The organism is Amycolatopsis heterodermiae (assembly GCF_034929455.1).
Classification (GTDB): domain Bacteria; phylum Actinomycetota; class Actinomycetes; order Mycobacteriales; family Pseudonocardiaceae; genus Amycolatopsis; species Amycolatopsis heterodermiae.
The window spans coordinates 1-53725 of the sequence record NZ_JAYFSI010000022.1 but is presented as its reverse complement, the minus strand read 5'-3'; the positions used below and the strand labels follow the sequence as shown (position 1 = coordinate 53725).

Below are 53725 nucleotides of genomic sequence, written 5' to 3'. Positions count from 1 at the left end.
TCGCGGTGATGATCACGCCGTCGGCGCTGGTCGCGGTGCCGGAGCACGAACTCAGGGCCAGTCCGAGCGCGACGAGGGCGGCGGGGGCGAGCAGGCGGCGGTGCCTTCCGGCCTTCATGGGGACTCCAGGAGTGCTTAAGCGGTTAACTCGATGGGCGGCCGCGGTGACGGGTGGCGAGGAGAGCTTGGTGTCGTCAGGCGGCGATCGGGGGCGGGCCTGGGTTAAGCGCTTCACATCTTGTAACCTCGGTCACGTCATGTCAATGGACCGGGACGAGCTCCGGGTAGCCTCGTGCGAGGTGAAGCGATTGAGTGAAGGAGCGCGATGAAGCGGCTGACCATCTCGGACATCGCGGACGCGGCCGGGGTGTCGACGGGGGCGGTGTCCTACGCGCTCAACGGGAAGCCGGGGGTGTCGGCGGCGACGCGCGAGCGCGTCCTGGAGATCGCCGACCGGATGGGCTGGCGGCCCAGCAACGCCGCCCGCGCTCTCACGAGGTCGCGGTCCGGGGCGATCGGCCTGATCGTCGACCGGCCCGCCCAGGTTCTGGGCATCGAGCCGTTCTTCATGCAGCTGGTCTCCGGCATCGAAATGGCGCTGCGCGCGGACCCGTCGACGGCGCTGATGCTGGCCGTCACCGACGACCGGGACGCCGAGATCGAGACCTACCGCCGGTGGTGGGCCGAGCGGCGCGTCGACGGCGTCATCGTGGTCGACCTGCACGAGAACGACATCCGCACCGGCGTCCTGGCCGAGATCGGGCTGCCCGCCGTCGCGCTCGGCTACCCGCAGCCCGGCGAGGTGCCGTGCGTGTGGGCCGACGACGCGGCGCCGATGGAGGAGACGGTCGGCTACCTGGCCGCCCTCGGGCACCGCCGGATCGCCCGCGTCGCCGGGCCGGGCCGGTTCGCGCACACGCTGCGCCGGGACGAGGCGTTCGCCCGGGCCGTCGAGACGCACCAGCTGGAGTGGTCGAAGACCCTCCACGGCGACTATTCGGGCGACAGCGGTGCCCGGGCCGCGCGACGCCTGCTGTCCGAGCGCAACCGCGCGACGGCGGTGATCTTCGACAACGACGTGATGGCGTTGTCGGCGATGGCCGCGGCCCAGGAGATGGGCGTCTCGGTGCCGGACCACCTGTCCATCGTGTCCTGGGACGATTCGGCGCTCTGCCGGCTGGTCCGCCCCGCGGTGACGGCGCTGGACCGCCACATCACGCAACACGGGGTGCTCGCGATCGAGACGCTGAACGAGGTGCTGGCGGTGGGCACGGCCGAGCATGTCCAGGCCCCGGCCCCGATCCTGATGCCCCGGGCGAGCACCGGCCGGGTCCCGTCGGATTCCTGACCGGGGCCCGGTGCGGTTCAGCCGAGCAGCGGGATGTCCGAGCGCCCGTAGTGGAACTCGCGAACGGCGATGACGAGCTCGTCGACGGTGAGGCGGCCGTCGCCGTCGAGGTCGATGCGGTCGAACGCCGCGTCCGAATCGGCGTCGCTCAGTCCCACCGCCGAGCCGAGCCAGCGGCGCAGCTCCACTTTGCCGACGTAGCCGTCGCGGTCGGTGTCGCACAGGTCGGCGATGGCCGCGATGGTCGGGCGGAGCAGGTCTTCGAACCCGCCGTCGCCGCGGTGGTACATCAGTTCGCGGTTGGCGGTCAGGTACTGCTCCCGGTTCATGGCGCCGTTGGGCCCGACCCCGGCCGCTTCGGCCTGGCGCTGGTACATCGCGAGCAGGGCGTCCCGGACGGCGCGGCCGCGGTCGCCGGTCGTGGTCTCGCCGAAGGCCTCGACGATGCGGCGGGCCTCGGCGTCGTAGTCGGTGCGGTCGATGAAGCCGTCACCGTCGGCGTCCCACTTCTCGAAACGCTGGACGTCGTGCTCGGTCCTCAGGGCGGTGGTCATGGCTACGAACCTAGGACCGGTGACCGGTATCGGACAGTCGCACGAAAGGTGCACCGGCTCGCCGGTGGTGGTTCACCGGCGGACGGGCGGGGTCACGCACGGTGAGCCCGGCTTCTCGGCGAGAACTGCAACAGATCGCCCGGGCAACGGCATCTTAAGAAGTGTGCAGTTCGAAGAGTTCTCGCGTGAGCAACTGCCCGGGCTGGTGCGGTTCGCCGCGGTGCTGACCGGGGACCGTGAACTGGCCCAGGACGTGGTGCAGGACGCGCTCGTGCGTGCGCACCAGGGCTGGCGGCGGGTGGCGGCGGCGGACCGGCCGGATCTGTACCTGCGGAAGATGGTCGTCAACGGCTACGTCGGCTGGCGCCGCCGCTGGTACCAGCGATCCGTGCACTCCACCGCGGACGTCACCCGGTTCCACGAGCCGACCGCGCCCGATCCGGCGCGGCGGATCGCCGACGCCGACCAGCTCACCGGCCTGCTCGCGCAGCTGAGCCGCGCCCAGAAGGCGTCGATCGTGCTGCGGTTCTACGAGGACCGTGACGACGACGAGATCGCCGAGGTCCTCGGCTGCGCGCCGGGGACGGTGCGCAGCCACATTTCGCGCGGCCTGGGTGTGCTGCGCGTCCAGATCAACGAAGGCCGGCTCAACGAAGGCAAGGAGAGTGTGTGATGACCGACCTCGACGAGGTGCGCCGGGTGCTGCGCGCGCAGGAGTCGCTGGCCCCCGATCCGGACGACGTGCTCGCCGTCGCCACCCGCCGGATCCGGCGGCGCCGCACGACGAGCGTCGCCGCGGTGACGCTCGCGGTGGCCGCCCTCGGCGCGGGCGCCGTGGGGGTGCTGGACCGGGGGACCGCGGCCCAGCCGCCGGCCGCGCTCGGGAGTTCCCCGGCCGCGCCGCCGGCCCCGGCGGCCGGGCAGGTCCCGCCGGCCGCACCCGCGGTGAGCCTCGAGGACAAGTCCTGGGATCTGACGTTGTGGGCCATCCAGCCGCGGTTCGCCAGCCTGCACTACGCGCAGGACCGCCGGTACGCGTTCGAGATCGACGTCCACGACGGCGCCGCACCGCGCAGCGCGCTGCCGGCGAAGCCCTCGTCGGCCGGTCAGCTCACGCATCCGCAGTCGGTCATGTGGCAGGACGGGCCGGATCGGTGGTTCCGGGTGACGACCACGAAGCCGGTGACGGCCGCGGAGATGCTCGCCCTGCTCGGGAAGATCGGCACCACACCGCCGGTCGTCGCGTCACCGCTGAAGTCGGTGCAGGTCCCCGGCGGCCAGAAGGTCGCCGCGTTCACCAGCGAACCCGAGGCCAACACCCTGGTGCTCTGCCCCGACCTGAAGGCGAACATGGCCCCGCTCGACACCCGGTGCTTCTCCCTGTTCGTGTCGCTGACCCGGGGCGGCGACGGCACGGGCAGCGCCTCGCCGGAGGACCCGCTGCCCGTGCACCAGAATCGGACGCTCGGGGCCTACACGATCGAGGTCGACAGCGCGCACGGCAACGAGGCGGCCGCACTGGTCCTGCTGAACTCCGTGCGGCTCAACCGCTGAGAGCCGGGCCGGCGGCACTCGCCAGGGTTTCGGCCAGTACCAACGGGTTGAGGTAGTCGCGGTACGAGACGACCAGGCCGTCCCGGATCCGGAGCACGGCGATGATCGTCTGGTGGAAGGGCGCGCCCGTGGGGACGACCGTGCCGTGGACGTCGTACTCGACGATCACCACCTCCGGGTCGGTGGTCTCGTGGATCACCGTGTTGCGGTACTCGTCGAACTTGACGAGCCCTTTCGCTTGCGCCGTCAGGAATTCGCGGATCTGTTCGCGGCCCTCCAGCCGGTCCGGGACGCCGGCCGGGCGGTACGGCCACTCGACGTAACCGTCCGGGGCGATCAGGCCGACGAACGTGTCGGTGTCCATGGCGAGGCCCGCGCGCAGGACCTGCTCGGCGACTTCGCGTGAGGTGGCGGTCATGGCTGCTCCCAGTTCGTTGAACGCTCGTTGATTGAACGACTGTAGAACGAACTGGCCCACTGGGTCAACGCCCGTAGAATGAACGGGTGACCAGAGCAGCGCAACGCCGCCAGAGCGAGGAGCGGATCCTCACCGCGGCCCGCAGGATCTTCGCCGAGCTCGGCTACGACCGGACCACGATCCGGGCCGTCGCGGCGGCCGCCGGGGTCGACGGCGGCCTGGTCATGCACTACTTCGGCAGCAAGGACCTGCTCTTCGCCCGCGCGTCCGAGATCCCCGCGGACGAGCTGCCCGGCGGCACGGCGGACGAGGTCGCCGAAGCGCTGCTCACGTCGCTGGGCCGGCGCCTGACCGACGAGCCGACCGCGTCCCTGGCCGTGCTGCGCTCGATGCTCACCAACGCCGACGCCGCCGATCGCTACCGGGCCGCGGGGGAGCCGCAGCTCAACCAGCTCACCGAGGCGATCCCGTCGTCCGACGCCGACCTGCGCGCGAGCCTGCTCAGCGCGATCGTCCACGGCGTGATCGCCGAGCGGTACCTGCTGCGCCTCACGCACCTCGCGGACGCGTCGCCCGAGCAGATCGTCGACCTGCTGCGGCCGCTCTTCCAGAGCCTGGCCACGCCGCCGGAGCAGCAACCGCGCTAGGCCCCGGCCGGCGGCACCAGCACCTCGACCACACCACCGGACTCCCGGACGACCAGGCGGGGCAGCGCCGCGGGCTGCACCGGGAGCTGGTGGCGCAGCACCGCGCCGTCGACGGCGAACGACGTCCGGTGGCACGGGCAGTTCAGCTGCCGCGCGGGCGCGTCCAGGTTCAGCCGGCAGCCCAGGTGCGTGCAGGTCGCGGACACCGCGAGTACCTGTCCGCCCGAGCGCCGGACGAACCCCGCCACGGCCCCGAAGTCGAACGGCATGACCGCTCCCTCGGGCAGGTCGTGCGCCGCGGTGACGGCACGCCACTCGCCGCCGTCCGGCCGGAGTGTCGTGTCCGGGGGAGGGGACGCGGCCGGTTCGGCACCGGAAGTCACGAGGTATTCGACGCCCGCGCCCGCCGCGGCCGCCACCGCGGCGGCCGACGAGACCTGGATGAACCGGCGCCGGGTGCCGCCCGTCGCGGGTTCCCCCAGCTCCGCGGCGAGCCGCCGGTGCAGCTCGGCGACGAACTCCTCGCCCGCCGCCCCGGAACCCGGGCGGGCGGCGCGCAGCAGCACGGCCGTGCGCAGCTCGGCCTCGTCGCCCGGCCCGGCCGCGAACGGGCGCGGCCGGCGACGGCGCAGGAGGTCCTTGACGAACCGGCGGACGCCCCGAGTGCTCACGTCTCCATCCCTTCCGCCATCCCTTCCGCCATCCCTTCCGCCAACCCTTCCACCGACCCTTCCGCCAGCTGCGCCGCCTGGCGCAAAGCGCGGTGCTGCAGGACTTTCGCGTTGCCGACCGTCGTGCCCAGCTCGGCCGCCGCCTCCTTGAGCGAGCACGCCTGCAGGAACCGCAGGCGCAGGATCCGGCCGTAGCGTTCCGGCAGCTGCGCGAGGATCGCCTCGGCGCGGGCCAGCGTGCCGGGGTCCGGGACGTCGGCCTCGAACGCGGCGATGTCGCGTTCCTCGTCGAGCGTGGTGATCTCCCGGCCGAGCGTGCGCCGCCAGTGACCGGCGAGCACCGTCCGCGCGGTCGCCAGCAGGTACGCCCGGACCTCGCCGACGCTCGCCGAAACGCGCAACGGCCGCAACGCCGTCAGGAACACCTCCGTGGTGAGATCCTCGGCGTCGGGCCGGTTGCCGACCTTCGAGAACATCAGCCGGAAGACGCGGTCGACGTTGTCGCGGTAGACCGCTTCCCAGTCCGGGTAGTCGTCCGCGCCGACCACGTGCAGGCGCGGTTTCCCGCCCGCGTCCTCCTGTTCGGCGCGCCTGCGCCGGAACCGCTGTGCCACCGGCACCGCCCGCCTTCTCCCCGCCGATTCTTTCCTGCTGCCTGAGGGGATACGCGCGCGGGTTACACCGGCGGGGTGCTGTAACCGGCCACCGTATCCGGGGTGACCACTTCGACGACCCGAGGAGCGCACCCATGACCACACCGGTGTCCCGCCGACGACTGCTCGTGACCGGTGGGGCGGCCGCCGCCGTGCTCGCCACCACCCGGCTCCCGGCCGCCGCGGCCACCACGCCGCGCGGCGGCGGCGACGTCGTCCTGGCCTGGAACCGGGAGCTGCTGGCGATCGTGCGCACGGCCGGGCTCCAGCCCGCGACCGTGCACCCGACCCGGAGTTTCGCGCTGCTGCACGCGGCGATCCACGACGCCGTCGTCGCGACGACCGGCATCGGCCGCCCGTACCTGTTCACCGTCGACGTCGCGCATCCGGCGTCGGCGGAGGCCGCCGCGGCGCAGGCCGGCCACGACGTCCTGGCCGCGCTCTACCCGGCCCGGACCGTGGACTTCGACGCCCTGCTCGCCCGGCAGCTGGCCGCGGTCAAGCCGGCGGAGCGCGACGCGGGCGTGCGAGCCGGTCGGCTGGTCGCCCGCCTCCTGCTGGGGCTGCGTACCGGCGACGGCTCGGCCGCGGTCCCGCCGGTCCTCGCGCCGGGCACGGCACCCGGGCAGTACCGGCCGACGCCGCCCGCGTTCGCCGCCGCGGCGTTCACGCACTGGCCGGCCGTGACGCCGTTCGTGCTCGACCGCGCCGACCGCTTCCGGCCGGGCCCCTATCCCGCGGCGACCGCCCGGGCGCTGGCCGAGGTGGCGGCGGACGGAAGGGACGTGAGCACCACGCGCACCGCCGACCAGACCGAGCAGGCGCGGTTCTGGGCGGCGCCGATCTGGAACTACTGGAACGAGATCACGCAGTCGGCGGTGGCCGGCTCGCACAGCAGCCTGGTGGTCGCCGCGCGGGTGTTCGCCCGGCTGAACCTCGCCCTCGCCGACGCGGTGATCGCGTTCTACGAAGCCAAGTACCACTACCGGATCTGGCGGCCCATCACGGCGATCCGCGTTGCGACACCGGACTGGTCGAGCCTGGCCACCACCCCGCCCGACCCGTCGTACCCGGGTGCGCACAGCGTGATCTCCCGCGCGGCCGCGCTGGTACTGCGCCAGGAGTACGGCCCGAACCGCCCACTGGCGGTGACGTCCGAGGCCCTGCCGGGGGTAGTCCGCCGGTTCATGTCGTTCGCCGACGCGGCTTCGGAAGCGGGCCTGAGCCGGATCTACGCGGGCGTCCACACGCGGATCGACCACGAGGCCGGACAGCAACTGGGCCTGGACGTGGCGGGTTTCGTACTGCGGTCGTGATCGGTGCTCGTTCGGTTCGGGGTGGGGTCGGAAGGGCGCGCCTGCGGTCGTGATCGGTGTTTGGTCGGGTCGGGGTCGGTCGGAGGTGCGCGCTTTCGTCCAGGGCGGTTCCGGCTCCGGCCTCGGGGATTCGTGGCGCGGCCGTGATCCGCGCTAACTCGAACCGGGCCAAGGTGAGCCGGAAGGGCGCGCCTGCGCTGGAGGCGGTTCCGGCTCCGACCTCGCGGTTTTCCTGCCGCGGCCGTCATCCGCGCTCACTCGGCGCGAGCCAAAGTGAGCCGGAAACACGCCCCTTCCCCCAACGCGGTGTCCAGCTCGACGTCACCACCGTGCGCCCGGGCCAAGGACCGGGCGATCGCCAACCCCAGCCCAGCGTCCGCCCCACCCGAGCGTGTCCGGGCTCGGTCAGCGCGGTAGAAGCGGTCGAACACGCGCCCCGCCTGCGCCGCACTCAACCCAGGGCCCTGATCCGCCACCTCGAGCACCGCCCGGCCGCCGGCCGTGCCGACGCCGATGCGGACCGGGGTGCCCGGTGGGGTGTGGGCGGCCGCGTTGCCCACCAGGTTGGTCACGACCTGCCGCAGCCGCGCCTCGTCGGCGTGGACCGGCGCGGGGCCGGGACCGCCGGTGCCGCCCGGACCGGTCAGCTCGACCGGGCGGGACGGGTCGAGGGTGCGCAGGTCGTGCCGGGCGTCGCCGGCGAGGGTGCGCAGGTCCATCGGTGCCCGGTCGAGCTGCCCTTCGGGCGCCTCGTCGAGCTGGGCGAGCAGCAGCAGGTCCTCGGTGAGGGCGGTGAGCCGGGTGGCGTCGCGGTCGATGCGGCTCATCACCTCGTCGACGTCGGCCCGCTCGGGCAGCGCGCCCATCCGGTACAGCTCGGTCGAACCCTTGATCCCGAACAACGGCGTCCGCAGCTCGTGGCTGACGTCCGAGACGAACGCGCGCATCCGGGCCTCGGACGCGGACCGGTCGGCGAAGGCCCGTTCGAGCTGGCCGAGCATGGTGTTGAGCGACGCCGCGAGGTGCCCGATCTCCGTCCCCGGCGACGCGAGGACCGGGACGCGCCGGGTCAGGTCGCCCTCGGCGATCGCGGCCGCCGTGTGCTCGATCCGCCGCAGCGGCCGCAGGCCCCGGCCGAGGGCGAACCAGCCGACGGCGGTCAGCAGGACCAGCAGCACGGCGCCGCCGATCAGGCTGCTCGACCGGAGCTGGGCGATCGTGGCGTCGGCTTCGGTGCGTGGTGCGGCCGCGAGCACCGTCCCGGCCCAGCCGACGGTCGGCCGGGCGACGGCGCGCCAGCGTCCCGAGCCGTCGGCGGCCGGCAGGTCTGCCGCGGTCCCGTCGGCGGGAACCGTGCGCAGCGCGCCGGGGGCGGGCAGCGCGGCGGCGTTGAGCCGGGACGAGTGGATGCCGCCCGCCACCGAGCCGTCGGCGCCCAGGTACACCAGGTACGGCGTGCCGAACAGGTCGAGGGCGGGATCGAGGAGCTCGGGACGCGCGTTCGTGCTCTCCAGCCCCGGCGGCCCGGCGGCCGGCACCCGCGAGATCAGCTCGGTGAGCGACCGCAGCTGACCGTCCAGGCGATCGAGCTGGTAACGCTCGACGTGGTCGGAGACGACCGCGCCGATCAGGCCCAGCCCGGCCAGCAGCAGGCCCGCGGTGAGCAGCAACAGCCTGGCCCGCAACGAAAGCCGCTTCACCGCCGGGGCTCCCGCAGCACGTAACCCACCCCGTGCACGGTGTGGATCAGCTTGGGCTCCTCGGTGTCGACTTTCCTTCGCAGATAAGAGATGTAGGTGTCGACGATGCTCGCGTCGCCGCCGAAGTCGTAGTGCCACACCCGGTCGAGGATCTGCGCCTTCGACACCACGCGCCCGGTGTTCTCCATCAGGTAGCGCAGCAACCGGAACTCGGTCGCGGAGACGCGGACGGGCCGCCCCTCCCGCGTCACCTGGTGGCCCTCGGCGTCGAGGGCGAGCGTGCCCGCGGTCAGCACGCCGGCCTGCTGGCCGCCGGTCCGGCGGAGGATCGCGCGGATCCGCGCGATCAGCTCCGCCAGGTCGAACGGCTTGGTCACGTAGTCGTCCGCGCCGAGCGACAGGCCGGTGACCTTGTCGGCCTGCCGGTCGCGCGCGGTGAGGAACAGGACGGGCACCGGGGCCTGCCGCTCGCGCAGCCGCCGGACGACCTCGAAGCCGTCCATGTCCGGCAGCATGACGTCGAGCAGCACCAGGTCCGGCGGCTGCCCGGTGGCCGCGGCGACGGCCTCGCCCGCCGTCGCCGCGGAGGTCACCTCGAACCCGGCGAACCGCAGCGCCGCGGAGAGCAGCTCGCGGACGGTGGCTTCGTCGTCGACCACCAGCAGCCGTCCGGACGTCATCGCTTCCATGCCCGCGAGGATACGGAGATCGCGTCGGCGAGCAGGCTGCCCGCGAGCCCCGCAGCCGCGCCGGCCGCCAGCGCGAGCAGGGGATTCGCGGACAGGCGCGCGTCGAGGACCGGGATCGACAGCCCGAACGCCGTGACGCCGAGGTCGACGGTAACCCGGGACAGCAGCGTCACGACCGCCAGTGCGCCACCCGTCACCACCACGAAAACCGCGGAACGGCGCAGCGAGCGGCCGGACCGCACGCCGACGACGACGGCGCAGGCCGTCAGCACCACCACCGGAACCCAGATCCATGCCCTACCCGGATCGATACCGTTGACAGCACAGGAAAGCACGCCGCCGGACGTCACCGTCCACGGCACCCCGAGCCCGAGCACCAAGGCGCCGGACACCACCTGCGGCAGGGCGAGCAGGACGCCTCCGGCCGCCGCCGCGCCGCCGAACACGCCCGCGACGAGCGCACATCCCGAGGTGACCACCCCGAACCCCGTTACGGCCCAACGCAATCCGGGCAGGGCGGCCGGGAACCGCCCGGCGAGCGCGCACGCCCCGGCGACCAGGAGCGCCCAGACCGCCGCGGCCGCCACCGTCGGCAGGAAGGCCGCGGAGAACCCGGCGTCGACGGCGCTGCCCAGCCGCGACGCCACTCCCGAACCCGGCCCGCAGGCGGACGCACCACCCGTGCCGCCCGGCAATCGCAATGCCAGATTTCCCTGTGTCAGAAGGGAGATCGCGGCCAGCCCGAACACAAAACCGGCGGCCGCCGTCGTGACGCGGACGGCCAGCCCGTCCCGGCCGTGCCGCAGCACCAGCGCCCCGAGCACCACCGCGCCCGCCAGGGAGACACCCAGCGGCATGACGTCGACGGCGCCGTGCACGGTGACCGGCAGCGCGCCGGACGGGACGGCGACGACGTCCGCCGAGCCGCCGACGGACAGGGCGACGACCGTCGCCGTCAGCGCGGTGAGGTCGCCGAACCGCCCGGCGCCGAGCAGGAGCAGCGCGGCCAGCGCGAGGGCCGCCATGACGAGCAGGGCGGCGGCCGCCGCGCCGAGGCCCCGGCGGACGTCCCGCATCAGACGTCCCGGCGCCGGAACACCGCGAACGCGACGGCCAGCACGGCGGCGACGCCGAGGCACAGCCCGCCCAGGTTCAGCCACGGGTGCGGGAACCCGGGATCGGGCACGGTCTTGGTGACCTCGGCCGCGCCCAGCGTCGGCCAGAAGCGGAAGAGACCTTGGAGCCACCCGGGGAACGCCCCGGCGATCCCGGGGATCAGGAAGACGATGCCCACCAGCGTGGCGAGCGCGCCGGCGGTGGCCCGCGCGAGCACGCCGAGGCCGACCGCGAGCAGCGCGATCGCCGTCAGGTAGACCCCGCCGCCCGTCACGGCGGAGAGCACGCCGGGATCGCCGAGGCTCGCGTGCGGCACGTCCTGCAGGGCGAACACACCCTGCCCGACGAAGAAGGCGGCGAACATCAGCGCCTGGCCGGCCAGCGCGGCGACGGCCGCGGCCACCACCACCTTGGCCGCCAGCGTCCGGTTCCGGCGCGGCGTCGCGATGAGGGACGTCTGCATCAGCCCGGTGGCGAACTCCGAGGTGACGACGAGGATGCCGAGCACCCCGACGACCAGCTGGGCGACGACGTACGACATCAGGCTGCGCCCGGCCGGGTCCCACGCCAGCTGGTCGGCGAGCGTCGCGCTCGCGTACCCCTTCCCGGCGGCGTTCGCGGTGAGGGCGGTGATGCCGAGCCCGACGGCGAACAGGCACGTCAGCGTGAACCAGGTGGAGCGGAGACTGCGGAGCTTGATCCACTCCGTGTGGACGGTGCCGGCGAACGCGCTCATCCGGCCACCCCCTGGTACTCGACGCTGTCCTTGGTCAGCTCCATGAAGGCGTCTTCGAGGGAGGCGCGCTGCGGGGTGAGCTCGCTGAGCGCAACGCCGTGGTAGGCGGCGAGCTTGCCGATTTCCGCGCTGCTCAGGCCGGAGACGACGAGCGACGCCTCGAGCCCGTCCCGCACGGTGGCCCCGGCGGCGGTGAGCCGGTGCGCGAAGCCCGGATCGGGCGTGCGGACGAGGACGGTCCCTTCGCCGCCCGCGCGCATGAGCTCGCCGACGCCGGTGTCGGCGATGAGCCGGCCACGGCCGATGACGACCAGGTGGTCGGCGGTCTGCGCCATCTCGCTCATGAGGTGGCTGGACACCAGGACGCTCCGGCCGTCACGGGCGAGGGACCGCATGAAGTCGCGGATCCAGCGGATGCCTTCGGGGTCGAGCCCGTTGACCGGCTCGTCGAAGATCAGTACCCGCGGGTCGCCGAGCAGGGCCGCGGCGATGCCGAGCCGCTGCCGCATGCCGAGGGAGAACCCGCCGGCTCGCTTGCCGGCGACGTCTTCGAGGCCGGTTCGCGCGAGCACCTCGCCGACCCGGCGGCGGGGGAGGCCGTTGCTGACCGCGAGAGCCAGCAGGTGGTCGGAGGCCTTCCGGCCGCCGTGGACGGCCCCGGCGTCGAGCAGCGCGCCCACCTCGGTGAGCGGTGCGGGGAAGTCGCGGTAGCGGCGGCCGCCGATGGTGGCCGAACCCCGGGTCGGCGCGGCCAGGCCCAGGATCATCTTCATGGTCGTGGACTTGCCGGCGCCGTTGGGGCCGAGAAAACCCGTCACCTGCCCGGGTTCGACGGTGAACGAAAGGTCGTCAACCACGGTGTCGGGCCCGTACCGCTTGGTCAGGCCCCGTACGTCGATCGTGGTCATGCGGCGAGCGTGCCCGGACGATCCGGCCGGTTCCTGGGAGCTTCTGGGAGAACTCTGTGAATCCGGCGCTCAGGGCCGTCCGGGACCGCTCGTCCCCACGAAATCGCAACTAACGCCGCTGGTCAGGCCTGCGGTTCGTCTTCGAGCGCGCCGACCTGCTCGGGGTCCTCCGGGCCGGGCATGTGCCGGATGCTCTCGCTGCCCTTGTGGTCGTGGGCGCGGGTGTACCGGGTGTCCAGCACGCGCCCCAGTTTGTGCGCGGCCCCGGCGTACGCGTCGTCCACGGTGGCCGCGTGGTGGGTGACCGCGACGGGCTGCTTACCGCCGGGCCGGGCCTCGATCACGCACTTCTTGTCCTCCGGCTTGCTTCCGCCGTCCTCGCTGAGGTGCACCTCCACCCGGGTCAACCACCCGCCGAACCGGGAGAGGCTGTTCTCCAGGTCGGTGGTCACGAAGGTGGCCAGTCGCTCGCCACCGTGGACGTTGTGGTCGGTGTTGACCTGGATCTGCACGGGCATCCTCCGAAACGAGACAGCGATGGACTCGTTCAGTACCACCGGGACGGTGGGCTCAAACGGACGTGCCGGCGATCAGCGCACCGCGGCGAACCAGTCCGCGGCCAGCACCGCCGCGTAGCTCACCACGCCGACCGGGATGGCGGGCCAGCGAGGACGGCCGCTCCGGACGAGTGCCGCGGCGGCCGCCCAGGCGATGAGGATCGAGGCGATCCAGCCGATCGGGGGCAGCCAGAAGACGACCTGCTGCCCGGTTGCGGTGCAGGGGAAGACGGTGTCGTCCGGCCGGCACGAGCCGGTGCTCATCGCCGCGGCGGAGCCGAACAGGAACGCCAGGAAACCGCCGGCCGCGGCCAGGAACCAGCAGGTGACGGCGAACCGGATGCGCCGGGGCGGGAGCGGGTGCGGCCGGTCGTCTGCCATCAGCCTGGGATCCGCTCCTTCGAGGTCCTGTCCGGGACCGCAGGATATCGCCCGGCGCCGGGTGTTGACTCCATTGGCTAACGCGACTAGCTTAAAGCTATCAACGTTAGCCAACGCAGGGAGAGCGCCATGACCGAGCAGCTGAGCATCAACGGCAACACCATCGCCTACGACGTCACCGGGGAGGGGCCGCTCGTCGTGCTGGCGCACGGCATCGGCGACAGTCGGCACTCCTACCGGTTCCTCGCTCCGGCCCTGGCCGCGGCGGGGTACCGGGTCGCGAACGTCGACATCCGCGGGTGCGGTGACTCCAGCCTCGGCTGGGACGGCTACAGCCGCACCGACATCGCCGGTGACCTGGTCGCCGTCGTCCGGGAGCTCGGGGGGCCCGCGGTGCTCGTCGGGCACTCGATCAGTGGTGGTGCCGTGACCATCGCGGCCGCCACGGCGCCCGAGCTGATCGCCGGGGTCGTCGAGCTGGCGCCGTTCACCCGGGCGCAGGCGTTCGACCTCGGCGGGCTGCTGCGGGTGAAGCGCTTCCGGGCCGGCTACACGCAGATGGCGCAGGTGATCATGCGGGGCAAGGTGGCGAACTGGCTGAAGTACCTCGACGTCGCGCTGCCGGTCAAGCCCGCCGACTGGGACGCCGAGCTGGCCCGCATCGAGGCGAAGCTGGGCGAGCCGGGCCGCATGAAAGCATTGCAGGCCATGTGCAAGACCAGCCCGGCCGACGCCGGGAATCAGCTGGCGAACGTCCGGTGTCCGGTCCTGATCGTCGAAGGCAGCCTCGACCCGGACTGGGCCGACCCCCGCGCCGAGGGCGAGAAGGTCCTCGCCGACCTGCCGCGGGGCCTCGGGGAACTCGTCGTCATCGACGGCGCCGGGCACTACCCGCACGCCCAGACGCCCGAGCGGGTCGCCGAGCTGACCCTGCCCTTCCTGAACCGGACGCTCGCCCGTGCCTAGGGCCGGCCTGACCCCGGCGGCGGTCACCGAAGGCGGCGCCGCGCTGGTCGACGAGGTCGGGTTCGCCCAGCTCAGCATGGGCCTGCTGGCCGAGCGGCTGGGGGTCAAGACGCCGTCGCTCTACAAGCACGTCGCCAGCCAGGCCGAGCTCGCCCACCGCATCGCCGTCCAGGCCATGACCGAGGTCACCGCCGCCATCCGCGACGCGACCCAGGGCCGGGCCGGCAGCGAGGCCCTCGCCGCCGGCGCGCAGGCGATGCGCCGGTACGTCAAGGAGCACCCCGGCCGGTACGCGGCGGCCAACGCGGCGCGCGCGGCCGGGGAGGACGACCCGCTCGCCGTCGCGGGCGACCAGGTGCTCGCGTCCTGGGCGGCCATGCTGCACGGGTACCGGATCGACCCCGATCAGGAGATCCACGCGCTGCGGCTGGTGCGCACCGTCCTGCACGGGTTCGCCACCCTGGAGGTGTCCGGCGGGTTCCAGATCGCCGTCGACGTCGACGCCACCTTCACCTGGACGATCGACTTCCTCGACCGCGGCCTGCGAGCCCTGGGCGAAGCTCACTGAGGTCGTCCGGCGCGCAGCGCAGGGCGGCGCGCACCAGGCTCGCGACCGCGCGGGAGCGGCTGTGCGGTGGCCACGCGATCAGCGTCGTCACGGGCGGCGCGTCGACGACCGGGACGGCGGCCAGGTCCTGGCGCAGGTGGGCGAGGCACGACTCCGCCAGGATCACCGTGGTCCGGCCGAGGGCGATCAGCTGGTACAGCTGCGTGAGGTTGCGGACCTCCGCGCCCGGCCCGTCCGGGTAGGTGCCGTCGGGGGCGGGCCAGCGGGCCATCGGCAGGTCGGCAAGCGCCGTGACGTCGGCGGTGCGGACGTGCGACCGGGCGGTGAGCGGGTGCCCGGCCGGGAGGATCACGACCTGCCCCTCGGTGAACAGCTCCTCGGTGTCGAACCCGGTCGTCGAGTCGTAGGGCCGGTGCATCAGCGCGACGTCCGCCTGCCCGCCCCGCAGCAGCCGTTCCTGCTCGTGGGCCTCGCACAGCACCACGTCGACGTCCACGGCGTCCGGCTCGGCGGCGTAGGCCGCGAGCACCTTCTTCAGCAGATCGCCGGCGACGCCGGCCTTGGTGACGAGGACCAGCCCGGTCCGGCCGGTCGCGGCCCGCTGGGTGCGCCGCTCGGCCGCGGCCACCGCGCCGAGGACGGCGCGTCCCTCGGCCAGCAGCACCGAGCCGGCCTCGGTGAGCGTCACCGCGCGGCTGGTGCGTTCGAACAGGGCGACGCCGAGACGCCGTTCGAGGCCGCTGATCGCGCGCGACAGCGGGGGCTGCGCGATGCCCAGCCGCTCGGCCGCCCGGCTGAAGTGCAGCTCCTCGGCGACAGCGACGAAGTACCGCAGCTCGCGGGTCTCCATGACCGGATGCTACCGCGGATCGATACCAGCCGGGTATCAATGCTTGCCCAGACGGTGTTGGTGCCCGGGCCGGGCGCGACCAGGATCGAAGGCATGAGCGAACAGACGATCACGCTGGTCACCGGCGCCAACAAGGGAATCGGGTACGAGATCGCGGCGGGCCTGGGTGCGCTCGGCTGGCAGGTCGGCGTCGGCGCCCGCGACGCACAACGGCGTGAGAGCGCGGTGGAGAAGCTGCGTGCGGGCGGGGCCGACGCGTTCGGCGTCCCGCTGGACGTGACCGATGACGAGAGCGTGGCCGCCGCGGCCGCGCTGCTCGACGAACGCTTCGGCCGCCTCGACGTGCTCGTCAACAACGCCGCCGTGGTCGGCGGGTTCCCGCAGGAGCCCACCAAGATCAGCCCCGACGTCATCCGTGAGGTCGTGGAGACCAACGTGATCGGCGTCGTCCGGGTGATCAACACGATGCTCCCGCTGCTGCGCCGCTCGGGCTCGCCGCGGATCGTCAACCTCTCGAGCGAAACCGGCTCCCTGGCCCGCCAGAGCGAGCCGGGCAGCGACTTCTCGTTCCTCTCGGCCGGTTACATGCCGTCGAAGACCTTCCTCAACGCCATCACCGTCCAGTACGCCAAGGAACTGGGCGACACGAACATCCTCATCAACAACGCCTGCCCGGGGTACGTGGCGACGGACCTGAACGGCTTCCGCGGCGTGCGCACCCCCGAGCAGGGCGCGGCGACCCCGATCCGGCTCGCGACCCTGCCCGACGACGGGCCGACGGGCGGCTTCTTCGACGACCAGGGCGTCGTGCCCTGGTGAGGTTCGGCGGTAATCTGGTTCTCGATGCCGGAAAACCGCCAGTTCGAGAAGCACGGAGGCGCGACGCCTCGCGGTGGCGGCTGGCTGCCCCACGGGTTCCACCTCGGCACCCACTCCCACCCCGACGGCCAGCTCGTCTACGCGGCCGCCGGGGCGCTGGCCACGACGACCGAGCGCGGGACGTGGGTGGCCCCGGCCAGCCGGGTCACCTGGACACCGCCCGGTTTCGAGCACTCGCACCGGTTCTACGGCCGCACCGACGCCCGGCTCGTCGCCATCCCGGCCGACGAGTGCGGCGGCCTCGTCGCGTACCCCAGCGTGTTCGCGGTGAGCCCGTTGCTGCGCGAGGTTCTCCTCGCGCTGACCGCTCCGGGCGGCCGGTCTCCCGAAAGTGAGAAGCGGCTGCGTGCGGTCGTGGCCGACGAACTGGGCGCGACACCCGAGCAGTCCCTGCACCTGCCCGAGCCGCACGACGACCGGCTGCGCGTCGTCACCGATCTCCTGCGCGCCGACCCCGGCCGGACCACGACGCTGGCGGAGCTGGGGCGCGCCGCGGGGGCGAGCGAGCGCACGCTCAGCCGCCTGTTCCACACCGACCTCGGGATGAGTTTTCACCGCTGGCGCACCATCCTGCGGATCCACCACGCCGTGGTGCACCTCACCGATGGCCAGTCCGTCACCGACACCGCCGTCGCGTGCGGGTGGTCCAACCCGTCGACCTTCATCGAAGCCTTCACCACCGTCGTCGGCCAGACCCCGGGTCGCTACCAGGCCGGCCTTCACGACCACGTCGGCTGAGATTGGCGGCTTTCCGGTATCCGCTGGCCGAATATCGGTGGGCAGCCGCTGGTTCGCGGTCCACTGTGGTCCCATGACCAAGAACGAGAACACCACCGTGGTCGTCGTGGGCGGCGGCGTCGCCGGCCTCACGCTCGCGAACTTCCTGCTGCGCACCGGAATCGGCTGCATCGTCCTGGAGAAGCACAGCCGTGAGCACGTCGAAAACCGCCAGCGGGCCGGGTCCCTCGACGCCCGCGGCGTGCGCATGCTGCGGGAGTGGGGGCTGGGCGAGGTCGTGGAAGGCAGTACGAGCCACGACTCCGCCGATGCGGGCATGCCGCTGCTGATCGACGGGAAGAAGCGGCTGTGGAAGACGGGCGAGGACGACGACGGCGGTGCGTTCTGCCCCCAGCAGATCCTCGTCCGGAACCTCATCGCGGTCTTCCTCCGCGACGGCGGCGACCTGCGCTTCGAAGCGGAAGACGTTGCGCTGGAAGGAATCGACACCGACCGCCCGGTGGTCCGCTACCGGGACGCCGCAGGGGTGTCGCACGCGCTCGGCTGCGACTTCGTCGCCGGGGCCGACGGCTACCAGGGCGTCAGCAGGACGGCCGTCCCCGCGGACGTGCTCACCTGCGACACGCACGAGTTCGGCTACGCCTGGCTGACGGTCATGGCGGGCGTGCCGGCCGATCCGCCGGCGGTGCTGGCGGTGCACTCCCGCGGCTTCGCGGCGCAGATCACCCGAGGTCCGGCCGCGAGCCGGCTGTACCTGCAGTGCCCGCTGACCGACAGCGTCGACGACTGGCCGGACGAGCGCGTCTGGCGTGAGCTGGGCACCCGGTTCGGCGAAGCCGTGGCGCCAGGGCCGATCACGAGCAAGCAGGTGGTGCCGCTGCGCGGAGTGGTCTTCAGCCCGATGCGCCACGGCCGCCTCTGCCTCCTCGGCGACGCGGCCCACCTCGTTTCCCCGATGAGCGCGGAGGGCATGAGCCTCGCCCTCCACGACGCCGAGGTCCTGGCCCGCGCAATCACGAGCGACGACGCGAGCCTCCTCGACAGCTATTCGGACACCTGCCTGAGCCACACCTGGCAACGCCAGGCAGCGGCAGTCTGGATGACCGACACGATGCACGACTCCGGTGACGCCTCTTACCAGGGCGAGTTCCGCAAGCAGATCGCCCGCAGGAACCTGGAGTCCATGGTGGAGCCCGAACGCTGAGCGGCGCGGTCCCGGTTCAGGGGCCGGCGAGGCGTCGCGCAGGTCGGCGAGCCCGCCGCCGTGCTCGGTGCGGCGGGAGCGGGAGATCACTGTCACCTTCGCCCGCAGATTGCTAAGGCGGATTGATAAGGTAGCCTTAGTACATGACCGATCACCCGGACCCCGCCGAGGTTGCTGCGGAGTTGCTGGACGGCATCAGCGTGCTCGTGCGGCGGGTTCGGCAGGTGCCCGCCGAGGGTGGGCTGACCATGCCCGAGCGCGCCGCGCTGTCCCTGCTCGGCAGCTCGGGGCCCACCACCTCCTCGGCGCTCGCGCGGGAAGCGCAGATCACCGCGCAGGCGATGGGCGCGACGCTGAGCGGGCTGCGGGACCGGGGCCTGGTCGAACGCCGTTCGGATCCGCACGACGGCCGGCGCGGGGTCCTGATGCTCACCAAAGCCGGCGCGCGGGCGCTGAAGGACAAGCGGAACGCGCGGGCCGAGCTCATCACCGGGGCCCTCACCGGCGGCGCGTTCACCGCCCGGGAGCTGAAGCAGCTCGCCGCGGCCGCGCCGTTGCTGGAGCGGCTGGCCCGGACCGTCTGACCTGCCAGGGAGAAACCATGCCTTTGACCACGATCGATCCGGTGCCCGCGCTGGTCGTGATCGACCTGCAGCGGGGCATCGTCTCGGCCTTCGACGACCCCTCGGTGCCCGCCGCCGTCAAGCAGGCGGCGCACCTGGCCGCCGAGTTCCGCCGACACGGCCTGCCCGTGGTGCTCGTCACCGTCACCGGCCGCGCGCCGGGACGGACCGACGCCGGACGGTCCGGCGGCGGCGCGGTGCCGCCCGGCTGGGCCGACCTCGTCGGCGAACTCGACGTCCAGCCGACCGACCACCTGATCACGAAACGTCGGCGCAGCGCCTTCCACGACACGGGCCTGGACACGCTCCTGCGCGACCTGGGTGTCACGCAGGTCGTGCTCGCCGGGATCTCGACCAGCTCGGGTGTCGAGTCGACCGCGCGCTCGGCGTCCGACCACGGTTACCACGTCGTCCTGACCACCGACGCCATGACCGACCCCGACGCCGAGGCCCACCGCCACAGCGTCGAGCGCGTCTTCCCGAAGCTCGGCGAAACCGCCACCGCCGCCGAGATCGCCGACCGGATCGAGGAAACCCGATGACCCTGCTCGGCCGGCTCCTGAAGAACCGCAGGGCGGGCGACGCCGACACGGCGTGGAACCTGCCGAACCTGCAGGGTCCCGAAGTGCTGACGCTCACCAGCCGAAGCTTCGACGACGGCGGCGTCATGCCGCTGGAGCACAGCGCGAAGCCCGTCGGCGGCAGCAACCTGTCCCCGCAACTGGCCTGGACCACGCTCCCGGCCGGCACGGCGGAGCTGCTCCTGGTCGTCGAGGACATCGACGTCCCGGTGGGCAAGCCCGCCGTGCACTGCACGGCCCTGATCGACCCGGCGGCCGCGGAGCTGGCGCCCGGCGCCCTGGCCGCGCGCGAGCCCGGCAAGGGGGTGCGGGTCCTCCGCTCCACCCTCGGCCGCGGCTACCACGGTCCGGCGCCGGTGAAGGGCCACGGGCCGCACCACTACGTCTTCCAGCTGTTCGCCCTCGCGGCGCCGATCGGCACCACACCGACGGCTCGGCCCCGCGCGTTCTTGCCCACCGTTACGGGGCCGGTTCTCGGTCGTGGCCGGCTGATTGGTGTCTACGAACGCTGATCCCGCGGTGGACCGCGCTGGCTTCCTGTGCTCGCGCGGTGATCGAGCGGACGTGGTCGCGTGGGTTAACGCTGATCCCGCGGTGACTCGCCCGGCAGCGCGCCGCGGCCGGGAGCGCGAAGCCCGGCCAGGACCACCGCGACAACCCGCTCGCGACCGCTGACCCCCGCGTCAAGCCCAAGGCACCGCGGGGACATCCCGGCAGCCGCGCCCGCGAAGAACGGCACGTCCCGCCAGGTGACGTCCGCGCGGACCACGCCGGCTTCCTGCGCTCGCTCGGTGATCACCCGGACGTGGTCGCGCAGGCTCCCGAACGCGGAACTCACCTCGTCGCCGCCCTCCTCGGGCTCGGCTGCCAGCGCGTCCGCAAGGCCCTTGTTCTCCGACTGGGCCACGGCAAGCGCGCTCACCAGCCCGGCGAAACCCGCCCAGGGGTCGGGGTCCTGCGCCGCCGAGCGGGCCTGCTCCAGAAGCTCGCCGACGACCTCGAGCAGCACGGCCTCCAGCAGCGCGTGGCGCGACGGGAACCGCCGGTAGAAGGTGCCCGGTCCGACGCCGGCGCGCTTGACGATCTCGTTGGTCGACACCGCCAGACCGTGTTCGGCGATGGCCGTCCGCGCGGCCGCGACCACCAGTTCGGCACTGCGGCGCGCGTCGGAGCGCAGTTCCCGGGCCATGTCCCGAGCCTAGCACTAGACGGAGAACGCCTCTCCGTCTAGTGCTAACGTGAAACGGAGAATGACTCTCCGTCTGAAGGGGCAGGGCAACTCATGGGCACCTTGACCGGCAGGACCGCGCTGATCACCGGCGGCAGCGAGGGCATCGGCCTGGCGATCGCCGACGCCTTCGCGCGGGAAGGCGCGGATCTCGTGCTCCTGGCCCGCGATCCCGGCAAGCTCGGCACGGTCGCGGCCGGCCTGCGGACGCACGGCGCACAGGTCACGACCGTCTCCGCCGACCTCACCGATCCGGCGGCCGTCGACGGGCTACCCGACGGCCTCGCCGCCGACATCCTGGTCAACAACGCAGGGGTCACCCACCTGAAGCCGTTGGCGGAGACCACTTCCGCCGACTTCGACACGATGGTGCGGGTCAACCTCGGCGTGTCGTTCCAGCTGGTCCGGCGGCTGCTGCCCAGCCTGGTCGCGGCGCGCGGCAGCGTGGTCAACATCTCGAGTTACTGGGGCACGAAGATGGTCGCCGGCCGTCCGGCGTCGGTGTATTCGGCGACGCGCGGCGCGCTGAACTCGTTCACCCAGGCGCTGGCCAGCGAACTGGGGCCGGACGGCGTGCGCGTGAACGCCATCGTGCCGGGCTCGGTCCGCACGCCCGCCTTCGAACGGCGGTTCCTCGGCCCGATGACCGGCGAGCAGCGCGCGGACTACGACGGCTACGTCCGGAACGCCTACCCGGCGGGCCGGATCGGGCGCCCGGAGGACGTGGCCGCCGCCGCGCTCTACCTCGCCGCGCCGGAGAACACCTGGGTCACCGGCAGCATCTTGACCGTCGACGGCGGCTTCAGCGTCCGCTGACGGCGGGCGGCCGGACGACCGCCCGCCGCCGGCTCAGTTGAGTTCGCTGATCTTGCGCCGGACGTCCGCACGCAGGCCGGAGAGTGCGTCGGCGCTCCGGGTCGTGAGGCTGCTGCTGTGCGCCGGGCCGAGCGGGCCGGTCACCGGGTACACGGCGTCCTCGTCCGGCAGCGGCACGCCGGGGCAGGTGACGCTCGCCGTCCGGGAGTTCTTGACCAGGAAGGTGTTCACCATCCCGTCGACGCACGGGTCGCCGGCCAGGGCGTACTGGCCGTGGAACGGCGAGTCGTCCACCGACACCAGTGGGACGCCGGCCGCGCGCGAGGCCGCCTTCGCCTGCTCGTAACCGGTTTGCGGGTCGAACTCGCCCTGGACGACGAGCACGTTCCCGGCGACCTCCGCCGGCAGGTTCGGCAGTACGTGCTGCGGCGCGTCGGACCAGAAGCCGCACGGCTCGCTCAGGCCGTAAAGCCAGCCGTACAACGGGTACTGCGGGCCCTGCCGGTCGCTGAGCCGCTTGTACCAGGCGGCCGACTGCGTCGGCTGGTCACCGCAGGCCACGGCGTAGCGGGTGCCGGGGAACGCCGCGTAGTCCGGCACGGCGGCCGCGATCTTCGCCACGGTCAGCTGGGCCGCCGGCACGCCGAAAGCGCTGCGGGACACCGCATCCAGCTCGCCGGTCGGCGCCGCGCCGCCGGGATCCAGGGAGTTCGCGCCGATGACCAGGATCAGGGCCCCGAGGTACCACTGGAACTGGCTGCCGTTGCCCACGAAGATCCGGTCGAACGTGTCGCCGTCGATGCCCTGCGTCTTGAAGAAAGCACGGATCTGCTCGATCTTCGCCTTCACCTCGGGCACGGTCGTCCCGAGCTGCTCACCGTAGCGGCGGGTGACCCACGGCAGGTAGACGTCGTCGAACTGGCGCTGGTCGATCACCGGGAACGCCTCGAAGTCGGCCTGCAGCCGGCCTTCGAAGTTCACGCTGGAGTCGAGCACGGTCTTCCCGGTGTGCTCCGGGAACAGCGACGCGTACTTCGCGCCCAGCCAGGTGCCGTAGGAGTAGCCGAGGTAGTTCAGCTTCTCGTCGCCCAGCAGCGTGCGGATCAGGTCCATGTCGTGCGCGGTCTGCCACGTCGTGACGTACGGCGTGAGCGCGTTGCTCTGGCACGCCTCGGCGATGGCGCGCGGGGTCTGCTGGTGCAGCGCGATGCTCTGCGCCGACCGGTCGCGCGCGTCGAGGCCGGCCGGGATCCGCCCGGTCGGGACCTGGCACTGGAACCCGTGGTCGTCACTGCCTTCCCGGCCGGTCCCGCGCGGGTCCATGCCGATCAGGTCGTACCGCTCGTTCACCGTCGGTTCGAGGCCGGCCAGCGCGCCGGCGAGCGAGGTGCCCTGGCCGCCGGGCCCGCCGGGGTTGACGAGGAGCGCGCCGAGCCGCGCGCCGGTGGCCGCGACGCGGCTGACCGAGACCTGCAGGTCGACGCCCGCGGCGGGGTTGGCCCAGTCCCGCGGCACGGTGACCAGCGCGCACTCGGCGGGCTTGGCGCCGGCCGCGGGCGTGAACGCGCAGGCGCCCCAGGTGACCTGCTGGGTGGTGTAGGGCGCGAGGGGGTCGTCGTCGGCGGCCGCGGCGGGGGTCGCGGCCGCGACCAGTGCCGCGACGGTCACCACCAGCCCTGCTCGGAAACCTGGCATGCGAAATTCCTCCCGGTGTGGAGTGTGGAGGAGGGAAACCGTTCCACACCTTCACACGAAGGGGATCATCCCGGAGTATCAGATTGCGCAGCTCCGGTCATACTTCGACGATTGCGTCCGGGTAAATCAACGAGTGCAAAGCATTCATTTGAATTAATGCCCATTCCTGCCTACGGTCGGAGACATGAGCACAACAACGCCTTTCCCGCAGGCCACGACCGAGGACGCCGCCGTGCTGAGCGCGGCCGTCGCCGCGGTGCGTGACGCCGGCCGCCGCCTGCTCGCCGGCTACTCCACCGAGTCGCGCCCGGCCGACCGCGCCGGCCTGCTCGCCGCGATCGAGGAGAACGAACGGACCTCGCTCGACGGCCTGCGCGCGGCCCTCTCCGCGGCCCGGCCCGAAGCGGGGTGGCCGACCGAAGAACAGGAAACCACCGAGCTGCCGCCGGGGGAGTGGTGGGCGGTCGACGCCGTCGAAGGCAACGTCAACCACGTGCACGGGCTGCCGGAGTGGTGCGTCACCGCGACCCTGCTCCGGGACGGCGTCCCGGTGCTGACGGCCGTCCACCAGCCGGTCGGCGACGTCGTGCACACCGCGCTCCGCGGCGGCGGCGCGTTCGCGGACGGGCAGCGCCTGAGCGTCTCCGCCAAGACCGACCTCGGCGCCGCCATCGCCACCACCGGGCAGGCCGAGGCCGGCCAGCGCGAGACCTACCGGCGCATCGGCGAGTCGATCACGGCGATGCTCGGCAGCGCACTGCTGGTCCGCGCGACCGTGCCGTCGACGTTCCCGCTGCTGCTCGTCGCGGCCGGGCACGCCGACCTCTTCTGGCAGTACCGGCCGACGCTGCCCGGGGTGGCCGCCGGCGCGCTGCTCGTCACCGAGGCCGGCGGGCTCGTGACCGACCTCGGCGGCGCGCCGTGGCGGCCCGGCAGCGACACCATCCTCGCCACCGCGCCCGGCCTGCAGGCCGCGGCCCTCGCCACCCTGTCCACTGTAGACTGACGAACTCCGGAGACCACCATGGAAATCACCGTACTGGGCGCCACCGGCGCGACCGGCACCGAACTCGTCCGCCAGGCCCTGGAGCGGGGTCACAGCGTGACCGCGGTCGCGCGCACCCCGGACCGCATCACCCTGCCCCCGTCCGATCGCCTGATACGCGTGGCGGGCGACGTCCGCGACCCGGACTCCATCGGCCGGGCGCTCAAGGGCGCGCGGATCGTCGTGTCCGGGCTCGGGATCAGCGGCAAGGACGCGCCCGGCGCGCTCACCGCGGGCGCCCGCGCGGCCGTCGACGCCGGGCCGGACTTCGTCGTCTGGCTCGCCGCCTTCGGCACGGGGGACTCGGCGCCGTACGCCGGAGCCCTCACCCGAGGCCTCCTGAAGACCTTCATGAAGAACGAGCTGGAAGACCGCACGACCGCGGACGCGACCGTGCGCGCCGGCGGCGGTGCCGTGTTCCACGCCGGCCCGCTGTCGGACGGCCCGCTCAGCCCGGCCCGGCGCACGGTCTCCCTCGACGACGCGCCCCGGCGGCTGTTCCCCGCGCGCGTCAGCCGGGCCACGGTGGCCGCGGCAATGCTCGACGAGGCGGAGCAGCAGCGTTACGGCGGCCGGATCGCCGTCCCCCTCGAGCGCTGACAGGAGTCCGTTGTGGACATCGAACTCTTCGACTACAGCCCCATCGTCGGCCGCCCTCCGGTGCGCTGGCCCGGCGACGCCCGCGTGGCGTTCTACGCCGGGCTCAACATCGAGCACTTCCACGTCGACCGGCCGTCGGCCAGCTTCAACGAGGCGACCGCGAAGCTGGTGCCGGACCCGGTGAACTACGGGTGGCGCGACTACGGTGCCCGGGTCGGCATCTGGCGGCTCATCGACGTCCTGGACCGGCAGGGGATCCGGGCCAGCGCCCTGCTGAACTCCGAAGCCGGCGAGCGCTACCCGCAGATCGTCGCCGCGGGCCGGGAGCGCGGCTGGGCGTGGCTCGCCCACGGGAAGTCGAACTCGATCCCGCAGGCCGGCCTGGCCGAGAACGAGGAGCGCGCCCTCCTCGCCGAGGTCTTCGACAGCATCGAGAAGACGACCGGGCAGCGGCCGCGCGGGTGGCTCGCGCCGGGCCTGACCGAGACCTTCGCCACCCCGCGCCTGCTCGCCGAGCTGGGTGCCGGTTACGTGCTCGACTGGACCAACGACGACCAGCCGTACCCGCTGAACGTGCCCGGCCTGCTCAGCGTCCCGTACACCCTCGAACTCTCCGACATGCAGCTCTTCCACCTCAAGAGCCACACGGGCGCGGACTACGTCCAGATCGTCAAGGACCAGTTCGACCAGCTCTACGCGGACTCGGCGGCCGGCGGACGGGTGATGGCGCTGTCGCTCCACCCGTTCGTCGCCGGCCAGCCGTTCCGGCTCAAGTACGTCGAGGCGGCGCTGGAGTACATCGTCGGCCACCCCGGGGTGTGGGTGACCACCAGCGACGAGATCGCCGCGCACGCGCTTTCACCCGGCCGCTGATCAAGCGGTGCCCAGCGCGTCGAGGGCGGTGGCGTGCAGGCCCGGCGCGGCCACGACGACGTCGGCGCTGTCGGCCCGCCACGGCTGCCCGCCCGGCTCGGTGGCGACCGCGCCGGCCTCCGTCGCCAGCAGGACGCCCGGGGCCAGGGCGGGCAGGTCCGGGCCGAACCGCCAGTAGACGTCGAAGTGCCCGGCGGCGACGTCCAGCAGCGGGAACGTGCTGGGCACCGTCTGGCGCACCAGCAGTGCGCGGCCGAACATCGTCTCGATGGTGCCGGCCGTCCGGCGGTTGAGCTCGGCGCTGCCGCCCGCCTGGCTCGTCGTGACGATCGCCGCGGACAGGTCCACTTTGGCCGAGGCGCGCAGCGGCGTCCCGTTGAGACGGGCGCCGCCGCCGCGCACGGCCGTGAAGGTCCGCTCGCCGACGGGCTGGTACACCACGGCGGCCACCGGGAGGTTGTCGCGCACCAGCGTGAGGTTCACGGACCATTCGGGGAGGCCGTGCAGGAAGTTCACGGCGCCTTCGACGCCGTCCACGACCCACCACTCACCGGCCAGCTGCCGCCGGGTCCGGTGCGTCTCGGGGTCGTCGTCGAGCCAGCGGGCTTCCGGGCGCAACGCGGTCAGGGCCTTGCGCACCCCGTCGGCACCGGCTTCCTCGACGCGCTGGTTGCCGGCGTACAGGTCGTCCCGGCTCGCCGGCCGCGCGGCGGGGGAGTAGATCTCCCGCACGCGCCGGCCGGCTTCCTGGGCGACATTGACGAGGTGGGGCAGCAGGGCCAGGTCTTCGGCCGTTGCGGTGTCCATGAGAATTCCTTTGGCAGCAAGGGATTGGTGACGAACCCATGCAACCGCGAACGGTGAAGTGCGTCAAATGCCTAAAACACCATCGACGATTTACCCCGGTGCACTCGACCTCAGCTGTAGACCTCGAACCGGGCGATCTGGCCGGCCGGCCAGCCGGTGTTGCCGGTGCAGGTCAGGCGCAGGAACCGGCGGCTGCCGGCCGGGACCGTGATGGTGACGCTGTTGCCCCGCGCCGGATCGAACGCGTAGCCGGTCGCCGGGACGAGGGTGGTGAACGTGCTGCCGTCGGCGGAACCGGACAGCGCCAGCGTCTGCGTCCGGGCACCCCACGCGCTCGACGGCGGCACCGCCACCACGATCCGGGTCACCGCCGTCGCCGCACCGAGGTCGACCTGGAGCCACTGGGGGAACGCGTTGTTCACGCTTTCCCAGTAGCTGTCCGGGTTTCCGTCGACGGCGTTGCCCGCGCCGTAGTTCTGCGTGTGGCTGCTTTCGGCCGTGGCCCGGCCGCGTGCCAGGTCGGTCGAGCCGCCGGTGGTCAGGGTCGGCGGGGTCGGACGGGTCGCCGTCAGGGCGAGCTGGCCCTTGAGCATGCGGCCGCCGTCGGCGGTCAGCCGCAGGTAGTAGTCCGACGAGCACGCCGTCCCGTCTTCGTCGAGGGCGAGCAGGCCCGAGCCGGCGGGGGTCATGGAAGCGTTTTCCGCGGTCTTCGCGATCTGGTTGCCTTCACCGTATTCGTCGAACATCGAGATGTAGATGCCCTGCGCGCCGGCCCGGACCATGTTGTAGAACTGGCGCCACATGAAGTCGCCGTGGGCGCGCTGCCGCCCGGAGACGTCGCCGGGCAGCACGCACGGCTGGTAGTCGATGCCGTGGGCGGTGCAGTCGGCCTGGTCGGGCACGGTGAGGTTCTGGTACATCCAGTCGGCGCCCGCGATGTCACCGACGGCCCCGACCATCCACGGTGAGATCATGTTGAACGCGCGGTAGACGTTGCCGAAGCCCGGCCGCGAGCCGCCGTCGCTGGTCCGCCACTCCCGCGGCACGCCTCCGATGACGTAGCAACCCTGGCCCTTGAACCAGTTCACGACGTCGAGGCAGGTGTTCGCGTCCCACGGGTGGTTGCCGTCGTTGTACCCGAACCCCCAGATGCAGACGACCGGTTTGCCGTTCTGGCGGGCGTAGGCGGATGACGCCGTGTGCGCGGACATCTTCGCCGTCCAGTCGGCCTTCATCTCCGCCTGCATGTTCGCCCAGCCGGTGGCGTCGTACATGATGTAGAACTTGCGCCCGTGCGATTCGGCGGCGCTGCGGACCTTCGCGGCCATCGCGTCGCGCGTCGGGCCTTCGCTGCTGTTGGGGTTGAAGCGCTGCAGCGCGGCGGTGTCGCAGCCGTTCTGCTGCATCCACAGGAAATGCGTGTCCACGGTCTGCTGGTCGTACGACGAGAACAGCGTCGCCGGCTGGCCGTTGCCGAAAGCGCTGTAAGCGGTTTGGTACGTGCGGGTGTACTCACGCATGTCCGGCCAGGCCTTGATGACGTTGTTCGTCGGCGACGGCGTCCGGCCCCAGTCCTGGCTCCAGTGCCACCAGCCGTTGATCGGCGCGCCGTCACCGGCGCAGGCGAACCAGCCCTGGTACCCGACGGTGATCTTGCCGACGACGTCCCCCGGCGGGCTGGCGGCGGAGGCTCCCGAGGCTCCCGAGGCTCCCGGTGCACCGGCGAGGGAAAGCGCTCCCCAGGCCGAAGCGGCCGCGGCCGAGCCGATGAACGTCCTGCGCGAGATCGCCATGTCAGTTCCTCTCGCCACGCTGCTCGAGTACGTCTGCTGGTGAACGGACTGTAGGCTTTCGGATAAGAGGTGGCAAGACTCGAACCGATTTCAGAAATTTACGTACAGAAGTCTGCAAGAGTCGTCACGTCGAAACATGGTTATCTTGGTGGGATGGGGGAGATCCGAGAAGATTTGCTGCGCCCGTTGCCGATTCTGCTGGGTACCGCTGACCGGGAACGCCCCGCGTTTTCCGACGGCACCCGCGAGGTGACCTACGGGGAGCTGGCGCGGACCAGCGGGCAGCTCGCCACCGCGCTGGGGGTGGCGCGGGGGGACCGGGTGCTGCTGCACGTCGGAAGCCGCGTCGAGTACGTCGAATTCCTGCTGGCCGTGGTGCGCGCGGCCGCGGTCGGGGTGCCGGTGAGCGTGCGGGCCACCGAGGCGGAACTCGCGGCCGTCGCCGACGACTCGGGCGCGGTGCTGCTGGTCACCGAGGCGCGGCACGCCGACCTCGCGCGGCGGCTGGCCGCGAGCCGTCCGCAGCTGCGAGTCGTGTTCGTCGAAGACGATTTGGCCCAGGGAACCGGTGCGCCGCGGGACGACCTCGGGCTCGACGACCCGGCCTGGCTGCTCTACACCTCAGGCACCACCGGCCGGCCGAAGGGCGTGCTGACGACGCAGCGGGCGATGCTGTGGTCCACCGCCGCGGGGTACGTCCCGATGTTCGGCCTGGCCCGCGACGACACGATCCTCTGGCCCCTGCCGCTGCACCACGCCTACGCGCTTTCGCTGGCGGTGCTCGGGACGATCGCGACCGGCGCGCACACCCGGCTCACCGAACGGCTTTCGGCCGAGCTGCTCGCCGAGCACCCCGGGTGCGTGCTCGCCGGGGTCCCCGCCACGTACGCGGGGCTGCGGCCGGAAATCCGCGGTCCGGTTGTGCCGCCGCGCCTGTGCCTGACGTCCGGGGCGCCGTGCGGGCCGGCCGCGCGGGCCGCGGTGCGCGACCTGTTCGGCGTCCCGCTGCTGAACGGTTACGGCGCCACCGAAACGGGCGGCAAGATCGCCGTCGAGGTACCCGGGGAGACCGGGCTCGTCCCGTTGCCGGGCAACGAGATCCGCGTCGACGGCGGCGAGATCCTGGTGCGTGGCCCGGGGTTGATGCTGGGCTACCACGGGCAGGCCGGCTCCCCGTTCGAGGACGGCTGGTACCGCACCGGCGACGCGGGCCGCCTCGAAGACGGCGAGCTCGTCCTCGAGGGCCGGATCGACGACGTGATCGTCTGCGGCGGCCAGAACGTGCACCCGGCCGAGGTCGAGGCCGTGCTCGCCGAGTCGCCGTCGGTGCGGGACGTGCTGGTCGGCAGCCGCCCCGACGAGGTCGTCGGCCAGGTGCCGATCGCGTTCGTTGTGCCTTCCGGAGACGACGTCGATCCGGCCGAGCTGCGCCGGCTGTGCCTGGCGCGGCTGTCGCTCTACAAGGTTCCGGTGGCGTTCCACCGGGTCGGGGAGATCCCACGGACCGCGTCGGGAAAGCCGCGGCGCGGGGTACTGACCGTACCGGAAACGCCTGCGCCGCAAGGAGATCTCGCGGCGCTCGTCCGAGCGGAAGTCGTCGCCCTCTGCGGCACCGACGTCGGGGACGGGTGGCGGGACCGGCCGTTCAGCGAACTCGGGCTCACCTCGCTGGCCGGGGTGCAGCTGCGGCACCGGCTCACCGAAGTCGCGGGTGTGGCCCTGCCCGCGTCGCTGGTCTACGACTTTCCGACGCCGGGGGAGGTGATCGCGGAGCTGACGCGGCTGACGTCGGGGACCCGGCCCGCGGCGCGGGTGACCGCGCCGGTGCCGGCCGCGGAGCCGATCGCCGTCGTCGCGATGGCGTGCCGGTTCCCGGGCGGGGTGCGGTCGCCGGAGGACCTGTGGCGCCTGGTCCGCGACGGGGCCGACGCGACCGGGGAGTTCCCGGCCGACCGCGGCTGGGACGTCGAAGCGCTCTACGACCCCGATCCGGACCACCTCGGCACGTCGGTGACCCGGCGGGGCGGCTTCCTTTACGACGCCGGAGATTTCGACGCCGGGCTGTTCGGCATCTCGCCGCGCGAGGCGCTGGCGACGGATCCGCAGCAGCGGCTGCTGCTCGAGACGACGTGGGAGCTGTTCGAGCGGGCCGGCCTCGACCGCACGGCGCTGCGCGGCAGCGACACCGGCGTGTACGTCGGGGTGATGAACGAGGACTACGCGAGCCGGTTCGACTCGCACGAACTCGAGGCGTGGCTGGGCATCGGGTCGTCGCACGCGGTCGCGTCCGGCCGGATCGCCTACACCTTCGGGCTGACCGGTCCGACGCTCACCGTCGACACGGCATGCTCGTCCTCGCTCGTGGCCCTGCACCTGGCGGCGAAAGCCTTGCGAGCGGGCGAATGTTCCCTCGCCGTCGCCGGTGGCGCGACGGTGATGGCGACCCCGCGGACGTTCCTCGCGTTCAGCCGCCAGCGCGGGCTGTCCCCGGACGGCCGGTGCCGGCCCTACGCCGCCGACGCCGACGGCACCGCGTGGGCCGAGGGCGCGGGAGTCGTGCTGCTGGAACGGCTTTCGGACGCCCAGCGCCTCGGCCATCCGGTTTTGGCGCTGCTGCGCGGATCCGCGGTCAACTCCGACGGCGCGTCCAACGGGCTGACGGCCCCGAGCGGGCGGGCCCAGCGCGCGGTGGTCGCCGCGGCGCTGGCCGACGCCGGGCTGGCCCCGGCCGACGTCGACGCGGTGGAGGGCCACGGGACGGCGACCCCGCTCGGCGACCCGATCGAGGCCGAGGCCCTGATCGCCGCGTACGGGCCTGGGCGGGACCGGCCGCTGTGGCTCGGCTCGGTGAAGTCCAACATCGGCCACACCCAGGCCGCCGCCGGGGTCGCCGGGCTGCTCAAGATGGTGCTCGCTCTCCAGCACGAGCAGCTGCCGCCCTCCCGTTACGCCGACAACCCCAGCCCGCGGATCGACTGGTCGGCCGGGAGCGTGGCGCTGCTCGACCGGGCGCGGCCGTGGCCCGCCGGTGACCGGCCACGGCGTGCCGGGGTGTCGGCGTTCGGCATCGGCGGAACCAACGCCCACGTCCTGCTGGAGGAGCCGCCGGAGAAACCCTTGGAGGGCAGGGACTTCCCGGTGGCGCCGTGGTTGCTCGCCGCGGCCGACGACAACGCCCTGCGCGCGGTCGCCGCCGGACTCCTGGACGTGCAGGACAGCGTCGACGTGGCTTACACGCTCGCCACGCGTCTCGCGGCCGGGCACCGGGTGCTGATTCCCGCGGGCGACCGGGAAGCGCTGCGAGCCGTCGCCGAAGGCCGGGCCGGCGGGCGGACAGTCCGCGGCGGGGCGCGGCTGGCGTTCCTGTTCTCCGGGCAGGGCGCCCAGCGAGCGGGCATGGGACGCGAGCTGGCGCGGTCCTTCCCGGCGTTCTCGGACGCCTTCGGCGCGGCCTGCGAGGCGCTCGGGGGAGACATCGCCTTCGACGGCGAGCTGGCCGATCGCACGGACCACGCGCAGGCCGCGCTGTTCGCGTTCGAGGTCGCGCAGTTCCGGTTGCTCGAATCCTGGGGTGTGCGCCCGGACGTCGTGGTGGGGCACTCGATCGGCGAGATCGCCGCCGCCCACGTCGCGGGAATCCTGTCGCTGGCGGACGCGGCGGCCCTGGTGACCGCGCGCGGTCGGCTCATGGCCGCGCTGCCGGCCGGGGGCGCGATGATCGCCGTGTCCGCGTCCGAAGAGGAGGTCGTGCCGCTGCTGTCCGGGCAGGTCGCGATCGCCGCCGTCAACGGGCCTCGCTCGGTCGTCCTGTCCGGTGAGGAGGCGGCGACCGCGGAACTCGCCCGGCGCCTGGGCGGCGGGACCCGGCTGCGCGTCAGCCACGCGTTCCACTCGCCGCTGATGAACCCGATGCTCGACGAGTTCGCGGCGGCCGTGGCGGGCCTGCGTCACGAGCGTCCGGTGATCCCGTTCGTGTCGAGCCTGACCGGCGAGCGGGCTCTCGAGCCGGGGCACTGGGTGCGGCACGTCCGGCAGACCGTGCGCTTCGCCGACGCGCTGGCCACCGCCGCTCCCGACGTCGGCCTCGAACTCGGCCCGGCCGCCGTCCTGACCCGCGTCGCGGAATTTCCTGCTGCCGCAACGACTTCGTCCGGCGAGGGGGTGCTCGCCGCGCTCGGCGGCCTGCACACCGCCGGCGTCCCGATCGACTGGCGGAAGGTGTTCGACGGCAGCGGCGCCCGGACCGTGCCGCTGCCGACGTACCCGTTCCAGCGGACGCGTTACTGGCTGGAGCCGTCGGCACCGGTCGTGACCGGGCTGGGCCATCCCGTGCTCGGCCCGGCGCTGGAGGCCCCGGACTCGCCGCGGGTCGTGCACGGCGGTTCGCTCGGCGCGCGGTCCCACGGCTGGCTGGCCGACCACGTCGTCGGCGGGACCCCTCTGGTGCCGGGCGCGCTGTTCGTCGAACTCGCACTGCACGCGGGTGACGCCGTCGACGAACTCGTCCTGGAGGCGCCGCTGCCGTTCGACCCGGCCGAAGACACGCACCTGCAGGTGGTCGTCGACGGCCCCCGGCTGGACGTCTACGCCCGGCGAACGTCCGAAAAGGACTGGCGGCGGCACGCGAGCGGCCGGATCCGGCCACGCGGCCCGCTCCCCGCCCGCCGGACGGGGGAGTGGCCACCACCCGGCGCGGCGGAGATCGACGTCACCGAGGCGTACGGCTTTCTCTCCTACGGGCCGGCCTTCCAAGCAGTGAGACGACTTTGGCGGCGCGACGGCGAGGTCTTCGCCGACGTCGAACTCCCGCCGGGCACCGGCGGCAGGTTCGGACTGCACCCGATCCTGCTGGACGCCGCGGTACACGCGGTGGCGCTGACGGGCGGCGCGGACGCCGAGCCGAGGCTGCCGTTCCTGTGGACCGGGGTGGAGCTGTACACCCCGGGAGCCCGGCGAGCCCGGGCACACGTCGTCCTCGACGATTCCGGTGCGCTGCAAGCCGAACTCTTCGACGCCAGCGGCGAACCGATCGCCCAGGTGCGATCCCTGGTAACCCGCCCGGTAAGCCCTCGGGACACGATGCTCTACCGTCCGAAGTGGACGGCCGTGACCCCCTTTGCGGCGGTTGGCCCGATCACCGTCATCGAGGCCGCCACCGGCGATGTCCTCGAGTCGACCAGCGCCGCTCTTCGGCTGCCCGATGGTGGGCGCCTGGCCCCGGTCTCGCGGGATGCCGCTGGGGCCGTTGCCGGTGATATTCGGGAGGCGACTACTGCCGCTGTGCCGGAGGTTGGTCGCCCGACCCCGGTCTCGCGGGATGCCACTGGGGCGGCTACCGGCGATGTCCGCGAAGCGACCACAGCCGCTCTCCGGCTCCTTCAGGAGCGCCTGCCCGGGGGTGGCCGGCTGGCCCTGGTCACGCGGAACGCCACCGGCCGTAACCCCGACCCGGCCGCGGCGGCGGTCTGGGGGCTCGGCTGCTCGGCCGCCGCCGAGTACCCGGGGCAGCTGACGATGGTCGACCTGGAACCCGGGTTTCCGCTGGACCGGGTGCCCGAGTTCGCCGGGAACGGGCGGGAAACCCAGATCGCCGTGCGCGATGGCGTTCCGCACGTGTTCCGGGTCGTGCGGGCCGCGCCGTCGGAGGTGCGGCCGATCGACCCCGCCGGGACGGTGCTGGTCACCGGCGGCACCGGGGCCCTCGGCGCGTTGCTGGCGCGCCACCTCGTGCGTGGCCACGGCGTCCGGCACCTGGTGCTGGTGAGCCGCCGCGGCCTGGCCGCGCCCGGTGCCGGTGAGCTGCGCGCGGAGCTGGCCGGGCTGGGCGCCGACGTGCGGATCGTCGCCGCGGACGTCGCCGACCGCGCCGCGGTGACACGGCTCGTCGAGGCGTGCGATCCGCCGCTGACCGCCGTCGTGCACTCGGCGGCCGTGGTCGACGACGGTGTCTTCGCCGCGCAGACCCCCGCCCGGTTCGACACGGTGCTGGGCCCGAAGGCGGACGCCGCCCTCGCATTGGACGAGGCGACCCGGCACCTGCCGCTGAGCGCGTTCGTGCTGTTCTCCTCCATCGCCGGGACGTTCGGCAAGGCGGGCCAGGCCAACTACGCGGCCGCCAACCGCGTCCTGGACGCACTGGCCACCCGCAGGCGCGCGGCCGGCCTGCCGGGCCTGTCGCTGGCCTGGGGGTTGTGGGACGTCGGCACCGGGCTCGGCGACCGCATCTCCGCCACGGCCCGGCAGCGGATCCACGCGTCCGGCGTCGCCGGGCTGACCGCGGAGCAGGGCCTCACCCTGTTCGACGCGGCGCTCGGATCCGCCGAGCCGGTACTGGTCCCGGTCCGGTTCACGCCCGCCGCGACGGAAGCGCCCCCGTCCGTGGTCGGCCGCAAGTGGCCGTCGCGGCCGTCGGAGAGCGAACTCCGCGAGCTGCTGCGCGCCGAGGTGGCGTCGGTGCTCGGCCACCCGGACGCCCGGGCCGTCACCGACGACCGCCCGTTCCCGGAGCTGGGCTTCGACTCGCTGACGACGCTGGAGGTCCGCGCCCGCATCACCACCCTCTCCGGCCGCGACATCGCGGCGGCCGCCCTCTTCGACCACCCGACGGTGGCCGAATTGGCCGCGTACCTCCACGACGATGTCTGACGTGCGAGCCGCGGAGCTGGCCCTGCACCAGCGGACCGGGCTGGCCTGCGCGGCTGCCGGGGTGCCGGGCCGGTTCCGCGTGTGGGAGCACGACGGGCTGCTCGCGGTGCTGGCCACCGATCCCGCGCTGGGGTTCCTGTCGACGGTGTCCGGCGTCGCGCCGGAGACGCTGTCCGCGCTGCCCGGCCTGCTGGCCGCGCCCGAGTGGGACGGCGTCGAGCCGACCGTGCTCACGACGGACCTCGACGCACCACCGGCCGCCGGGCTGGTGCGCGCGGGGGAGCGCGTCCTGGCCGTGCGCCGGCTCGGGGAGTGGCCTGAGCCCGAGTCGGTCGTCGACGCCGATGACACCTTCGTGGACGTCCTGCTGGCCGGGTACGAGGCGGAGGGGGTGGTCGCGGCGTTCGTCGCCGCGGAACACCGGCTCCCGCAGGTACGGCGGTTCTTCGTCGTCGAGGACGGGACGCCGATCGCCGCCGCGGCCATGACCATCCACGGGGAAGTGGCGGTGCTCGGGGGCGCATCGACCCTCCCGGCGCACCGGGGCCGGGGCGCCCAGCCACGGCTGCTGCGGCACCGCCTGCGAGTGGCGGCCGACGCGGGCTGCGTCCTGGCAGTGGCGACGGCGCGCGCCGGGTCGGTCAGCGCCGCCAACCTCAGCCGGGCGGGGTTCTGTTGCTATCGGCGCTCGGCGTGGGCCAGGGCTTGAGGGCGAGGCCGCAGACGATGATGCGGTGAGCGGATTGGGGCTGCGGCCGGCGGCGGTGATGCTGTGCCCGGCTTTGAGGTGCAGTCCGTGGTGACAAGCGCGCGGGAGGTCAGCGTCGAGAAACCTGCGCGGGCGAGGTTCCGCTACGACCGGCGTTTGGCCTGGGTCAGGGACTGAGGGCGAGACCGCCGGCGATAATGCGCGCGGCTGTCAGGGCTTGCGGCCCACGCCGCCGGCGATGATGCGGTGGGCTACCGTCACCGGCTTCAGGCGGGGGCCGTCCGGCCACCACTGGTAGAGCGGGACGATGCCCGGGTCGATCAGGTCCAGGCCGTCGAACAGCTCGGTGATCTCGTCGTGGGTGCGCCAGGTTGCGCCGCCCAGCGAGCCTCGGGCGACGGCGTCCGACAGCTGGTGCGCCGCGTCGCTGTCCGCCGGTTCCTGCGGGTCCAGCAGGTGCGAGATGAGCACGTGCGAGCCCGGCGGCAGCGCGTCGATGTACTCGCGCATGACCTCGGCCGGCGCGTGCCGGTCACCCTTGTGGTGGTGCAGGGTCGCGACCTGTGACAACACGATCGGCTGCGTCCAGTCGAGGTGGTCGCGCACGGTCTCGTGGTCGAGAATGCTGCGCGGGTCGAAGATGTCGCCCTCGACGTAGCGCGTCAGCTCGTTGTCCTCCAGCAGCGCCCGGCCGTGGGCGGTCACCACCGGGTCGTTGTCGACGTAGACGACCTTCGACAGGCGGTCGAACCGCTGCGCGACCTGGTGGACGTTCTCCGCCGTCGGCAGCCCGGAGCCACAGTCGAGGAACTGCGTGATCCCGGTCTGGTGGGCCAGGAACCGGATCGCGCGGATCAGGAACAGCCGGTTCTCGACGGCCACCTCGACGACGTCCGGCATCGCCGCGGACAGCTGGTCGGCCGTCCTGCGGTCGATCTCGTAGTTGTCCTTGCCGCCGAGCAGGTAGTTGTAGACGCGCGCGACGCTCGCCCGGCTCGGGTCGACGCCGACCGGCGCGTTCGGCGAATCGGCATCGTTCGACGGCATCTCCGGGCGCCTCCTGCTCACGGTGGAAAAGTCCCACCCACCGTAACCATCCGGGTGAGCCAGGTTGACCCCGGGCCGCGCGGATCGCCGGGAACTTTTCCCCGCGTCCGTCCGACCAATGCGCGGTCTCTCGGAAAGGTGCTGCGATGACAGCCTCGTTCGCGCTGCGCCTGGCGCTCGGCGTCGGGTTCCTCCTGCTGGCCGTCTACCACGGCGGCCGGTGGGTGCTCTCCCGTCGTGACGGCCCCGGCGCCGGCTGGGGCGACGGCGTGGCCCACGCGTCGCACCTCGTGCTCTGCGCCGGGATGGCGGTCATGGTCGAGCCGGCGATGGACCCCCTGCCCGCCCCGGCGTGGATCGTGCTGTTCGGCGGCTTCACCGCCTGGTTCGCCGTCCGCATCCTGCGCCGGCGGGCTTTGGAGGGGGAGCTGCACCACGTCGTCGGCGGCGCGGCCATGCTGTACATGGTCGTCGCGATGCCCGCGCTGCCCCCGATGTTCGGCATCCCGCCCGCCCACGACATGGCGGACATGGCCGGCATGGACATGAGCGGGATGCACGAAATGACCACCGTCGCGAGCGTCGGGACGGGCCTGGCCGTGCCGATCGTCGCGTGGCTGCTGGCGGGCTACTTCGCGGCGCACACGGTCCGCCTCGGCGCGACCCTGGTCACCGCCGAGAGCACGGCCGCGACCAGCCGGTCACCACGGATCCTGGGCACCTGCCGGATCCTCACGAGCGTCGGGATGGGCTGCCTGCTCGTCGCGATGGCCTGAACGCCCACGCCATCATCAGCGGGAACTCCTCCCGCCAGAACGCGCCGCCGTGCGAGCCGTCCCGTTCGGTCAGGACGACGTCCGCTCCCGCGTCGCGCAAGGCGTCGGCCCACCGGGTCGCGTTCGCGAGGAACCACGGTTCCCCCGTGCCGCCGACGAGGTACGCGCGGGGGAGCGGCTTCGGCAGCACCGCGGGTGGCTGGTACCCACCACCCGGGGACGCGCAGAGGACCGTGCCGTAGACGTCGGGATGGCGGAGGCCCATGGCGAGCGCGAGCTCGCCGCCGGCCGAGACGCCGAACACCGCGGTGCGCTCGGCGGGCAGGGCGACGCCGAACCGCGAACGCGCCCAGCGGCGGACGTCCTCGACGAAGAACGTTTCGTGGGCGGCGAACCGTGCCGAGGCGAAACTGCCCGGGGAGTACTCGTGGATCCGCTGGGTTTCGTCGTCGAGGCGGTGGGCGGCGACGATGAGCGTGGGCGGGGAACCGGCCGCCTCGAGGGCGTCTCCCCACGAGGCGATCACCTGGCCGTCACCGGCGAACACGACGGCCTCGGGCGGCGCGGCCGGGACGTACGCCGTGACCGGCCGGCCGCCGTCGTAGCCGAGGGTGTCGGTGACGAGACGTCCCATCCGGCGAGCCTAGGCGCAGCGGACGGTGAGCGCCGTGGTGAGGTCGTCGCGGGCACGGGCGACCCGGGAGCGGATCGTGCCCACCGGGCAGTCGCACGCCGCGGCCGCGTCCACATAGGACAGTCCGAGGGTCTGGGTGAGGACGAAGGCGTCCCGGCGGTCCGGTTCGAGCGCGGCGACGAGGTGGTCGAGCACCACCCGCTCCTCGAAGGCCGACGGCGCCGCACCTTCCGCGACCGCCTGCCAGTCGTCCAGCGCCGCCTGGCGCGGCCGCGCCCGCAGGCCGCGGATGTGGTCGGCCACCACCCGCCGGGCGATGGTGAACAGCCAGGTCCGGGCCGACGAATCGGCCCGGAACCGGCCGAGGCCGCCCAGCGCGCGCAGGTACGTCTCCTGGGTCAGGTCGTCGGCGGTCTGCGTGTCGCTGAGACTCGCGATGTACCGCCAGACGTGCGGCTGGGTGGCCCGCAGGAACCGTTCGAGGGCTCGGTGGTCGCCGCGGCCGGCGAGCTGGGCCTGCTGCGTGATCTCGGCGTCTTCGGCGGAACGTGACCTCACACCGGGAACACGTCGGGTTCGCCCGGACGGTTCACGCCTTGTGGTGCACCTCCTGCAGGCCGTACACCGGCGTCGGGATGCCCTCGTACCGCGCTTTCAGCTGCAACGCCAGGTAGAGCGAGTAGTGCCGCGACTGGTGCAGGTTCCCGCCGTGGAACCACAGCCCCTCCTGCTGGGTGGGCTTCCACATGTTGCGCTGCTCGCCCTCCCACGGCCCCGGGTCCTTGGTCGTCTCCGAGCCCAGGCCCCAGCACTTGCCGACGCGGTCCGCGGTCTCCTGGCCGACCAGGTCGGCGACCCACCCGTTCATCGAGCCGTAGCCGGTGGCGTAGACGACCAGGTCGGCGGCCAGTTCGGTGCCGTCCTCCAGCACCACGGCGTCGCGCGTCAGGTGGTCGACCTGGCCGTGGGCCAGCTTGATCTTCCCGTCGGCGACCAGCTCGGCCGCGCCGACGTCGATGTAGTAGCCGGAGCCGCGCCGCAGGTACTTCATGAACAGGCCGGACCCGTCGTCACCCCAGTCGTGCCGGAAACCGGCCTTCTCGAGGCGCTCGTAGAAGTCCTGGTCGCGTTCGCGGATCGCGTCGTAGACCGGGGTCTGGAACTGCGCCATGATCCGGTAGGGGATCGACGCGAAGATCATGTCCGCCTTCTCGGTGGTGACGCCCGCGGCGACCGCGCGTTCCGAATACAGGTCGCCCAGGCCCAGGTCCATCAGCGAATCCGACTTCACGATGTGCGTCGAGGAGCGCTGGATCATCGTGACGTCGGCGCCGTGCTCCCACAGCGCCGCGCAGATGTCGTGCGCGGAGTTGTTGGACCCGACGACGACCGCCTTCTTGCCCGCGTAGGCGTCCGGGCCGGGGTGCTGCGACGAGTGGTGCTGGTCGCCCGCGAACTCGTCCATCCCCGGGAACGCCGGGAGGTTCGGCTTGCCGGACATCCCGGTCGCGAACACGACGTGCCGCGGGGTCAGAGTCAGCTCCTCGCCGTCGCGGACGACGGTCACCACCCACTGCTGGGCGCCGGAGTCCCACTTCGCCGACTGCACCTCGGTGCTCGTCCAGTACGGCACCTCCATCAGCTGCGTGTACATCTCCAGCCAGTCCGCGATCTTGTCCTTCGGCGCGAACACCGGCCAGTTCTCCGGGAACGGCAGGTAGGGGAGGTGGTCGTACCAGACGGGGTCGTGCAGGCAGAGGTTCTTGTAGCGCTTGCGCCACGAGTCGCCCGCCCGCGCGTTGCGCTCCAGGACCAGCGCCGGGACGTCGAGCTGGCGCAGCCGCGCACCGAGCGCGATCCCGCCCTGGCCGCCGCCGATGACCACGACGTACGGCTGCTGCTCATAACCGAGGCGGGCCTCTTCCTCGGCACGCTTCTCGGCCCAGGACGTCCGGCCGCGGACGACCCCGTGTTCGACGCCCTTCGCCCGACGGTCGCGCTGCCGCTCCTCGAAGCCCTTGAGCTCGCGCAGGCTGGTCAGCAGCGTCCACGCGCCCTCGTCCTTCAGCCGCAGGTGGCCCTTCGCGCGGCCGGTCGCGGTTTCGAACTCGAGCCAGGCCTCGGTGACGCCGCCGGCCTCGGTCGGCGGCTCGCTCGTGCGGAAGCCGGACGGGGCGACCTCCTCGAGGGTGGCTTCCAGCAGGCCGGCCACGCCGTCACGGCCTTCGACCGTCTTGATCGTCCAGGTGAAGGCGACCAGGTCGCGCCAGAAGCTGTCGACGGCGAAGAGCGCGGCGGCGGCTTCGACGTCGCGCGCCGCGAGGGCCGTCTCGAACCGGTCGAGCCAGGCGTCGACCCGGGCCTGCGGGGTGTCCGTCGCGGCCGTCCGGTCCACCGTCTGTGTCATGAGCACTCCCAAGCGTCGGCTGTTACCCCGATCACACGCCTGGGGGAACTGTCGCGGCAAGGGTTGCACCGTATTGCACGACCTTGACGTTGCACGCCCTTGGCCTACCCGGCGAGCGCATCTAGGCTGGTGAGCCGACGCGACGGTGCGGAGGTGGCCCATGGGCGTGCACAGCTCCCTACCGCCCGGTGCCAGCCTGCCGGTGCACGCGCGCGACCTCGTCCGGATGCACGAAGCCGTGATCGGCGGCGGCCGCCCGCGGGTCCGCCCGCGGCCGCTGGTGTCCCGTTCGTGGACGCGCGCGCTGAGCCTGGGGCTCGCCGCCGACGGCCTCAACCGGCGCGACTCGGTCCCGCTCGACGAGGTCGCGCGGCGCCGGCGCGCCTCGCCGCTGCGGCACGTGATCGACGAGCTCGGGCAGGTGCTCGACACGGCGAACACGCTCCTGGTGGTGACCGACGCCGAGGGCGTCATCCTGTGGCGCGAGGGTTCGCCGCGCATCCGGCGTCAGGCCGACACCCTGGGGTTCGCCGAGGGCGCGGACTGGCGGGAGGCCCGCGTCGGCACGAACGCGATCGGCACCGCGCTCGCCGAGGCCGCGCCGGTGGAGCTGCTGGCCGGTGAGCACTTCGAGCAGAACCAGCACCCCTGGTACTGCACGGCCTCGCCCGTGCACGACCCGCGCACGGGCGAGCTGCTCGGGGTGATCGACGTCAGCGGCCCGGCGCTGACCCTGCACCCGGCGATCGGCGCGCTGGTGGAGACCGGGCGCCGGCTGGCCGAGTCCGAGCTGTGGCGCCACCACCAGCAACGGCTCGACCGCCTGCGCCGCACGGCGGAACCGGTCCTGGCCGGCCCCGCCCTCCTGGTCGACGACGACGGCTGGGTCGCCCACGCCGTCGGCATCGCGCCGGGGGAGCGGATCGCCGCGCCCGCCGAGGGACAGGTGCTGGCGGTGCCGGGCCTCGGCGCGTGCCTGCCCGAGCGCCTGGCCGACGGCTGGCTCGTGCGCCCGGCCGACACCGAGCGCCGGGTCTGGCTGGACCTCGACCTGGGCGCGGCGCCGATGCTGCGGATGCGCTCCGGCGACACGGGCTGGTGCCGCCCGCTGACCCCGCGGCACGCGGAGATCCTGGGACTCCTGCGCGCGGCGGGCCCGGCCGGTCTTTCGGCGGAGGCGTTGAGCCGGGCGCTGTACGGGGACGCCGAGCACCTGGTGACGGTGCGCGCGGAGGTCTCCCGCCTGCGGCGGCTGCTGGGGGCCATTGTGGACACTCGGCCCTACCGCTTGGCCGCGGGCGTGGGGCTGACGGTCCACCGCTGAAATCCGTCCTCCGGGTAAAGGATTCGACGGTTTCGCTGCGTCCTGCCACCATGCCCACCATGGGGAACGCCGAGCTGTTGACCGCCGCCGACGTCCGGCTCATGCAGGGCCTCGCGCAGCGGATCACCGCCACCCGCCTGGACCTGGTGAACGGCGACACGTCGTACGGCGAGCTGGCCTGGAACTGGGGCAAGGGGCACACCGCCCACGGTGCCGGCTGGCGGCGCCGGCTGTGGTTCTCCGGCGACGACCTGGTGGCGTGGGGCTGGGCCCGGATGCCGCACCAGGTGCGGCGCCGCGACGGAACGGTGAAGGACGTCACCGAGGCGTGCCTGGCGCACCAGGTCCACCCCGGGCACGCCGGCCTCCTCGACGACGTCATCGACTGGTACGACACCACGGCGGCGGGCCTCGAACGCACGGCCCTGCCGTGCGCCGGCGACGAGTTCGGCTTGGAACGCTGGGCGGCCCACGGTTACGTGACGGACCCGGGTTCGCTCGGCGACACCGGATCCTGGACCCAGCTCAACGAACGGGACCTCGCCGACGTCGAACAGCCGTCGCTGCCGGCCGGGTTCCGGTTCCGCACCGCCGACGAGGCCGGGCCGGAAGCCGTGGTCCAGGCCCACGTCGACGCCTGGCCCGGCTCGGCTTACACGGTCGGGGCCTACCGGGACCTCCGGCGCACCGCGGGCTACCGCGGCGACCTGCACGTCCTGGTCGAGGCGCCGGACGGGACGATGGCGGCGTCGGCGATCATGTGGCTCGACGAGGTGAACCAGACCGTCGAGTTCGAGCCGGTCGGGACGCATCCGGGCCACCGTCGGCTGGGCCTGGCCCGGGCGATGCTCCTGCACGGGATGCGGCGCGCGCGGGACGCCGGGGCGACCCACGCGACGGTCGCCTGCCTGGGCGCACCGGGACACCCGAAGGCGCGCGGCCTGTACTACGGCGTCGGATTCCGGGAGCTGTCGCGGGACGCGCCGCTCGTCAAGACCGCCGGTTGAGGACGGGGTGCGGGACCGGGAGCCCCGGTCCCGCACCGGTGTCAGACGTCCAGGGCCACGTGCAGGAACGCCAGTACGGCGCCCGGGCCGACCAGCAAGCAGAGCGCGAACCCGCCCATCAGGGGTTCGTCGTTCCGGAGCATCTTCACGAGCAGGCCGACCGCGGCCAGGACGACGGCGATCAGCAGAACGAGCACGACAAGGGGCACAACGCAGTCCTCACTTCGAACTTCGCCAACGGTGAACGGGGAACGTTCACCGAGCGGGCGGTGCCCGGGTGGACTGCGCGGTGGGAAGTGAGACGGCGGACCGGGTGCCGGGCGCGTCCAGGACACGCCCGGCCCGTTGCGGTGCCGAGGATTCGAGCGAAGGCGGGTGGACCGCCCACCAGGTGTTCGGGGCCGGTGCGGACAGCTGGGGCGCCGTCGCGGCGACCCGCAGGACGGCGTGCCGTTCGGACGCCGTGTCCTGCGTGGACGCGGATGCTCCGGCGGCGGCGACCGGCGCGTCCCAGGAGGTCGCGCCGGTCGCCGTGCCGAGGAGGATCAGCAGCACGACGAGCAGCTGCTTGAGCCTCGCCGTCACTGGTGCTCCTCTTACGCTGGTTTGTCCGTTTCGCCCAGCGTACGTCAGGCGCCGTAGGTGGCCTGCGTGACGGCGAAGACGTTCCGGCTGCCGGCGCCCTCCTGCAGGCTCCACAGCAGGTCGGCGTTGGCCGAGTCCTCCCAGTACGAAATGCTTTCGCCGCTGCCGACCCAGGTGTGCGTGGCCGGGCCGGTCGCCGACGTCCAGTAGTAGAGCTTCTTGTCCCCGGACGAGTTGAACCACCAGCGCCCGTTGTGGGACGCGACGCCGTTGAGCTTGTACCAGGGCAGCTGCAGAGCCTGGCTCGCGGTCGTCGTCGCGGCGAACGTCGTCGCGCCCGAGGCGAACGGGAAGCGGACGGCGCGCGGGGCGCGGTTCGGGTAGTCCGTGCAGCCGGACGAGCAGGTGTACTCGGCCATCACGATCGACTTGCTGACCCGGTCCAGCGAGATCGACGACCAGGAGAGGCCGGTCCCGGACGTCGTGTTCGCCGTGATGGTGCCGATCTGCGGCAGGACGTACGCGTAGTTGTGCGCGTAGTAGGTGCTTCCGGTCTGGTGGCCGATCTGGTCGGCGGTGCCGCCGGTGTTCGTCTTGAGGATCTTGCGCATGTCGAACACGCGCATGCCGTGCCCGGTGTCGGCGACGTACAGGTAGTCGCCGTACCAGGAGACGCCGCCCGCGTGGATCGGGATGTCCTGGAAGTCGGGCGCCGCCGCGGTTCCGGTCGGCTGCACCAGCAGCACCTTGCGGTACTTGTTGGGGTAGGTGGCGTCCCAGTCGACGAGCGTGATCCGGCTGCGCTCCTGCGCGCCCGAGCAGGAGGCCTTGGTGTACCAGCTGACGAGCACGAGCTGGTGGCCGTCGTAGTTGCCGCTGTTCGCGGTGCCGACGGCGTCCCGGCTGGTCGTGATGCCCTGCGGGTAGTTCGCGCAGTCGGAGTTGTCCGTGCTGTCGAACTGGAACCCGGTCGACAGGCCGGCCGGGGCGAACGACGACGGCAGGCCGGTCCGGTCGTGGTTCGCGTTGTCCATCACCGTGTGCACGGCGGCGGTCCCCAGCGTCGAGACGAGCGCGGTGTTCACGGCGTCGAACTGGTGGTAGTTCGCGCTGAGCGTGTACTGGCTCGCGGGCAGGGTGGTGGGGCCGGCCGCGGCGTCCGCGGGTGGTGAGACCAGCATTCCGGCGGCGAGCACCGCTCCGATGGACAGGACGAAACGACGACGGCGTGGCATGGGACCCCCAGTCCGATCAACGGTCGGGGCACACGCTAGGACTGTCGCCGTAGCGCCGCAAGGGCCGAAAGGAATCCCGATGACCGCACTCGAACGCCTCGCCGATCTCGCCGGCAGTGCCTGGCTGGACACCGCCCGTGTCACCGAAGTCGCCCGGCTGCCGGGCGACTTCGTGCGGGTGGAGCTGGCGGCCGACAGCTTCCGGAAGGCGACCTGGGTACCCGGGGCGAAGCTGCAGTTCCGGCCGCGGCGGGGCACGTTGAGCCTGCGCACGTACACGCCGGTGAGCTGGGACGCCGAGCGCGGCGTGACGGAGCTGCTCGGCTTCACCCACGGCGACGGCCCGGCGGCGCAGTGGCTGCGGCAGGTCGCGGCCGGCGACGCGTGCGAGGTGTTCGGGCCGCGCAAGTCGATCGACCTGCGCGACCCCGCCGGTCCCGTCACCTTCGTCGGTGACGAGTCCAGCGTCGCCCTCGCCTGCGCGCTGCGGACCGTGACCGCCGAGGTGTCGCACGTCTTCGAGGCGCGTGATCCGGCCGGGCTGACCGAGGTCTTGGCCGGTCTGGGCCTCGACGCCCAGGTCGTCGAGAAGACCGACGACCGCGCCGAACTGCTGCGCCTGGCGCGGGCGGCGGCGGGTCCCGCCACCCTCGTCGTCACAGGCGACGCGGCGACGGTCCACACAGTGCGGCGCGACAGCCGGACGTGGCCACAGCCCCCTCGTGAGGTGAAGGGCAAGGCCTACTGGGCCGCCGGCCGCACCGGCCTCGACTAAGAGGCGGCGCATGAGCCGGGAACCGGCGCAGCCGGGCGTCGAGCGGTCAGGGACGCTGCCCGGTCTGGTCGACGAAGGTCTTCACCACCACCGCGCTGTCGTCCGTGCCCAGGAACCGGTGCGTGGTGGCGTCGAAGACGAGCACCACCGGTTTCGCCTTCGGCGACGAGCCGGGCGGCACCGGCCAGGTGATGCCGACCCCGGGGCGGCCGGCGCCGTCGGTGACGTGGTCGAGGGCCTTCAGGCCCGGCACCTTCGCCGCCGCCGCGAACAGCGCTGCATACTCGGCCGGGGTGAGGGCGTGCTCGTCGGCCAGGGCGATCACGTCCTTGCCGAGCGCGTTCGTGTTCCCCTTTTCGCCGCTGTGGTGGGTTTCGAGGTAGGCGAGCATCGCGTCGGCCGTCGTCGGCAGGTCCGCCCGGTAGGCGGCGGAGGGACTGCAGTCCTCCAGGGTGCCTTCCTTGCTCGGATCGTTCGCGCCGTAGATGGGCGCCTTGCCGTCCCGGCAGCCGGGCACCTTCGTGTCGCCGATCAAGCCGTCGCGGGTGCCGTCCGCCGAGAGCCAGACCTCGCGGGTCTGGTGGCCCGGGAACTCCGTCTTCACGTACAGGAACTGGTCCGGGCGCGGCGCGACGGCCGGTTCCTCGAGCGCCGCGCCGGCCGCCGCGGTCAGCACCTTCACCGGGTCGGCGTTCGCGACGCCGGCGCCCACGCCGATCCGGTCGGCCGGGGCGAGGGTGACGACGGCGGTGATCGCCGCGGCCAGCCCGATCGTCGTGGCGCCGGCGGCCCAGAACCACCGGCGGGGCCGTCCGGCCCGGGTCGCGGCCACGAGCCGGGCGCGGGCCGGCGCGAGGTCTTCGGCCGTCGCGAAGCCGACGGCTTCCGCGCGTTCGCGGATCAGGTCCAGCTCATCCATGGTGCGAGGTCTCCTTCACGAGGTCGACGGCGCCGAGTTCGGCGCGGACGCGGGCCCGGGCGCGGCTGAGCCGCGACTTCACGGTGCCGACGGGAATGGACAGGGCTTCGGCCACTTCCTGGTAGCCAAGCCCTTCGGCGGCGACGAGCAGCAGGACGTCCCGCTCGCGAGGGCGCAGCAAGGCCAGCGCCCGGTCGAGTTTCGCGCCGAGGGCCTGCGCGGACACGCGGTCGGCGACCCGGTCGGCGTGGCCGTCCTCCACCGCCGGCGGCCCGAGGGCCAGCCGGAGCTTCAGCTCGCGCACCTCCATCCGGCGGCGGCGCGAGACGAGGTTCGTGGCGATGCCGTAGAGCCACGGCCGCGCGTCCGGCCGGGACGGGTCGAACTTCGCGCGCTTGCCGAACGCGATGAGGAACGTGTCCGCGAGCACGTCGTCCGCGGCCGACGGGCCGAGCCGCCGGACCAGGTAGCGGTGGATGTGCCGGGCGTGGCGGTCGAAGATGACCGCGAACAGGCTCGGCTCCTCCCGGGAGCGCGCCAGCACGCTCGCGTCGTCGTCTTCGGGGTTCTCCGGGGTCATCGCCCGCCTCTCGCTCCGCCAGTGTCATCTGCTGTTCTCCGCTCCCGCGGACGGGTTCCGGGATCGGGAGCGGAAGTGACGCAGGTCACTGTCGGGCGAGTGGCTCAGGCGAGAGCGGGGGAGATGTCCATGTGGACGCGGTAGTCGACGATCCGCGGCCCGTCGAGCCAGATCACCGTGACGCACGGGAGGGCGAGCGGCTGGCCGTCCGGGGACGCCGTCTCGATCGTGAAGCGGCAGAACAACTGGTCTTCTCCGGCAACAGCCACCTGGTCGACCGTGTGCCGGACCCAGGGCAGCGCGCCCGCGGCGCCCGCCGTGGCCGCGACGATCGCGTCGCGGCCCGACAGGGTTTCGCCGTTGCCGAAGGTGTACGTCGCGTCTTCGGCGAACCAGGAGCCGAACGCCTCGGCGTCCCCCGCGTCGACGGCCGCGCACATCGCGCGCACCATCTCCTCGTGGTCGGTCATTTCTGCAGTGAGAGGCCGTAGCGGGTCATCACCTGCGCGACCAGCTTCATGTCGCGCCCGGGCGGCAATTCGCTCAGCTCCTTGTAGTAGTTCTCCAGCCCCGGCGGGGAAACCACGGCGACGATCCGGGTCTCCTCGTCGAACGGGTTGCGGAACACGTGCGGCACCCCGCGCGGCATCAGCAGCGAGTCGCCCTGGCCGAGGACGTGCCGCTCGCCGTCCAGTTCCACCTCGACGCGGCCCTGGACGCAGGTGAACAGCTCGTCCTCACGGCTGTGGACGTGGGTCGGCGGGCCGCCGAGGCCCGGCGGCACGACGTACTCGAACAGCGAGTACGCGCCGTTCGTGTCGGCGCCGGTGAGCCGGGCGTGGATGCCCAGCCCGATCGCGCCGAGGTTCGTGCCGTCACCCGGGTGGATGACGTGGTGGCCGGTCTTCGGTGCGGTGTCCATCGGGATCCTCCTAGAGTGCCGCGGGTTCGGGGGCGGTCGCGAGCCGGGCGAGCAGCTCGGGCGTCAGTTTTCGGTACGCCGCCGGGGAAACCGGGTTCAGCCAGTGCGTGGCCCGGGTGAACCGGGGGATCTGCAGGCCGAGGTCGCCGAGCACCTCGTCGACGTTGTGGATGGAGAACGGGATGATCTTCGTGCCACGGCAGTGGTGCGCCCCGGTCGCGACGTCCAGGAACGCGAGCTGGCCGACGACGTCCGCGTGCCGCGTCTCGACGTCCGGCAGCGTCAGCGCGCCCGCGAGGTCGGCCGCGATCCACAGCGCCGCCATCTCGGCGTTGAGCGGGCTGAAGAACGACGAGTTGTAGCCGTTGAAGTACAGGCCCGGCGCTCGCAGCGGCTGGATCTGGCGGTACAGCAGGAAGTTCCCGCGTTCGTCGAACAGCTGCTTCTGCACGGTCTCGTCCAGGAACGGCACGCCCTGGGTGAACCCGGTCGCGCAGACGACCAGGTCGGCGGGCAGCACCGTGCCGTCGGCCAGCTCGGCGGACGGCCGGTCGCCGCCGTGCAGCCGGGTGATCACCTGGTCGCGGCGGACGCGGATCGAACCGCCGGCCACGCCCTCGAAGAACCCTTCGGTGGCCAGGCCGATCGCGCCCTTGACGATGTCCTCCATCCGCCCGGCCGGCAGGAGATCGTGCTGCCGCAACCGGAACTGCCGCACCGACACCGAGCCGACGGAGTTCAGCATCGAGGCGCGCAGCCGGTTTCCCGGGCCGTGCAGGAACTTCTCGAACCCGCGCAGCCACCGGTAGCGGAACAGCGCCTCGCCCATCCGGGTCAGCAGCAGCATCTTGAAGTTGAGGAACCCGGCGATCTTGCGCGGTACCTTCCACAGCAGCTGCCGGGCGATGACGTCGGTGCTCTCGGCGACCTCGCTGATCGCCACGGTCACGTCGCAGGCCGACTTCCCGTAGCCGACGACCAGCGCGTGCTTCCCGCGCGCCTCTTCGACGTCGGTGAACTCGCTGCCGGCCAGGACGCGCCCGCCGGCGGCCTCGAACTCGGCGCGGCCCGGGTAGTCCGGGACCGCCGGTTCGCAGAACACGCCGTTGGCGACGACGACCCGGTCGAACGTCTCCGGCACGCCGGAGTCCGTCGTCACCACCCAGCCGGCACCGTCGGGGACGACGGACTCGACGGTGGTCTCCAGGCGCAGGTGCGGGGTGACCTCGTAGACGTCGGCGTAGGCCGCGAGGTACTGCTGGATCTGGGCCCCGCCGGGCCACTCCGGGAAGTCCTTGGGCATCGGGAAGTCCGAGAACGAGTACTGGGCCTTGGGGCTCTGCGTGGTGAGCCCGGGGTAGCGGCGGGTCCGGCTCCACACGCCGCCGACGTCGGGGGTCTTGTCGAAGACCTCGACGTCGTGGCCCGCCTGCAGCAGCACCTTGGCCGTGGTGAGCCCGGCGAGCCCGGCCCCGATGATCGCGACGTGCATGCCTGGTCCTCCTGGTCCGGCGCCGGTGCCGGGCAGCTCCGGCGCGGCGTGGGCCACAGCGTGGAACACCCGGCGCCGGGGAGCCAACCGGGAGTCCTGGTCACTGGGACGGCAGCTCGGGCCGGGGCCGGGCCACCGCCCAGCGGCGGGCCGCGTACGCCCGGCTGGCCGCCGCGGCCGCCATCCGCACGGCGGGCCCGATCCGGTCCGGCAGCACGGCCGCGCTGGGACCGGTGACCGACAGCGCGGCCGTGACGTTGCCGGTGAAGTCGAAGATCGGCGCCGCGACGCAGCTGATGCCGGCGTTGCCCTCTTCGCGGTCGTAGGCCCAGCCGCGTTCGTGCACCGTGGCGAGCTCGCGCTCGAGGGCCTCGGCCGTCGTGATCGTGCGGGGCGTGCGGCGGGTGAGCCCGGCCGCCACGACCGCGCCGACGGTTCCGGCGTCCGACCAGGCCAGGATGGCCCGGCCGAGCCCGGAGCAGTGCGCCGGGATGAAGCCGCCCACCTGGTCGAGCATCGGCAGCTGACGGTGCCCGCTGATCTTCTCGACGACCAGCACCTGGGTGCCGTCGAGGACGCCGAGCTGCACCGTCGTCCGGGCCGCCGCGTAGAGGTCCTGCAGGTAGGGCAGCACGGCTTCGCGCAGTTCGTGGCGGACCGGGACCAGGCCGGACAGCTCGAACAGCCGGGTGCCGATCCGGTACTTGTCCCCGGGCTTGTCGAGCCAGCCCAGCTCGATCATCCGGGCCGCCGTCCGGTGCACGGTCGAGCGCGGCAGCCCCGAGCGCTCGACCAGCCGGGCCAGCGGCAGCTCGCGGTGGGTCGCGTCGAAGGCGTCCAGGATGGCGGCCGCTCGTTCGAGCGCGCCGGACGCCGACCCGTCCTCGTCCGATCGGGAGTCCCGGGCAGTGGGACTCATCCTTGGCCGGTCTCGCTCATGGACCGAATGTAGGACACATCATGGAGACCAACCAGCACCCCGGCCCCCGGGTCGCGTTCGTCGGCGGCGGCGCCGGCGGGATCGGCGCCGCCGCCGCGGCCGCGCTGCTCGCCACCGGGCACCGGGTCGTGCTCGCCGGGCGCACCGAAAAGACCCTGGCCGAGACGGCGTCGGCACTCGGCGGCCCGGTGGGCTACCGCGTCTGCGACCTGGCCGTGCCCGCCGCCGCGGCCGACGCCGTGACCCGGGTGCGCGAGCAGTACGGCTCGCTCGACGTCGTCGTGGCCAACACCGGCGGCCCGGCGCCCGGCGGCGTCTTCGACGTCCCCGCCGAGCAGTGGCACCACGACCTCGACCTGCTGCTCCTCGGCCCGCTCGCGCTGATGCGCGCCGCGCTGCCCGCGATGGCCGAGCGCGGGTTCGGCCGGGTCGTCGTCACGACGTCGACGGCGGTGCGGCAGCCGCAGCCCGCGCTCGCCGCGTCGACGGTGCTGCGCTCGGCGACGACGTCCGCGGTGAAGCTCGCCGCCCGCGAGTACGCCGACCGGGGGGTCACGGTCAACTGCGTCGCCGTCGGCGCCACGCTCACGCCGCGCCGCCTGGAGGTGGTGCGCGGACGGGCCGACGCCGCGGGCATCGACGTCGCCACGGCGATGGCCCAGGACCTCGCCGACATCCCGGCCGGGCGCGCCGCCGCCCCCGGCGAGGTCGCGGCCGCGGTCGCGTTCCTGGCCTCGGCGGAGGCAGGCTACGTCAACGGCACGGTGCTGACGGTCGACGGCGGCCGCACGGAATGCCCGGCCTGAGGGAGAGGAGACCCATGTCCACGTCCGGACCCGAGTTCACGATGAGCGACTTCCTCGCGAGCATCGCCCACGTCGTGCGCCCCGGCGAGCAGCGCCCGCTCGTCGTGCACGACGAGGACCTCGTCGAGATCCCGCCCGGCTCGGTGCCGAACCCGACCTCGCTGCGCGTCGCCGGAACCCTGCCGACGACGACGTTCGAGCTGTTCCGGCAGGTCATCCCGGCCGGTGAGAGCTCGGACATGCAGCGCCACCACCACGAGACCGTGCACTTCGTGATCGCGGGTGACGGCTTCACCGAGATCGAAAGCGGCGACGACGTCGAGATCGTCGGCTGGACGGCCGGGTCGTTCGTCTACACGCCGCCGTGGACCTGGCACCGCCACTACAACGACTCGTCCGGGCACCCGGTCGAGTTCCTGACCATCGAGAACTCGAGGCTGCTCGGCCTGTTCGGGCTGGGCCGCCGGGAGAGCGCGGGCCTCGCCACGATGGCCGAGGTCCGGAAGCGGGAGGACAAGTGACCACAGTGGACGAGGCCCGCGTCGAGCCGTCGGGCCCGCCGATCCCCGAGCACGCGGGGATCTGGGGCGAGCTGGGCGAACTGGAACACACCCTGCGCTACGTCGACGTCCCCCTTGACGGCGGCGCCGTGCGGACGCGGGTGCTGCAGGCGGGGACCGGGCCGGAACTGGTGCTGCTGCACGGGACCGGCGGGCACCTGGAGGCGTACGCGCGGGACTTGGCCGGGCTCGCCCGCGACTTCCACGTCACGGTCTACGACATGGTCGGCCACGGCTGGTCGGACCTGCCGGACCGGCCGTACACGATCGACGTGCTCGCCGCGCACCTGGTGTCCCTTTTGGACACTCTCGGCATCGACCGGGCGCACCTGTCCGGCGAGTCGCTGGGCGGCTGGGTCGTCGCGTGGGTCGCGGCGCACTACCCGGACCGGGTGAACCGGCTTGTGCTGAACACGCCGGGCAACATCGCCAACAAGCCCGAGGTGATGGCGCGGATGCGCGACAGCACGATGGCGGCGGTGCGCGACCCGAGCGACGCCACCGTCCGCCGTCGCGTCGAGTTCCTGTTCCACCACAAGGAGATGGTCACCGACGAGCTGGTGAACCTGCGCCGCCGGATCTACTCCCGGCCCGGGTTCGTCCGGGCGATCACCAACACGCTCGTGCTGCAGGACCCGGAGGTGCGCAAGGACTTCGCGTGGGACCCGGCGTGGGTGTCGAAGGTGGCGGCACCGACGTTGCTGCTGTGGACGAGCCACGACCCGACCGGCGGCCTCGACGAGGCCGACCTGCTGCTCGGCTGGCTGCCGGACGCGCGGCTGCACGTCATCGACGACGCCGGCCACTGGCCGCAGTGGGAGAAGGTCGGCGAGTTCCTCGACGTCCACCGCACCTGGCTGCTGACCGGGACGGAGCCGTCCTGATGGCCGAGATCGCGGGCTTCGTCGGGATGTCCCACAGTCCTTTCGCGACACTGCTCCCCCCGTCCCGGGTGGACGGTCCGGGCGGCCGTTTCCTCGGTGACGCCGAGCGGGTCCGCCGCGCGGTCGAGGACCTGGCCCCGGACGCGATCGTCGTCATCGGCCCGGACCACTTCCACGGCAACTTCTACGACGTGATGCCGCCGTTCGTGCTGGGCGTCGAGCAGGCGGCGGGCTTCGGGGACTACGGCAGCACGGAAGGTCCGCTGCCGGTGGCGTCCGCGCTGGCGTGGCCGCTGCACGCGGGCCTGACCTCGGCCGGGTTCGACCTCTCGCTGTCGTACTCGCTTACGGTCGACCACGGCATCGTGCAGAGCTACGAGATGATCACCGGCGGGACGTCGCTGCCGATGGTGCCGCTGGTCGTCAACACGGCCGCGCCGCCGCTGCCTTCCTTGCGCCGCTGCGTTTCCCTGGGCCAAGCGCTGGGCGCGGCGTTGCGTTCGGCGGACTTCCCGGGCCGGGTCCTGATCGCGGCGAGCGGCGGGCTGTCGCACTGGCTGCCGTCGAACGACCCCCGCGACCCGACGGTGGCGGGGGAGCGGCGCGAGGCCCTGATCCACGGCCGCGCGGACGTCCACGCCTTCGCGGCGGCCCGCGAGCCGAGGGTCCGCGCCATGGGCGGCGACCCGGGCGCGCGGGTGAACGCGGAGTGGGACAAGTGGTTCCTGTCGCGCCTGTCCTCAGGGGACGCCGACGCGGTGGCCGCCCTCGGGCACGAGGCACTGGAGGACACGGCGGGCACGGGCAGCCACGAGGTGCGGTGCTGGCTGATCGGCCAGGTCGCGGCGGCCATGCCCCTGGTCTGGACGAGCTACGAGCCGGTCCCGGAGTGGATCACGGGCATGGGCATCGGCACCACCTTCCCGATCACCTGACGCCCGAGAAGCCCGGGGGTGCCGGAAGT

Annotated in this window: 57 protein-coding genes (1 of these 57 cut by a window edge); 27 read left to right on the top strand and 30 right to left on the bottom strand. The window is 72.9% G+C overall.

Annotated features, from left to right (window positions below; genetic code table 11):
* Positions 1–118, bottom strand: the 5' end (the start) of a protein-coding gene (locus tag VA596_RS48125; RefSeq protein WP_323337310.1) for an ABC transporter substrate-binding protein. Its footprint begins 1529 nt before the window's first position; 118 of the gene's 1647 nt are visible here — the first part of the coding sequence; its start codon is at positions 116–118; its stop codon lies beyond the left edge, outside the window.
* Positions 119–325: 207 nt separating this feature from the next.
* Here VA596_RS48125 and VA596_RS48120 point away from each other — a divergent pair, with 207 nt between their 5' ends.
* Complete coding sequence (locus VA596_RS48120; RefSeq protein WP_323337308.1) at positions 326–1348, top strand: LacI family DNA-binding transcriptional regulator; 1023 nt, start codon at positions 326–328, stop codon at positions 1346–1348.
* 17 nt (positions 1349–1365) lie between these two features.
* Here VA596_RS48120 and VA596_RS48115 read toward each other — a convergent pair whose 3' ends face one another.
* On the bottom strand, positions 1366–1902 hold the full coding sequence (locus tag VA596_RS48115; protein ID WP_323337306.1) for an EF-hand domain-containing protein: 537 nt from the start codon (positions 1900–1902) through the stop codon (positions 1366–1368).
* 163 nt (positions 1903–2065) lie between these two features.
* Here VA596_RS48115 and VA596_RS48110 point away from each other — a divergent pair, with 163 nt between their 5' ends.
* Together VA596_RS48110 and VA596_RS48105 are read left to right on the top strand one after the other, a co-directional pair.
* Positions 2066–2575, top strand: coding sequence for a SigE family RNA polymerase sigma factor (locus tag VA596_RS48110; protein WP_323337304.1), 510 nt, complete (start codon positions 2066–2068; stop codon positions 2573–2575).
* A complete protein-coding gene (locus tag VA596_RS48105) occupies positions 2575–3456 on the top strand; it encodes a hypothetical protein (protein ID WP_323337302.1) in 882 nt (293 codons plus the stop codon). The genes VA596_RS48110 and VA596_RS48105 overlap by 1 nt, the downstream gene beginning before the upstream one ends.
* Here the strand turns inward: VA596_RS48105 and VA596_RS48100 are convergent.
* Positions 3446–3874 (bottom strand): nuclear transport factor 2 family protein, encoded by a 429-nt coding sequence (locus tag VA596_RS48100; RefSeq protein ID WP_323337300.1) that lies wholly within the window; start codon positions 3872–3874, stop codon positions 3446–3448. The genes VA596_RS48105 and VA596_RS48100 overlap by 11 nt on opposite strands.
* Before the next feature lie 86 nt (positions 3875–3960).
* On the opposite strand from VA596_RS48100, the gene VA596_RS48095 reads away from it, so the two are divergent.
* Positions 3961–4521, top strand: a complete 561-nt coding sequence (locus VA596_RS48095; protein WP_323337298.1) for a TetR/AcrR family transcriptional regulator — start codon at positions 3961–3963, stop codon at positions 4519–4521.
* On the opposite strand, the gene VA596_RS48090 is transcribed toward VA596_RS48095, so the two are convergent.
* Positions 4518–5192 carry a QcrA and Rieske domain-containing protein gene (locus VA596_RS48090; protein WP_323337296.1) on the bottom strand — a complete coding sequence of 225 codons (675 nt, stop codon included), beginning with the start codon at positions 5190–5192 and terminating at the stop codon, positions 4518–4520. The two genes, VA596_RS48095 and VA596_RS48090, sit on opposite strands and share 4 nt — an antisense overlap.
* Positions 5189–5812: an RNA polymerase sigma factor gene (locus VA596_RS48085; protein WP_323337294.1), complete on the bottom strand. Its 624-nt coding sequence runs from the start codon at positions 5810–5812 to the stop codon at positions 5189–5191. The genes VA596_RS48090 and VA596_RS48085 overlap by 4 nt, the downstream gene beginning before the upstream one ends.
* A gap of 128 nt (positions 5813–5940) precedes the next feature.
* Here VA596_RS48085 and VA596_RS48080 point away from each other — a divergent pair, with 128 nt between their 5' ends.
* Positions 5941–7161, top strand: a complete 1221-nt coding sequence (locus tag VA596_RS48080) for a vanadium-dependent haloperoxidase (protein WP_323337293.1) — start codon at positions 5941–5943, stop codon at positions 7159–7161.
* Between the two features lie 254 nt (positions 7162–7415).
* Here VA596_RS48080 and VA596_RS48075 read toward each other — a convergent pair whose 3' ends face one another.
* The 7 genes from VA596_RS48075 to VA596_RS48045 all read right to left on the bottom strand — a co-directional run bounded on the left by VA596_RS48075 (position 7416) and on the right by VA596_RS48045 (position 13248).
* Positions 7416–8861, bottom strand: a complete 1446-nt coding sequence (locus VA596_RS48075; RefSeq protein ID WP_323337291.1) for a sensor histidine kinase — start codon at positions 8859–8861, stop codon at positions 7416–7418.
* On the bottom strand, positions 8858–9541 hold the full coding sequence (locus VA596_RS48070) for a response regulator transcription factor (protein WP_323337397.1): 684 nt from the start codon (positions 9539–9541) through the stop codon (positions 8858–8860). The genes VA596_RS48075 and VA596_RS48070 overlap by 4 nt, the downstream gene beginning before the upstream one ends.
* A complete protein-coding gene (locus tag VA596_RS48065; protein ID WP_323337289.1) occupies positions 9538–10626 on the bottom strand; it encodes a hypothetical protein in 1089 nt (362 codons plus the stop codon). The genes VA596_RS48070 and VA596_RS48065 overlap by 4 nt, the downstream gene beginning before the upstream one ends.
* Entirely contained in the window at positions 10626–11402 is a 777-nt protein-coding gene (locus VA596_RS48060) for an ABC transporter permease (RefSeq protein WP_323337287.1), read from the bottom strand. Before VA596_RS48060 ends, VA596_RS48065 begins: the two co-directional genes overlap by 1 nt.
* Complete coding sequence (locus VA596_RS48055) at positions 11399–12310, bottom strand: ABC transporter ATP-binding protein (RefSeq protein ID WP_323337285.1); 912 nt, start codon at positions 12308–12310, stop codon at positions 11399–11401. Before VA596_RS48055 ends, VA596_RS48060 begins: the two co-directional genes overlap by 4 nt.
* Before the next feature lie 122 nt (positions 12311–12432).
* The gene (locus VA596_RS48050) at positions 12433–12828 is read right to left on the bottom strand and encodes an HPF/RaiA family ribosome-associated protein (protein ID WP_323337283.1); all 396 of its coding nucleotides are present in this window, start codon (positions 12826–12828) and stop codon (positions 12433–12435) included.
* A 72-nt stretch (positions 12829–12900) separates the two neighbouring features.
* The gene (locus VA596_RS48045) at positions 12901–13248 is read right to left on the bottom strand and encodes a hypothetical protein (protein ID WP_323337282.1); all 348 of its coding nucleotides are present in this window, start codon (positions 13246–13248) and stop codon (positions 12901–12903) included.
* A gap of 129 nt (positions 13249–13377) precedes the next feature.
* Here VA596_RS48045 and VA596_RS48040 point away from each other — a divergent pair, with 129 nt between their 5' ends.
* Positions 13378–14214 carry an alpha/beta fold hydrolase gene (locus VA596_RS48040; protein WP_323337281.1) on the top strand — a complete coding sequence of 279 codons (837 nt, stop codon included), beginning with the start codon at positions 13378–13380 and terminating at the stop codon, positions 14212–14214.
* Complete coding sequence (locus VA596_RS48035) at positions 14207–14782, top strand: TetR/AcrR family transcriptional regulator (RefSeq protein ID WP_323337279.1); 576 nt, start codon at positions 14207–14209, stop codon at positions 14780–14782. Before VA596_RS48040 ends, VA596_RS48035 begins: the two co-directional genes overlap by 8 nt.
* Here the strand turns inward: VA596_RS48035 and VA596_RS48030 are convergent.
* Entirely contained in the window at positions 14724–15632 is a 909-nt protein-coding gene (locus VA596_RS48030; protein WP_323337278.1) for a LysR family transcriptional regulator, read from the bottom strand. The genes VA596_RS48035 and VA596_RS48030 overlap by 59 nt on opposite strands.
* A gap of 93 nt (positions 15633–15725) precedes the next feature.
* Here VA596_RS48030 and VA596_RS48025 point away from each other — a divergent pair, with 93 nt between their 5' ends.
* The 6 genes from VA596_RS48025 to VA596_RS48000 all read left to right on the top strand — a co-directional run bounded on the left by VA596_RS48025 (position 15726) and on the right by VA596_RS48000 (position 20169).
* Entirely contained in the window at positions 15726–16451 is a 726-nt protein-coding gene (locus VA596_RS48025; RefSeq protein ID WP_323337276.1) for an SDR family oxidoreductase, read from the top strand.
* A gap of 24 nt (positions 16452–16475) precedes the next feature.
* A complete protein-coding gene (locus tag VA596_RS48020; RefSeq protein ID WP_323337275.1) occupies positions 16476–17249 on the top strand; it encodes a helix-turn-helix domain-containing protein in 774 nt (257 codons plus the stop codon).
* Positions 17250–17322: 73 nt separating this feature from the next.
* A complete protein-coding gene (locus tag VA596_RS48015; RefSeq protein WP_323337273.1) occupies positions 17323–18453 on the top strand; it encodes a 4-hydroxybenzoate 3-monooxygenase in 1131 nt (376 codons plus the stop codon).
* Positions 18454–18596: 143 nt separating this feature from the next.
* Entirely contained in the window at positions 18597–19037 is a 441-nt protein-coding gene (locus VA596_RS48010) for a MarR family winged helix-turn-helix transcriptional regulator (RefSeq protein WP_323337271.1), read from the top strand.
* A gap of 17 nt (positions 19038–19054) precedes the next feature.
* Entirely contained in the window at positions 19055–19618 is a 564-nt protein-coding gene (locus VA596_RS48005) for an isochorismatase family protein (protein ID WP_323337269.1), read from the top strand.
* Complete coding sequence (locus VA596_RS48000) at positions 19615–20169, top strand: YbhB/YbcL family Raf kinase inhibitor-like protein (RefSeq protein ID WP_323337267.1); 555 nt, start codon at positions 19615–19617, stop codon at positions 20167–20169. Before VA596_RS48005 ends, VA596_RS48000 begins: the two co-directional genes overlap by 4 nt.
* 65 nt (positions 20170–20234) lie before the next feature.
* Here VA596_RS48000 and VA596_RS47995 read toward each other — a convergent pair whose 3' ends face one another.
* Complete coding sequence (locus VA596_RS47995; RefSeq protein ID WP_323337265.1) at positions 20235–20846, bottom strand: TetR/AcrR family transcriptional regulator; 612 nt, start codon at positions 20844–20846, stop codon at positions 20235–20237.
* Positions 20847–20939: 93 nt separating this feature from the next.
* Between VA596_RS47995 and VA596_RS47990 the strand changes: the two genes are divergently transcribed.
* Complete coding sequence (locus tag VA596_RS47990; RefSeq protein ID WP_323337263.1) at positions 20940–21701, top strand: SDR family NAD(P)-dependent oxidoreductase; 762 nt, start codon at positions 20940–20942, stop codon at positions 21699–21701.
* A 33-nt stretch (positions 21702–21734) separates the two neighbouring features.
* Here the strand turns inward: VA596_RS47990 and VA596_RS47985 are convergent, their stop codons facing one another.
* On the bottom strand, positions 21735–23396 hold the full coding sequence (locus VA596_RS47985) for an alpha/beta fold hydrolase (protein WP_323337262.1): 1662 nt from the start codon (positions 23394–23396) through the stop codon (positions 21735–21737).
* A 184-nt stretch (positions 23397–23580) separates the two neighbouring features.
* On the opposite strand from VA596_RS47985, the gene VA596_RS47980 reads away from it, so the two are divergent.
* The 3 genes from VA596_RS47980 to VA596_RS47970 are packed head-to-tail and all read left to right on the top strand — an operon-like array spanning position 23581 to position 25914.
* Entirely contained in the window at positions 23581–24402 is an 822-nt protein-coding gene (locus VA596_RS47980) for an inositol monophosphatase family protein (RefSeq protein ID WP_323337261.1), read from the top strand.
* Between the two features lie 18 nt (positions 24403–24420).
* Positions 24421–25041, top strand: coding sequence for an NAD(P)-dependent oxidoreductase (locus VA596_RS47975; protein ID WP_323337259.1), 621 nt, complete (start codon positions 24421–24423; stop codon positions 25039–25041).
* Positions 25042–25053: 12 nt separating this feature from the next.
* Positions 25054–25914 carry a polysaccharide deacetylase family protein gene (locus VA596_RS47970; protein ID WP_323337258.1) on the top strand — a complete coding sequence of 287 codons (861 nt, stop codon included), beginning with the start codon at positions 25054–25056 and terminating at the stop codon, positions 25912–25914.
* Here the strand turns inward: VA596_RS47970 and VA596_RS47965 are convergent, their stop codons facing one another.
* Together VA596_RS47965 and VA596_RS47960 are read right to left on the bottom strand one after the other, a co-directional pair.
* Positions 25915–26721: an inositol monophosphatase family protein gene (locus tag VA596_RS47965; RefSeq protein ID WP_323337257.1), complete on the bottom strand. Its 807-nt coding sequence runs from the start codon at positions 26719–26721 to the stop codon at positions 25915–25917.
* 110 nt (positions 26722–26831) lie between these two features.
* Complete coding sequence (locus VA596_RS47960; RefSeq protein WP_323337255.1) at positions 26832–28514, bottom strand: discoidin domain-containing protein; 1683 nt, start codon at positions 28512–28514, stop codon at positions 26832–26834.
* A 153-nt stretch (positions 28515–28667) separates the two neighbouring features.
* Here VA596_RS47960 and VA596_RS47955 point away from each other — a divergent pair, with 153 nt between their 5' ends.
* Both VA596_RS47955 and VA596_RS47950 read left to right on the top strand, forming a co-directional pair.
* Positions 28668–35159, top strand: coding sequence for a type I polyketide synthase (locus VA596_RS47955; RefSeq protein ID WP_323337253.1), 6492 nt, complete (start codon positions 28668–28670; stop codon positions 35157–35159).
* Entirely contained in the window at positions 35152–35868 is a 717-nt protein-coding gene (locus VA596_RS47950) for a GNAT family N-acetyltransferase (protein WP_323337251.1), read from the top strand. The genes VA596_RS47955 and VA596_RS47950 overlap by 8 nt, the downstream gene beginning before the upstream one ends.
* Before the next feature lie 210 nt (positions 35869–36078).
* Here the strand turns inward: VA596_RS47950 and VA596_RS47945 are convergent, their stop codons facing one another.
* Positions 36079–36915 (bottom strand): SAM-dependent methyltransferase, encoded by an 837-nt coding sequence (locus VA596_RS47945; RefSeq protein ID WP_323337249.1) that lies wholly within the window; start codon positions 36913–36915, stop codon positions 36079–36081.
* Between the two features lie 146 nt (positions 36916–37061).
* On the opposite strand from VA596_RS47945, the gene VA596_RS47940 reads away from it, so the two are divergent.
* Complete coding sequence (locus VA596_RS47940; RefSeq protein WP_323337248.1) at positions 37062–37691, top strand: DUF5134 domain-containing protein; 630 nt, start codon at positions 37062–37064, stop codon at positions 37689–37691.
* On the opposite strand, the gene VA596_RS47935 is transcribed toward VA596_RS47940, so the two are convergent.
* The 3 genes from VA596_RS47935 to VA596_RS47925 are packed head-to-tail and all read right to left on the bottom strand — an operon-like array spanning position 37648 to position 40732.
* On the bottom strand, positions 37648–38325 hold the full coding sequence (locus VA596_RS47935) for an alpha/beta hydrolase (protein WP_323337246.1): 678 nt from the start codon (positions 38323–38325) through the stop codon (positions 37648–37650). The genes VA596_RS47940 and VA596_RS47935 overlap by 44 nt on opposite strands.
* Positions 38326–38334: 9 nt before the next feature.
* Entirely contained in the window at positions 38335–38883 is a 549-nt protein-coding gene (locus tag VA596_RS47930) for a sigma-70 family RNA polymerase sigma factor (protein ID WP_323337245.1), read from the bottom strand.
* A gap of 31 nt (positions 38884–38914) precedes the next feature.
* Entirely contained in the window at positions 38915–40732 is a 1818-nt protein-coding gene (locus VA596_RS47925) for a flavin-containing monooxygenase (RefSeq protein ID WP_323337243.1), read from the bottom strand.
* A gap of 160 nt (positions 40733–40892) precedes the next feature.
* Between VA596_RS47925 and VA596_RS47920 the strand changes: the two genes are divergently transcribed.
* Positions 40893–42056 (top strand): GAF domain-containing protein, encoded by a 1164-nt coding sequence (locus VA596_RS47920; protein ID WP_323337241.1) that lies wholly within the window; start codon positions 40893–40895, stop codon positions 42054–42056.
* A 59-nt stretch (positions 42057–42115) separates the two neighbouring features.
* A complete protein-coding gene (locus VA596_RS47915; protein ID WP_323337239.1) occupies positions 42116–43063 on the top strand; it encodes a GNAT family N-acetyltransferase in 948 nt (315 codons plus the stop codon).
* A gap of 41 nt (positions 43064–43104) precedes the next feature.
* Here the strand turns inward: VA596_RS47915 and VA596_RS47910 are convergent, their stop codons facing one another.
* Genes VA596_RS47910 through VA596_RS47900 form a run of 3 tightly spaced genes read right to left on the bottom strand, consistent with a single transcriptional unit; the run spans position 43105 to position 44883 of the window.
* On the bottom strand, positions 43105–43272 hold the full coding sequence (locus VA596_RS47910; protein WP_323337237.1) for a hypothetical protein: 168 nt from the start codon (positions 43270–43272) through the stop codon (positions 43105–43107).
* A 46-nt stretch (positions 43273–43318) separates the two neighbouring features.
* The gene (locus VA596_RS47905) at positions 43319–43648 is read right to left on the bottom strand and encodes a hypothetical protein (protein ID WP_323337236.1); all 330 of its coding nucleotides are present in this window, start codon (positions 43646–43648) and stop codon (positions 43319–43321) included.
* A gap of 44 nt (positions 43649–43692) precedes the next feature.
* Positions 43693–44883 carry a hypothetical protein gene (locus tag VA596_RS47900; protein ID WP_323337234.1) on the bottom strand — a complete coding sequence of 397 codons (1191 nt, stop codon included), beginning with the start codon at positions 44881–44883 and terminating at the stop codon, positions 43693–43695.
* Positions 44884–44962: 79 nt separating this feature from the next.
* On the opposite strand from VA596_RS47900, the gene VA596_RS47895 reads away from it, so the two are divergent.
* Complete coding sequence (locus VA596_RS47895) at positions 44963–45658, top strand: siderophore-interacting protein (protein WP_323337232.1); 696 nt, start codon at positions 44963–44965, stop codon at positions 45656–45658.
* A 46-nt stretch (positions 45659–45704) separates the two neighbouring features.
* Here the strand turns inward: VA596_RS47895 and VA596_RS47890 are convergent, their stop codons facing one another.
* From VA596_RS47890 to VA596_RS47865, 6 genes are all read right to left on the bottom strand, one after another.
* Positions 45705–46577 carry a CU044_5270 family protein gene (locus VA596_RS47890; protein WP_323337231.1) on the bottom strand — a complete coding sequence of 291 codons (873 nt, stop codon included), beginning with the start codon at positions 46575–46577 and terminating at the stop codon, positions 45705–45707.
* A complete protein-coding gene (locus VA596_RS47885; RefSeq protein WP_323337230.1) occupies positions 46570–47157 on the bottom strand; it encodes an RNA polymerase sigma factor in 588 nt (195 codons plus the stop codon). The genes VA596_RS47890 and VA596_RS47885 overlap by 8 nt, the downstream gene beginning before the upstream one ends.
* Positions 47158–47261: 104 nt before the next feature.
* Positions 47262–47627, bottom strand: coding sequence for a nuclear transport factor 2 family protein (locus VA596_RS47880; protein ID WP_323337229.1), 366 nt, complete (start codon positions 47625–47627; stop codon positions 47262–47264).
* The gene (locus VA596_RS47875; protein ID WP_323337228.1) at positions 47624–48079 is read right to left on the bottom strand and encodes a cupin domain-containing protein; all 456 of its coding nucleotides are present in this window, start codon (positions 48077–48079) and stop codon (positions 47624–47626) included. The genes VA596_RS47880 and VA596_RS47875 overlap by 4 nt, the downstream gene beginning before the upstream one ends.
* Positions 48080–48089: 10 nt before the next feature.
* Positions 48090–49571, bottom strand: a complete 1482-nt coding sequence (locus VA596_RS47870; RefSeq protein WP_323337226.1) for a flavin-containing monooxygenase — start codon at positions 49569–49571, stop codon at positions 48090–48092.
* Positions 49572–49671: 100 nt separating this feature from the next.
* On the bottom strand, positions 49672–50490 hold the full coding sequence (locus VA596_RS47865) for an IclR family transcriptional regulator (RefSeq protein ID WP_323337225.1): 819 nt from the start codon (positions 50488–50490) through the stop codon (positions 49672–49674).
* A gap of 41 nt (positions 50491–50531) precedes the next feature.
* On the opposite strand from VA596_RS47865, the gene VA596_RS47860 reads away from it, so the two are divergent.
* Genes VA596_RS47860 through VA596_RS47845 form a run of 4 tightly spaced genes read left to right on the top strand, consistent with a single transcriptional unit; the run spans position 50532 to position 53696 of the window.
* Positions 50532–51317 (top strand): SDR family oxidoreductase, encoded by a 786-nt coding sequence (locus VA596_RS47860; protein WP_323337223.1) that lies wholly within the window; start codon positions 50532–50534, stop codon positions 51315–51317.
* 14 nt (positions 51318–51331) lie between these two features.
* Positions 51332–51838 (top strand): cupin domain-containing protein, encoded by a 507-nt coding sequence (locus VA596_RS47855; protein ID WP_323337221.1) that lies wholly within the window; start codon positions 51332–51334, stop codon positions 51836–51838.
* Entirely contained in the window at positions 51835–52761 is a 927-nt protein-coding gene (locus tag VA596_RS47850) for an alpha/beta fold hydrolase (protein ID WP_323337219.1), read from the top strand. The genes VA596_RS47855 and VA596_RS47850 overlap by 4 nt, the downstream gene beginning before the upstream one ends.
* Complete coding sequence (locus tag VA596_RS47845; RefSeq protein WP_323337216.1) at positions 52761–53696, top strand: DODA-type extradiol aromatic ring-opening family dioxygenase; 936 nt, start codon at positions 52761–52763, stop codon at positions 53694–53696. Before VA596_RS47850 ends, VA596_RS47845 begins: the two co-directional genes overlap by 1 nt.
* Positions 53697–53725 lie beyond the last annotated feature (29 nt).

What these genes read in the sequence shown, in the direction of transcription:
- VA596_RS47935 (WP_323337246.1), bottom strand. Translation starts at nt 38,325, where the DNA reads ATGGGACGTCTCGTCACCGACACCCTCGGCTACGACGGCGGCCGGCCG.
- VA596_RS48000 (WP_323337267.1), top strand. Translation starts at nt 19,615, where the DNA reads ATGACCCTGCTCGGCCGGCTCCTGAAGAACCGCAGGGCGGGCGACGCC.
- VA596_RS47890 (WP_323337231.1), bottom strand. Translation starts at nt 46,577, where the DNA reads ATGGATGAGCTGGACCTGATCCGCGAACGCGCGGAAGCCGTCGGCTTC.
- VA596_RS47860 (WP_323337223.1), top strand. Translation starts at nt 50,532, where the DNA reads ATGGAGACCAACCAGCACCCCGGCCCCCGGGTCGCGTTCGTCGGCGGC.
- VA596_RS48045 (WP_323337282.1), bottom strand. Translation starts at nt 13,248, where the DNA reads ATGGCAGACGACCGGCCGCACCCGCTCCCGCCCCGGCGCATCCGGTTC.
- VA596_RS48105 (WP_323337302.1), top strand. Translation starts at nt 2,575, where the DNA reads ATGACCGACCTCGACGAGGTGCGCCGGGTGCTGCGCGCGCAGGAGTCG.
- VA596_RS48070 (WP_323337397.1), bottom strand. Translation starts at nt 9,541, where the DNA reads ATGACGTCCGGACGGCTGCTGGTGGTCGACGACGAAGCCACCGTCCGC.
- VA596_RS47900 (WP_323337234.1), bottom strand. Translation starts at nt 44,883, where the DNA reads ATGCCACGCCGTCGTCGTTTCGTCCTGTCCATCGGAGCGGTGCTCGCC.
- VA596_RS47875 (WP_323337228.1), bottom strand. Translation starts at nt 48,079, where the DNA reads ATGGACACCGCACCGAAGACCGGCCACCACGTCATCCACCCGGGTGAC.
- VA596_RS48060 (WP_323337287.1), bottom strand. Translation starts at nt 11,402, where the DNA reads ATGAGCGCGTTCGCCGGCACCGTCCACACGGAGTGGATCAAGCTCCGC.
- VA596_RS47995 (WP_323337265.1), bottom strand. Translation starts at nt 20,846, where the DNA reads ATGGCCCGGGAACTGCGCTCCGACGCGCGCCGCAGTGCCGAACTGGTG.
- VA596_RS47955 (WP_323337253.1), top strand. Translation starts at nt 28,668, where the DNA reads ATGGGGGAGATCCGAGAAGATTTGCTGCGCCCGTTGCCGATTCTGCTG.
- VA596_RS47885 (WP_323337230.1), bottom strand. Translation starts at nt 47,157, where the DNA reads ATGACCCCGGAGAACCCCGAAGACGACGACGCGAGCGTGCTGGCGCGC.
- VA596_RS47845 (WP_323337216.1), top strand. Translation starts at nt 52,761, where the DNA reads ATGGCCGAGATCGCGGGCTTCGTCGGGATGTCCCACAGTCCTTTCGCG.
- VA596_RS47950 (WP_323337251.1), top strand. Translation starts at nt 35,152, where the DNA reads ATGTCTGACGTGCGAGCCGCGGAGCTGGCCCTGCACCAGCGGACCGGG.
- VA596_RS47925 (WP_323337243.1), bottom strand. Translation starts at nt 40,732, where the DNA reads ATGACACAGACGGTGGACCGGACGGCCGCGACGGACACCCCGCAGGCC.
- VA596_RS47945 (WP_323337249.1), bottom strand. Translation starts at nt 36,915, where the DNA reads ATGCCGTCGAACGATGCCGATTCGCCGAACGCGCCGGTCGGCGTCGAC.
- VA596_RS48115 (WP_323337306.1), bottom strand. Translation starts at nt 1,902, where the DNA reads ATGACCACCGCCCTGAGGACCGAGCACGACGTCCAGCGTTTCGAGAAG.
- VA596_RS47960 (WP_323337255.1), bottom strand. Translation starts at nt 28,514, where the DNA reads ATGGCGATCTCGCGCAGGACGTTCATCGGCTCGGCCGCGGCCGCTTCG.
- VA596_RS47865 (WP_323337225.1), bottom strand. Translation starts at nt 50,490, where the DNA reads ATGAGTCCCACTGCCCGGGACTCCCGATCGGACGAGGACGGGTCGGCG.
- VA596_RS48010 (WP_323337271.1), top strand. Translation starts at nt 18,597, where the DNA reads ATGACCGATCACCCGGACCCCGCCGAGGTTGCTGCGGAGTTGCTGGAC.
- VA596_RS48040 (WP_323337281.1), top strand. Translation starts at nt 13,378, where the DNA reads ATGACCGAGCAGCTGAGCATCAACGGCAACACCATCGCCTACGACGTC.
- VA596_RS47855 (WP_323337221.1), top strand. Translation starts at nt 51,332, where the DNA reads ATGTCCACGTCCGGACCCGAGTTCACGATGAGCGACTTCCTCGCGAGC.
- VA596_RS48065 (WP_323337289.1), bottom strand. Translation starts at nt 10,626, where the DNA reads ATGCGGGACGTCCGCCGGGGCCTCGGCGCGGCGGCCGCCGCCCTGCTC.
- VA596_RS48005 (WP_323337269.1), top strand. Translation starts at nt 19,055, where the DNA reads ATGCCTTTGACCACGATCGATCCGGTGCCCGCGCTGGTCGTGATCGAC.
- VA596_RS47870 (WP_323337226.1), bottom strand. Translation starts at nt 49,571, where the DNA reads ATGCACGTCGCGATCATCGGGGCCGGGCTCGCCGGGCTCACCACGGCC.
- VA596_RS48050 (WP_323337283.1), bottom strand. Translation starts at nt 12,828, where the DNA reads ATGCCCGTGCAGATCCAGGTCAACACCGACCACAACGTCCACGGTGGC.
- VA596_RS48055 (WP_323337285.1), bottom strand. Translation starts at nt 12,310, where the DNA reads ATGACCACGATCGACGTACGGGGCCTGACCAAGCGGTACGGGCCCGAC.
- VA596_RS48025 (WP_323337276.1), top strand. Translation starts at nt 15,726, where the DNA reads ATGAGCGAACAGACGATCACGCTGGTCACCGGCGCCAACAAGGGAATC.
- VA596_RS48020 (WP_323337275.1), top strand. Translation starts at nt 16,476, where the DNA reads ATGCCGGAAAACCGCCAGTTCGAGAAGCACGGAGGCGCGACGCCTCGC.
- VA596_RS47895 (WP_323337232.1), top strand. Translation starts at nt 44,963, where the DNA reads ATGACCGCACTCGAACGCCTCGCCGATCTCGCCGGCAGTGCCTGGCTG.
- VA596_RS47965 (WP_323337257.1), bottom strand. Translation starts at nt 26,721, where the DNA reads ATGGACACCGCAACGGCCGAAGACCTGGCCCTGCTGCCCCACCTCGTC.
- VA596_RS47880 (WP_323337229.1), bottom strand. Translation starts at nt 47,627, where the DNA reads ATGACCGACCACGAGGAGATGGTGCGCGCGATGTGCGCGGCCGTCGAC.
- VA596_RS47990 (WP_323337263.1), top strand. Translation starts at nt 20,940, where the DNA reads ATGGGCACCTTGACCGGCAGGACCGCGCTGATCACCGGCGGCAGCGAG.
- VA596_RS47915 (WP_323337239.1), top strand. Translation starts at nt 42,116, where the DNA reads ATGGGGAACGCCGAGCTGTTGACCGCCGCCGACGTCCGGCTCATGCAG.
- VA596_RS47920 (WP_323337241.1), top strand. Translation starts at nt 40,893, where the DNA reads ATGGGCGTGCACAGCTCCCTACCGCCCGGTGCCAGCCTGCCGGTGCAC.
- VA596_RS47985 (WP_323337262.1), bottom strand. Translation starts at nt 23,396, where the DNA reads ATGCCAGGTTTCCGAGCAGGGCTGGTGGTGACCGTCGCGGCACTGGTC.
- VA596_RS47975 (WP_323337259.1), top strand. Translation starts at nt 24,421, where the DNA reads ATGGAAATCACCGTACTGGGCGCCACCGGCGCGACCGGCACCGAACTC.
- VA596_RS47980 (WP_323337261.1), top strand. Translation starts at nt 23,581, where the DNA reads ATGAGCACAACAACGCCTTTCCCGCAGGCCACGACCGAGGACGCCGCC.
- VA596_RS47940 (WP_323337248.1), top strand. Translation starts at nt 37,062, where the DNA reads ATGACAGCCTCGTTCGCGCTGCGCCTGGCGCTCGGCGTCGGGTTCCTC.
- VA596_RS48120 (WP_323337308.1), top strand. Translation starts at nt 326, where the DNA reads ATGAAGCGGCTGACCATCTCGGACATCGCGGACGCGGCCGGGGTGTCG.
- VA596_RS48015 (WP_323337273.1), top strand. Translation starts at nt 17,323, where the DNA reads ATGACCAAGAACGAGAACACCACCGTGGTCGTCGTGGGCGGCGGCGTC.
- VA596_RS48100 (WP_323337300.1), bottom strand. Translation starts at nt 3,874, where the DNA reads ATGACCGCCACCTCACGCGAAGTCGCCGAGCAGGTCCTGCGCGCGGGC.
- VA596_RS48030 (WP_323337278.1), bottom strand. Translation starts at nt 15,632, where the DNA reads ATGGAGACCCGCGAGCTGCGGTACTTCGTCGCTGTCGCCGAGGAGCTG.
- VA596_RS48080 (WP_323337293.1), top strand. Translation starts at nt 5,941, where the DNA reads ATGACCACACCGGTGTCCCGCCGACGACTGCTCGTGACCGGTGGGGCG.